The following is a 57,671-nucleotide window of genomic DNA, read 5'->3' on the forward strand; positions in this document are numbered from 1 at the left end:
ACGGCTCTTTCTACTTTACGGAGGTTTCCTCTTCCACAGGACATTGTCCGGATGACACCGGAAACGATCGTCGAGGAATGGAAACAGTACTCCAAAAGACCGGAAGGCCTGAAACGGGCCAAAAAGCCCCATAAATCTGCAGAACGCAGTATCGGCATCAGAGTTGGATTGGCATTTGCCAGGCAGGAACTGAAGGCGTTACTAGAACAGTATGACCTCAATTCCCGACAGATAGAAAATTTGGAATCGCAACTGTCCGAACAAGTCGACAATCTCCCTGGCGCCGAACAAAGGAGGGATATCAAAGGACTTAGTGAGATGACGATTGCAGCCTTCTTTGCCGAAATAGGGGACATTCATCAGTACCGTCATCCAAAACAGCTGATCAGCCTGGCCGGTCTAGACTTAAAAGAGAACAGCTCAGGTTTACACAAGGGCCAAACAACCATTAGTAAACGAGGACGAAGACGATTACGCCGTATTTTATTTTTAGCGATTCGTCCCCTCGTTGCTCACAATGACACGTTCCGCGCCCTTCATGACGAGCTGACCCAACGTTCTGACCGCCCGTTGAAAAAGACACAGTCTCTGGTAGCCCTGTGTGGAAAACTTCTCAAAGTATTGTTTGTGATCGGTCAGCGAGAATGTGACTTTGATGGAGAGAAGCTCCTGCGAGATCGACATCGAGCTCAGGCGAAAGCCGTATAGCGAAAACGCTCATTTTACACCTTGTTTATCTTGTCTTCTTACTTATATAAATACCAATAGTGCCGAGGCGGCGTTCATTTTTTCCATTCGGGCTTAGACCCAGCAAGGGAGCTTAGCCGCCCCCCCACCACATGGATACGCCGGACGAGGGAATGTGTATATAGTAACTTAAAAGTGAGCCACCATCCAGTGATATATGGGAGGGTTAGCGACCATGTGCCAAGTGGGTGATATAGACGCACGGTCATACAATTTTTTCCAAACACGCCCTTTTGGAATAATTGGACGGTATCCCCATTGGAATAATTTGTATTCATAAACAGTATCTGTATTCAGTGAGTGGGAAGACATAAATCTATTGAAATCGATAGGTGAGAAATTCCAAGAAAACAAGAGTATATGAAAGAATAATTAATTACAAAGAGGGAGGGAGGAGATTTAATGGTTTTAAAATTAGATCATGTCGAAAATGAAAAAATTGCTGTATTAACTTTAAACCGGCCAGAAGTTTTAAATGCACTAAATACAGAACTCGGATTAGAAATGATTACAGCGTTAAAAGAAGTGGCTGAAGATAAAAAAACACGGGTTATCGTAATAACGGCAGAGGGGGATCGCGCTTTTTGTGTAGGCGGTGATTTAAAAGAGCGTAACCATATGACAGATGAACAATGGTTGAAGCAGCATCTAATGTTTCAAGAACTTTTTCAACGAATCAGGCAATCAAAAAAACCTGTCATTACAGCAGTTAATGGCTTTGCCCTCGGTGGTGGTTGTGAGTTGGCAATGAGTGGTTCTTTAATTTATGCTTCCGATCGTGCCCTCTTTGGCCTGCCGGAGGTAACAAGAGGGATTATCCCAGGAGTGGGAGGAACTCAAACTGTGGGCAGATTCCTTCCGCGCGTCCATGCCATGAAAATGCTTTTGACAGGGGAAGCAATCCAAGTAGACGAAGCCTTGCAACTCGGAATGGTAAACGATGCCCTCCCGCCTGATCAGGTGCTGCGAGCAGCACTAGAAACGGCGCGCCTCATTTCTGATAATTCACCGATAGCTGTTCGAATGGCAAAAAAGGCATTCACCAGAGGAGTGGATATGCCATTAGAAGAAGGGATAGAGTTTGCCTTGGAATGCTATAATCGCACGGTTTCACACCCCGATCGTCAAGAAGGGGTTCAGGCTTTTAACGAAAAAAGAAAGCCTCAATTTCAAGATATCATGTAAAGGAGTGGTTTATAATGATTACTGCACAAACCGAAGATATTAAAATGATTCGTCAAAGTATTCACTCTCTTTGCAAGAACTTTCCTGAGACCTACTGGCAGCAACTTGATAAAAAGGAGGCTTATCCAGAAGAGTTTATCGAAGCACTGACTAAAGATGGCTGGCTCTCTGTGTTGATTCCTGAAGAATATGGCGGTTCGGGCCTTGGTATTCTTGAAGCGGGGATTATTCTTGAAGAACTGAATCGAAATGGCTGTAATGCGGCGGCAGGGCACGCCCAAATGTATACAATGGGTGCACTTTTAAATCATGGGAGTGAAGAACAAAAGCAGCGCTGGCTTCCTGACATAGCATCAGGGAAACTGAGGTTGCAGGCTTTCGGAATTACCGAACCAACAGCAGGATCAGATACAACGAATATAACAACAAATGCAGTCAAAAAAGGGGACAGATATCTCGTAAACGGTCAAAAAATATGGATCTCGCGCGTGCAGCATTCTGATCTAATTATGCTGCTAGCCAGAACGACCCCAAAAGATCAGGTCAGTAGAAAAACAGATGGAATCAGTTTGTTTATTATGGATCTTCGAAACCATGCGGGTAAGATCAATGTTCAACCGATTGAAACTATGATTAATCATGAAACGAATGAAATCTTTTTTGAAGACGCAGAAATACCGGAAGAAAATCTAATTGGTGAAGAAGGGAAAGGGTTTAAATATCTCCTTAGCGGCGTTAACGCAGAACGGATTCTCATCGCCTCCGAATGTTTAGGAGATGGAAAGTATTTTGTTGATAAGTCCGTAGAATATGCGAATACCAGGGTTGTTTTTAACCGTCCGATTGGTCAAAACCAAGGGGTTCAGTTCCCTATTTCCCAAGCTTACATGGAGATAGAGGCGGCAACGCTCATGAGAAACCAGGCAGCTTACTTATTTTCGGTTGGAGAGAAATGCGGGGCAGAAGCGAACATGGCCAAATATTTAGCATCCGAAGCGTCCTGGAAAGCAGCAAATGCTGCCATGACAACGTACGGCGGATACGGACTTGCATCAGAATATAACATTGAAAGAAAATTCCGAGAAGCCAGGCTTCCTCTCGTAGCACCGGTTGCTAATAACCTCGTTTTAAGCTTTGTTGGTCAGCATGTACTAGGGCTGCCCCGTTCGTATTGAGCTATGAAAAGAAGGGAGACTCGTAAATGTGGCCATTAGAAGGAATTAAAGTACTGGATTTAACACAAAATGTAGCAGGCCCGTATGCCTCTATGATATTGGGGGAATTTGGAGCAGAAGTTACAAAAGTGGAACCGCCAAAGGGAGATCCAACCCGTGCCTGGGGACCTCCTTTTTGGGGAGGATATACCCCCACATATCTCTCCCTGAACAGGAATAAAACGACCATCATGATTGATATGAAAACAAAGCAAGGCTTGCAAGAGGTGTACAAAAAGATTCAGGAAGCGGAGGTTGTTCTAGTAAGCAATCGTCCCGCTTCATTAAAAAAACTAGGTTTAGATTATGAAAGCGTGAAAAAACATAATCACCGTATTATTTATGGGGAGGTCACAGCATTTGGTAATGAAGGACCGAAGAGCAGTGAACCTGGTTATGATCCCCTCATGCAAGCAATGGCTGGGATAATGAGTGTGACAGGGCATCAAGGGCAGCCTCCTGTGAGAGTAGGGACCTCTATTATCGATATGTCTACGGGTATGTGGTTATCTATTGGCGTGCTGAATGCGCTTCTTATGCAAACAAATGATAATCAAGGAAGAAGAGTAACAAGTTCTCTATACGAATCTGCAGTTGCTTGGATGTCCTATCATATGGCGGCTTACTGGTCTTCAGGAGAAGCCCCAACATCTTGGGGATCAGGGAATGCAATGATCTCCCCTTATGAAGCTTTTCCGGCTAACGATGGATGGGTTGTCATTGCGGCCGGAAATGACAAACTATTTGAACAACTTTGTGAAATTCTAAATAAACAAGAATGGCTTCATGAGGAAAGATATAAAACAAATGCGTTAAGAGTAGAAAACCGTGAAGTATTGAGCAATGAAATCAGCGCGATTACGGCCCAGCATACAACAGAGCATTGGCTACAGCTTTTGAGAAGTAAAGGCATTCCTGTGGCTCCGGTTCTTGATGCAGTTGCTATGGATAAGGAGCCCCAGCTGAAAGCAAGTGGAATAGTTCAGAAGATCGCCCATCCTGCTATTGATGGTTTTAAATCTATTGGATTACCATTGAAAATTGATGATGAAAGGCCGCCCTTGCGTTTCCCCCCTTTGTAATAATGAGTGATAATAAAAATTAAATAATTAAACAACTGTTAGAAGAGTCTGAAATATGAGAGTATTATAATGTGCATAAATTAAAGCGCTTTATTATTGGACCCAAGGATAAAATCGTTGGAAGGGGTTGAAATTAATGAGTGTTAAAAAAGTATTGAGCTTAGTAATCTACTCTTTTACATTTTTACTATTTGTAACAGGATGTGGAGGAGAGTCGGCATCATCATCTGGTGCACAAGATGACGGTAATAACAATGAAGTTTACACGTTAAATCTAGCAACTTCATTAGATGAAACTCAAGTTCAAATGGCTGGTGTTCCTATTTTTGAAGAAAAAGTAGAGTCATACAGTGATGGAAGGATAGAGATAAACTATATAGGGGGTCCAGAGGCAATTTCAGGGATGAAACAGGGAGAGGCAATTAGATCAGGGGCAATTGATATTTCTTGGACATATAGTTCGTATTATGCCGAATTGATTCCTGAGGTTCTTGTAACAAACTTTACAGAGTTGAGTTATGAAGAAGAATTAGAACGAGGTAGTTTTGAGTACCTAAACGAATTACACGCTGATATGAATGCCTTAATATTAGGACGGACACTTCCTTCACAATATAGATTATATTTAACTGAAGAAGTCGAATCCGCAGAAGATTTAGCTGGACTAAGAATTCGTGGAACATCAACGTATGTGCCGACACTTGAATCATTTGGTACAGAGGCAATATCTTTAGAGAGTGGAGAGGTTTACACCGCATTAGAAAGAGGGATGATTGACGGGGTAGCTTACAATGAATTCGGAATAACAGATATAAGCGCGGAAGAACTTTTGGAATACCAAGTTTCCCCTTCATTTAACACATTAGATGGGGTTATATTAATGAATTTGGATGCTTTCGAGCAACTGCCAGGAGATCTTCAAGATGTATTATATACGGCAGCAATCGAAACCTATTATGAAACGGAAGAAGAAACAAATGACTTTATAGAAGATGAAAAAGAAGTTCTAAAAGAAGCCGGAGTTGAGGAAATTAAATTAACTAATGAAACGGAGTTTTTAGAAACAAGCCTAGAAGCATCATGGGAGTGGCTGAGTGAAAGAGTTGAAGATCCAGAAACACTAGCGGAATACTTTAGGGAATGAAACGTTTAAATACTAAAGGACGTTGCAGGTTTTTTAGATTAGTTTATGGAAAGCTTACTTGATAGCCCTAAGATGACTGGAGATAATGTATAACTACACTGACATCTTAGGGCATATTGACAAAATGTTAGTTTGCTTTTAGGTATTAAAAAAATTTGTTTTCTATGTGGAGAGAAGTGAAGTGAGATGAGAGAAGACATTGGTATAAATTTTTTGGTGTTTTTTTCTCACCAAATTAGAATCAGGAGGGGGTATATTTAGTGAATGGGCGAACATCCCATAAAGGGCTACTCTATATTAAAAAAATTCTATCGAGATGCGAATTTGTTTTACTTGTTTTATCATGTATTAGTGTTTTCATAATGGTTATCATTATGACTTATGGGGTTATAGGAAGACAGTTTTTTAACAGTTCCGTTTTATGGGCAACGGAAGCTTCAACCTTTTTAATGGTATACCTAACGTTTTTATCTATGCCCTGGATTTTACAAATTGGGGGGCATGTAAAGATTGATATTTTTGTAGCATCTTTAAGTAGAAAAAAACTGAAGTTTCTTAATATATTGGTTTATACATTATGTACAATAGCTATGGCTATCTTTTTTTGGTATAGCTTGAATATCACAATAGATAGCTTTCAAAGAGGTACTGTATTACTGGATTCTGTTTCATGGCCAGAATATCTCCTGATGCTTCCAATACCAGTTGGCTCTTTCTTTCTAACGGTACGTTTCATTTTATTTTTACTTGAAATTTTTTATGAATTTGACAAAGATAAGGAAAAACTAAATAAGGAGGTGGAGATACCAAAAAAATAGTCAGAAAATTAACGTGTGATTGAAATTTAAGATAATTAAGGTGACGGAGGTGAGGCTAAGTGTTGGAGTGGTGGGTGGTATTAATACTATTCTTCCTTTTTCTAATAACTTTTGTTTTCAGCGGTATGCCAGTGGCATTTGCATTTTTACTGGTAAATATTATTATTGCAACATTAGTTATTGGTTTTGAAAGTGGGATGGAGACTCTAATATTCAGCGCTTTTGAATCTGTTGCAAGTTTTGCACTTACCCCCATACCGCTATTTGTTTTAATGGGGGAGTTATTATTTCATTCAGGGCTAGTTATGAAAGTATTAGATGTATTTTCTAAACTTATGGGGAGGATACCAAGTCGATTAAGTATTTTAACAATAGTTACCGGTACGATGTTTTCAGCACTAAGTGGTTCAGCCGTTGCTAACGCCGCAATGTTAGGTTCTTCATTAACACCTGAAATGCAGAAAAGAGGATATCATCTAAAAATGATAGTTGGCCCTATTTTAGCTGCTGGATCTTTAGCAGCGATAATTCCACCAAGTGCAACAGCAGTACTTTTAGGTAGTCTAGGAAGAATTTCAGTAGGTGATTTACTTATAGCATGTATTATGCCAGGGTTATTAATTTCGATAATACTTTTAACTTATTATTTTGTTTTAGGGAAAATAAATCCATTATTAGCACCTCAATATGAAATAAACAAATCTGGTTGGGGGGGACGTTTACGGTCTTTCTTCGTTCACGTTTTTCCGATGTTACTTCTAATAATATTGGTACTTGGGCTTATTTTTTCAGGTTTTGCTACACCTACAGAATCTGCAGCGGTCGGAGCATTGGGGACATTGATTTTACCTCTTCTATATGGAAGATTAAATACAACTGTTTTGGCAAAATCATTAACAGGGACAATTAAAGTCAGTGGAATGATCTTGTTGATACTTGCAGCTGCAGCAGGTTTTAGTCAATTATTGGCTTATACTGGTGCTACAAGAGGATTAATAAATCTTATAATGTCAATGGATGTATTTCCAATCGTGACAATAATTTTGATGTTGTTTATTGTCGTTATACTAGGAACTTTTATTGATCCTATCTCTATCATGATGATCACTATACCTTTGTTTTTACCTATGGTGACAGCGTTAGAATACAATCTTGTCTGGTTTGGTGTATTAATGCTTATCTGTTTAGGGCTTGGTAATATTACACCGCCGTTTGGAACTTTATTATTTGTCATGAAAGGGGTGTTACCTGAAGATGTTCCGATGAAAGAAATATATAAAAGTGTGATAGGTATCGTTATTTTGAAGGTAAGCGCAATAGTTTTATTAATAATATTTCCGGAAATTATTCTTTGGCTGCCTTCACTACCAAGCAATTAAGTATTGTTTTTTGTTCAGATTAGTAATGAACAACAAAATAAATATGTTTTTAATTGAAAATAATTTCATAGAAAGGGAAAGGTGAAAAAATGAAAGAAAAAAATGATATTAAGCGTTATCAAATGTATATTGGAGGTAAGTTTGTAGATTCATTAGATGAATCCTACTTTCAATCAATTAATCCATTTTCAGGGGAAGTGTGGGCAGATATTCCTAGAGGCGGGAAGGAAGATGTGGATAAAGCTTTTCAGGCTGCAAGAGAATGTTATGAGTCACAAGAATGGAGGGCGCTATCTCCTACCAAACGTGGAAAGTTGTTACGGAAACTAGCGGAGGCTATTGAAAATAATGCTGAACACCTAGCGAAAATTGAGACTCGAGATAATGGAAAGCTTTATAAAGAAATGCTCGCACAATTGAAAGCAATCCCTTCTTGGTTTGAATATTATGCTGGTTTGGCAGACAAGGTCGAAGGGAGCGTTATTCCGCTCGATCGACAGAGTGTTTTCAATTATACTCTACGAGAACCTTTAGGTGTTATAGCATGTATTACTCCGTGGAATTCACCACTTTTGCTTGCTACCTGGAAAGTAGCTCCTGCATTGGCTGCGGGAAATACAGTCGTTCTTAAACCATCGGAATATACATCCGCTTCAACCTTGGAGTTGGCGAAGATTTTTAATGAGGTTGGATTCCCAGCTGGGACACTTAATATGGTAACTGGGTATGGCCATACTGTGGGCGATGTTCTATCTAAGCATCCATTGGCTAATAAAGTTGCATTCACTGGTGGTACAGAAACTGGCCGAAAAGTAGCAACGAATGCTGCTTCACATTTAGCAGGTGTCACTTTAGAGCTGGGAGGCAAAAGTCCAAATATTGTTTTTGCTGATGCAGATCTGGATGCAGCGGAAGCAGGAGTGATTGCTGGTATTTTTGCGGCTAGCGGACAAACGTGTATTGCAGGGTCTCGGTTGTTTATTGAAAGGTCCATTGCAGATGAATTTTTGAATAGAATTGTTGATCGAGCAAAGAGTATTAAGCTCGGAGACCCAAATGAACCAGAGACACAAATGGGGCCGTCAGCTACTCCTACTCAATTAAAAAAGATAGAAGAATATGTAAATATCTCGGTTGATGAAGGTGCAAAAGTATTAGCAGGGGGAGAACAGCCCAAAGAACCAGCGTTGTCTAAGGGATTGTTTTTTTACCCTACGGTTTTAACCGAGGTCAATAACTCTATGAGAATTTGTCAAGAAGAAGTCTTTGGGCCAGTACTAAGCGTTATTCCATTTGATAGTGAGGAAGAAGTAGTTAAAATGGCTAACGATACTGAATTTGGTTTGGGAGCAGGTATATGGACTAATAATCTTAAAAAGAGCCATCGGATGGCACGTGCTATAGAAAGCGGAACAGTTTGGATTAATACCTACCGAGCTACTGCGTCCAATTCTCCTTTTGGAGGGTATAAAAATAGTGGACTAGGCCGTGAAAGCGGGTTAGATGCTATTTACGAATATATGCAGACGAAAAGCGTTTGGGTAGAACTCTCCGATGAAATTAGTGATCCCTTTTCAATTAGAACATAACTTTGTTTAGAAGTCCCCTGAATTCGAACAAGATTAAAGAAAACGGAAAAAAATTGTGGTAATACCAGGGAATATATGTAGCTAGAAATTACTGAAAAGGTAAAAAGTATTGCTATAAGTTAGTTATATTAAGGCCCGAAATTTTTATTGAAGACCTGCGGTGATATGTCAATAAAAGATTAATGAGAAATGAAGATGTCAAAGGTCATTTTTGCGAAAAAAGAGCGCAAGAAACTAGACCAGTAATAAATTGGTAATTATTGGATGGTGCGAGAGGTTATGCTATGACGGCTTCACGTCATATATTCACGCCCCTCTCTAGCGAAAATAGTTGGTGATTGCGTAGTAGCGCATCCACCGGACGCACTAGTTTTCTTGCAGTTAGAACGAGAGCTCGTTTGTGTTGATGTTTTGGTACTTCTCCGAATTTTTTCACGTAATATGCCTGGTATTCCGGTACTTTCCTACGTACAGAGTTGGCGGCTTCAACTAAGTAATACCGTAAGTACTGGTTACCTTGACGCGTCAGAGAAGTATCCTCTGCCGTAAACCGGCCGGATTGATGGGTCCGCCAATAGAGGCCAGCGTATTTCGCCACTTTCGTTTCATCGTCAAATCGTTCAATTTGACCGATCTCGGCAATGATACCGGCAGCGAAGACCGGACCGATACCGGGAATGGATTCCACCGTTTGGGTGAGTCCATGATCCGTTTAATGGTTTTATCGATTTCTTTCACTTGGCGTTGGAAAGAGCGAATGACCTCTATGGAGGTGCCTAATAGGACATCCAGTGAATCTTCGACGACCTTGTCCTATCGATAAGAGGAACGTTCGGCTCGTTGAATGGATGCAGCGACGGCATTCGGATCCGGGAATCGATTCTTCCCGTGTTCCTGCAGAAATGCTGCAAGTTCTTCCAACGGAAGTTGAGCCAATTCTTCTAAGCTGAATTTCTCTAGGAAAAGCTCCATCATCGCATTCCCGAACACAGAAGAATCGACTTCTTGAGAGAACGTATTACATTTAAAACTCAGATGCTGCAGGAAGTGCTGCTTTTCCTTGGTCATCGTTTTGATGAGATGGCAGCTGCTGAAGAGCGACATACTGACTTTCTTTGACGATCGATATGGTATTGCGGCCGAAACGCATATAATCGGCTATCACAAACGCATCAATCTCATCCGTCTTATTCATATCACTGTAGCTCTTTTCTTAAAGTTTGCGATTTGTTTAGGATTTATCACAAACACTTTCGCGTCTAGAGCTTGTAGGTCTTTATCATGATGTAAGAACATTGACGGATGGAAACTGTACACAGACGTTGATTCGAGACCAATCTTTAGAATGTCCACCTCTGTATCAGCCGTCAAATCAAGCAATCGTTGTTTCAACTTCGTGGCTCCTGTCAGGTCATTAGATACCGAAAAGGTATCCACTCTGGCACCGTCTTGATCGAGCACACACACTTTCATATCAAAGGAACTAACGTCTAAGCCTACAAAAAATCGCATGGGGGGGAACCCTCCTTTCGTTTTAGAATCACTGGGCCTTTCTTTGGACGCCTCGAGATATCTCTAGTGTGAACGCCGATCAACAACCTCGTGTATCAGAGTTCGACCTGCATCGAAAGCCGCCCCGGGTCTATTATCATCCGGGTTCGAGGGGCAGGAGACTCAGCCTGCGAGTAGGGAGTGCCGCACGTACACTGAGAAACAGTCTTAACATGTGGTCGTGCCACAGGAGGAAAAAGAATTGTCCCAAATGATCCTAAGATCATTATCTAGAAATATCTTGAGACGTCCAAGAAAAACCTTTGTTAAAAAGGCTATTTTCTAATAGATTGTTGTTTTTCTACATGGAAAAACACTGTTAGTTAACAGTTGAAATACACTTCAAAGAGGGCTTAAGTATAATATACGAGGAGGAAATATTATGAAAGGGCAAGTAGCAGTTATGGTAGAACCCCAAAAATTAGAGTATCAAGAATATGATTTACCGACTCCTGAAAAAGGCGCGGTGTTATTAAAGGTTATAAGGACAAATGTTTGTGGATCCGAGCTTCATATTTGGCATGGAGATCATCCAGTTAAGAAAAATGGAATTCTTGGTCATGAAATGGTAGGAAAGATTGAAAAAATTGGAGAGGGTGTAACAACAGATCATTCTGGAAAACCGATTAATGTTGGAGATCGTGTCTCAGTAACATATTTTCAGGCTTGTCGAAGTTGTGCTGCTTGTGTAAATGGAGATTTTTCCTTGTGTGAAAACACTTATAAATTTCTGAACAAGCAGCCAGAAGAACCACCACATTTTCATGGTGCTTTTTCTACACACTATTACGTACATCCGAACCAATTCTTTTATAAGGTTCCAGAAGTAGTTCCTGATGACGTTGCTGCAAGTGCAAATTGTGCAATTTCACAGGTTCTATATGGAATAGACAAAGCACAATTGAAACTGAATGAAACAATAGTCATCCAAGGTGCAGGTGGTTTAGGTTTATATGCATCAACTATTGCAAAGGAATGTGGTGCTAGAGTCATTATTATTGATAGTATTGAGTCTCGATTAGAACAAGCAAGAATTTTTGGGGCGGATCATTTAATCAACTTACATGACTACGAAACTGTCGAAAAAAGGAGTAATTTAATTAAGGAAATAACAAATGGCCAGGGGGCAGATGTAGGTTTGGAAGTTACAGGCGTCCCGGATGCGTTTAGTGAAGGCATACATCACATTAGGCCTGGCGGAAGATATATATCGATAGGAAATATTTTGATAGGAATGCATACAGAATTTGATCCCGGTTTGTTGACAAGAAAATCTATCAATATTTATCCAGTGAATCGCTATCAGCCTTGGTATTTATTTAAATCACTCGAGTTTTTAGCCAATAATATTGATAAATATCCGTTTACTAAATTAATAGACGCAGATTTCAAATTTGACGAGATTCAAAGTGCTCTTAATAAGTCATATAAAAGAGAAATCACCAGGGCGTCCATAATATTTGATTAGGCTACTATTGAAACGCTAGTAGAGGGTTTTCGAAACCTGGAGAAGTTGAGGAATAATAGAAACGAAATTCGGCAAGATTGCCGTTGTTCAGGGAGGCAACTGAAAAACCGTCTTATCGTTTAGTAGCCGTAGAAATTAAAAAGCCACTCTATTTTTGCCTCCATCTTGTAGCGTTCTTTTTCATTATCCTTAAACATCTCGTTCTCCTGAAAACCATTTGTCTGATATGTATACCGTTTAATTGTCACCGAATACGTTTTGCTTTTTGCCCCTTCTTTGTAGCAACCCTTTTGGAACTATCAAATTGACCATCTATCTTTTATCCTTTTTCTGCACGTTTGATCCATTTGGGAAGCAAAAAGAAAAAGCTCCTCCGTATAGCAACATTTTGAGGAGCTTTTTCTATTTTTAAAGCCACCAGGAAGCTACATAAGAAACAAAAGGGATGGTAGAAAGCGACAAAAGCGTTGATAATACAGTGGTGACGGTTGCAGAATCTTCATCGTTTGTATATTTTGCAAAAAGAATGGCCACCAGCATGAGAGTAGGCATCGCAGATAAAATTATAACTACATTCTTAATCATGTTATCTATCGGGAGAAAAGACAACACAAAAAGAGTAAGCAAAGGAATGATCATCAACCTAACGATGAGGGGAAACCAAATTTGGGAATATAAAATAGCCCCTTGCTTCTGAAATAAAGGAGGGATGAGCAACCCGATATAGAGCATGGCCAAAGGAGCTGCTAATCCAGATAACAGTTCTGTTAATTGCGTTACTGCTCCAGGTGCTTCATAGTTGAGCAGCAGAGCACTAAAACCAACCACTAAAGCAAGAAAAGGCAAGTTTATAAGAACCTTTAATTGCGTAAATCGAAAACTTTTTTCTGCTTGCAGCATCCATATCACGACAGTAAATAACACCACATCTAACCCTACATCAAAGATGGCCGCAAAAAAACCGCCAGTCGGCCCAAATAGTATGTAACACAGAGGGATACCAATAAACCCAGTATTCCCAAGAGCTCCCAATATAGTAAGCTTCTTCCCTGTCTCTTTGGAAAAGCGAAAAACCGCAGATAAACACCAGGTTAGTAAAAGAGCTGTAAGATGAAAAACAATAGAGAGACCAAATATCACTCCCGCTTGATGAAGAATATGCGGTGATAATTCGGTGTTAAAGACACCATTTAATATTACAGCTGGAACAGCTAGGTTAAAAATAATAAACATCAGTAATTTTTTCATATCCTGAGTGATTTCCATTTTTACAGCTACCAGGCTTCCTAAGCCAATCATAATTGCCATAATACTAATAGAAGAAAAAACCATGCTTGTCTCCATAAACTTCATCCTTTTTCGCACTACGAAGTCGTAGAGTTTATTTAAAAAGCAGTATATATCATACAAGAAATAGATTAAAAAAATCAGAAAATATGATAAAAATTTCTTGACTGGACTGACCACCTGACTACATAATATAACACACATACTTAAAAGAAAAGAGGGAATCACTTTTGGTCTACCTGAGGAGAGATGTAGTATGAAAAAAAGCCCTATTAAAAAACAAAGAGTTTACAAAATAGTGATTGATAAGATTAAAGAGTCGTTGAAAAATGGGGAGTTGCAACCCGGAGAAAAACTTCCCTCAGAAAGAGAGCTGACCAACCTGTTTGATGTATCGAGAAGTTCCATTCGAGAAGCGATTAGTGTGTTGGAAGCAGAAGGAGTAGTCAAAATTAGACCAGGCATAGGGGTCTTTCTTGTTCCTTACACAAAAGAATATTTACTAGAAAAACTGTCCGATATTTTTCAATTAGAGACAAATGATTATTTGATTAAGCTGTTAGAGTTAAGACAAGGAATAGAAAGTCAAGCAGCTTATTATGCTGCGAAAAGGAGGAATCATACTCAATTACAGCATCTGGAAGCAGCCCTAAACGATCTAAAGAATATTTTATTAAACAATCAGCATGAAGTAGAAAAAGATTTTAATTTTCATAACCAAATTGTAAAAGCAAGTCAGAACGAGATGATGATTGAATCACTTGATTTAATATCTGGACGAATAATCCAAGGACTTCGTCAGTCAGGGATTTATTCAATGGAGCTTCCTGGTAGAAACGAAACATTGATCATGGAGCATATTGATATTTTTGAAAGTATAAAAAACGGAGAGCCCTATAAAGCTCACCAAGCCATGCATTACCATTTAGAAATGGTTATTAAAGATGTGCTTGGCAGGGATGAATGAATAACGTAAATTAATTGGAGGTAGGCAGCAATGAACAGTAATTACACCTATTATATGCCAACGAAATTGGAAGTTGGAGCAGACAAATCCAAAAATGTAGGAGAACTAATCAGCCCCTATGTGAAAAAGAAGGTTTTTATTATTACCGATGAAGGGATAATCAAAGCTGGTCTCTTGGCAGACATTTTTGCCTCCATGGAAAAGCATGCGCTGGACTATGAAGTGTTTGATCAAGTAGAACCCAATCCTAATGATGAATTGGTGAAACGCGGGTTGAGCCACCTTGAACCCTCAGAGGGAGACGTACTGCTAGCTGTGGGAGGAGGAAGCAGTATTGATACGGCAAAAGCTATTGCGCTCATGGCTACCAATGAGGGGGATATTCTAGATTATGAAGGATCAGACAAAGTAGAAAAAGCTCCCTTATCTATTATTTCTATTCCAACGACAGCCGGTACAGGGAGTGAAGTTACTGCTTCTACAGTCATTACCAATTCAAAAACTTTTTTTAAAGCTGCAATTGTAAGCCCTTACTTGTATCCTGATCTTGCAATTGTCGATCCATCCTTAACGTTAAATTGTCCACCTTCTATTACGGCATCTACTGGTATGGACGCTTTGACACATGCTATTGAGTCATATGTATCAAAACAGTCTAACCCAATCAGTCAAGCTTTAGCTCTGCAAGCGATAAAAATGATTAAAGAAAATTTACCTAAAGCTTATTTGGTGGGAAATGACATGGAAAGCAGAAGCAACATGCTAGAAGCCTCTATGATTGCTGGTTTTGCTTTCTCCCAAACCAGGCTGGGCAATGTCCATGCCATATCCCATTCTTTTGGAGGTATATTTAATATCCCTCATGGTATTGCTAACGCCACTATTTTGCCGTTTATTCTTCATTATAATATCCCTGCTTGCCCTGAGAAAATGAAAAATATCGCCAAGGCATTAGGGGCGAATGTGACGGGGGTCTCTATAGATGAAGCAGCAAACAAAGTTTTAGAAGAGGTGGTTAAATTAAATCAACTCCTCGATATCCCATCCAATGTGAAAGAGTTAGGAGTAGACTTAGACAAGTTGCCTCAACTTGTCAAAGACTCGATGAACAGCGGTAATATCTTAACCAATCCTCGTTTAACGCGTGCCTCTGACGTGGAGGCTATAATTGAAAGCGCATACCATGGAAATCTTTAACTAGGGGAGGAAGAAACTGTGAAACAGCTATTAACCGCCTTTACTGGTCTATCCTTGTTCGTCGTGCTTGCTGCTTGTGGAGGCGATGTACAAGAAGGCAAGGCGATCGAAAGCCAAGCAGACAATCAAGAAACGTATCAGATCAAATTGACCCACTCTTCGCCAGCTTCGAATGACCGTCTCGAAGAATCCCTCCAAAGCTTTAAAGCGGAGGTAGAAGAACGAAGTGAAGGAGCTATCGAGATAGAGACTTATCCAGCGAGTCAGCTGGGAGGAGAAAGAGAACAACTTGAAGGTGTACAACACGGCTCTATAGAAATGGCAGCGCTATCAAGTGGTCCCTTTCCTGGTTTTTTTGAAGAAATGATGATTTTTGACCTCCCATTTATCTTTGATAATGAACAGATTGCTCATGAAGTGCTGGATGGGGAGTTTGGGGATTATATTTTAAAACAATTATTAGAAGAAACCGGAGTGCGTGGGCTGGCCTGGGGAGAGAATGGAGTCAGACATTTTACAAATAGCCAGCGTCCTATTGAGCGTCCAGAAGACTTAAGTGGTCTGACCATCAGGACACAAGAGAATCCTGCACATATGGCTACCGTGGAAGAACTCGGCGCGGTACCAAACCCTATGTCCTTTTCCGAAGTATATAGCGCTTTGCAACAAGGAGTCATCGATGGGCAAGAAAATCCCATCTCTTTAATCGAAAGCATGAGGTTTTATGAAGTTAATGATTATCTCACGTTAGATGGCCATTTTTATAATATCTATGCGCTTTTAATAAATGATAATTATTTTCAAAAAATGCCGGAGGAGTTACAGAGGATTGTTCAGGAAGAAGCAGCACAGTGGAGTAACGAGCAGCGTGAATTGAATCAAAAACAAGTGGAAAATGGTCTGGACGTCATCGAGGCAGCAGGAGTAGAGATCACGGAACTTACAGAGGAAGAAAGAAGAGAGTTTAAAGAAGCTACTAGACCGGTGATTAAAGAATACCGCACGGTGTTGGGAGATCAGCTGGTGGATGAATTATTTAAAGCTATAGACAAAGCAGAAAAAACTGTAGACGAGGAATAATCCTTGTCCCGTAAAGGTGGTGGAAAAATTTGGAGAATATAGTAAAAAAAGTAGATAAAGGATTAACTTTCCTGGAGGAAAACGTCCTGTTTTTATTATTACTTTTCATGCTCTGTACAGTATTTTTTGGACTAACGAATCGGTATGTTTTTCAAGAGGGTATTCGTTGGGGAGAAGAACTGCCAAGGTATTTACTTATCTGGGCTACGTTTATTGGGGCAAGCTATGGAATGAAGAAAGGGATCCATATTACGGTAGATGTGATAACCGTCTACGCGAGCGAAAAAATAAACAGATATATGCGAGCTATTAGTTACATTATCTCCATAGCCTTTTGTCTCACGCTCTTATGGATCGGGGTACCCTATATTGTTGATATCATGCGATCTAATCAAGTTTCTCCAGCGATGCAGCTTCCCATGTATTGGTTCTATTTATCCGCTGTTGTAGGTATGTTCCTTATGCTCATACGATTGCTTATTTTGTTTGTAAGTGACTTTGTTTTTCACGAAGAAATAGAGTCTCACGATGCTATGAAGTTAGACAATTCTGTTGGGAGGTGAATAGTGTTGACAGTAATATTATTTGCACTATTAATTCTTTTTTTAGTATTAACTGTGCCTTTAGCCATAAGCGTAGCCTTTGCTTCCACCATCGCACTGTTAGCATTTAACATTGATGGGTTTGTGGCAATACAGCGTATAGTAACTGGTCTGGATACTTATTCTCTGATGGCTATCCCGCTATTTATGATAGCAGGAAAAATCATGGAAAAGGGGGGGATTTCCCAACGGCTGGTTGATCTTGCTACCAGTTTAGTCGGGTCTATTACTGGCGGGTATGCAATTATCGCCGTATTGGCTAGCATGTTTTTTTCAGCTATCTCTGGGTCTGCTCCTGCTACTGTGGTAGCCATAGGTGCCATTATGGTGCCCGCAATGGTACGGGCGGGTTATGATAAAAGATTTTCTATAGCTTTAATCGCCGCAAGCGGTACCACCGGAGTAATCATCCCTCCTAGTATTCCTTTTATTACCTATGGAGTGACAGCAGGAGTTAGTATTGGAGAGTTGTTTATAGCGGGAGTGCTGCCTGGTTTGCTGATGGGTATTTCGTTAATTATTTACAGTTACGTTATTTCCAAAATAAAGGGATACCGAGGGGGGGAAAGAAGTTCTCTTTCTTCTTTCTTTACCAATTTAAGACGTTCTTTATGGGGTCTTCTTATGCCATTGATCATTCTAGGAGGAATTTATGGAGGATTGTTTACTCCAACAGAATCTGGGGCAGTGGCTTGTGTCTATGGTTTGATTATTGCGATGTTTGTGTACAAAAGCTTAAAACTTTCCGATTTAAAACAAACATTTAATGAAGCAGGACTCTTATCAGCCATGGTTTTATTCATTATTTCTACAGCAAATTTGATGAATTGGATCATGACCACAGAGCAGGTACCAGAAAGAGTTTCAACGATGGCAGGTGGCTTTACAGGAAGCAGTGTAATGTTTTTGCTAGTAGTAGCGATGATGTTTTTATTACTCGGGACTTTTTTAGAATTAAATGCTTCTATTATTTTATTGGTGCCAATTCTTTTGCCGATACTAGACCAATATGATGTGAACCTCCTTCATTTTGGGGTGATTATGGTGGTGAATTTATCCATTGGCCTTCTGACGCCTCCTTTAGGTGTTAATTTGTTTGTGGCCAAAAGCTTAGGAGATGTCTCTTTCAATCAAATTGTGGTGAGTGTTATGCCGTTTTTAACAGTGTTATTAATGAATTTGGTATTGCTTATTTTACTGCCAAGGATTTCTACCATTTTAATTGGATAAATGTATTATTTAGAAGGAGGGGACTACGATGTTTTATGAAATGCGTACGTATACAATCAAAGTCGGAAAAACAAAAGAATATTTAGACCATTTTGAGAATGTTGGCCTGCCAATTATCTCGCAATATGCAAAGTTAGTTGGTTGGTGGTACACCGATATTGGAGAACTCAACCAAGTTATCCATATATGGGAGTATGCTAGCTTAGATGAAAGAAAAGAGAAACGAGAAGCTCTATACAAAGATGAAGCATGGATCAAAGAGTTTGTTCCAAAAGCTTTTGGGATTTTAGAAAAGCAAGAATCGAAAGTGATGTATCCCGCAAATTTTTCTCCGATTCAATAACCGATTATTAGGAAAGGAAGGGTAAGATCGAAGCTTTTTAATAATTATATCAATGGGAATGGAGGCCATCGGCTAGTAATTAAACGAAAGAAAGCAGCATCCCGGGAAATGGGAAAAACATTATTGGAAACGCAAGGTGAAGTAAAAAGAAGTATCAATATCTTACGATTTTATGCGGCGGAAGGCATGCAGAAAATAGGGGATGTGATCCCTTCAGCAGACAGCAGCAGTTTGCTGCATACCAAAAGGGTGCCGCTTGGGAACGTAAGTATCATTGCCCCGTGGAACTTTCCGATTGCTATCCCTGTGTGGAAGATAGCTCCAGCTTTAATATATGGAAATACTGTGGTGTTCAAACCAGCTTCGGAAACAGTTATTACTGGATTGAAAATTATCGAAGCTTTTGAAAAGGCTGGATTGCCAGCTGGGGTTTAAATGCTGTTACAGGCAGCGGTTCCATTGTTGGAGAAGAATTGATTACAAATGAAGGAGTTCACGGCATTTCTTTTACCGGGTCGAATCAAACGGGAAAGAGAATTGCGCTTCGAGCAGTGGAAAGAGGGATGAAGTACCAACTCGAAATGGGAGGGAAAAACCCGTCCATTATTCTAGAAGATGCTGATTTCGATCAGGCCGCTAAGTTAACAGTGGATGCAGCGATGAAACACACGGGTCAAAAATGTACAGCGACGAGTAGAGTTTACATTCAGGATTCGGTTTATGAGGAAGTAAAAGAAAAAATCCTCGCTCATATAAAAGAAATCACTGTGGGAGATGGGCTGGAGGAAACTACTTATATGGGACCTGTGGCATCGAAGTCCCAATATGATTCGGTGCTATCTTACATTGAAGAGGGGAAAGAAGAAGGAGCTAAGTTGGTATATGGCAGGCGTGCCTTAACCAATGGAGACAAAAAAGATGGTTTTTTTATCGAGCCAACAGTGTTTAAAAATGGACACGAGGATATGAAAATTGTCCAAGAAGAAATTTTTGGCCCTGTTATTGTTCTGATGAGAACTTCCAACTTAAGAGAAGCTGTCCAGCAAGCCAATAATTCTCCTTTTGGTTTAAGTGCTGCATTGTTTACAAAAAACATTGGCCACTCAATGACATTTTTCGATGCTATCGATGCTGGAATGGTTAAGGTAAATGGGGAAACAACGGGATCTGAACCCCAAGCGCCGTTTGGCGGAATGAAGCAATCTAGTTCTCACTCTCGGGAGCAAGGAAAAGCTGCAATAGAGTTTTTCACCTCGATTAAAACCATATCAATTACTCCTTAAAAAGAAATAAGATTCAGGCCAGCATTTTATCAGCGAGCTGGCCTGAAAGTTTATCTGAAAAAAGGGATTTTTTCACCCAGAGGAAAGGCTGAAACCACTCTAAGACCACAAACGGACTTTGTACAAACACTTGGGACCCTTTATACTTGAGGCAAGTCATAGATAGAGAGTTAAAGGAGAGAAAACTATGGAAGATTATATAATTATTGGTGGAGGAATTGTTGGCCTCTCTGTTGCTCACGCACTCACCCAGCAGAAACCCGAGGCAAACATTGTTCTATTGGAAAAAGAAGAAAAAGTAGCCTCCCATCAAACCGGTCATAATAGTGGGGTTATTCATTCTGGTATTTATTACACTCCTGGGAGTTTAAAAGCCCGGCTAGCCAAGCAGGGAAATGAATCCATGCGGGAGTTCGCCAAAGAACACAACCTGCCCCTGGACGTCTGTGGAAAAGTAATTGTAGCAACAGAGGAAAAAGAGCTGCCATTTCTTGATACCCTTTACCAACGAGGTATCCAAAATGGGTTAAATATTGAAACATTGAGTAAGGCTGAGCTCTTGGAAAAAGAACCGCATGTACAAGGAATATCAGCAATTTTTGTTCCGTCCGCTGGGATTATTGATTATACAGCGGTGTCTAAAAAGCTTGCTGAACGGCTGGAGCAAAGAAATGGAAAAATTGAAAACGGAGCAGAAGTTAAAGCGATTTCGGAGAAGACAAATGAAGTCGAAGTAGAGACCACCAAAGGAAGTTATCGTGCTCGGTACTTAATTAATTGTGCCGGACTGCAAAGCGATCGGATTGCTGCGCTTTCTGGCTACCATTTAGATGTAAAAATTGTGCCTTTCCGTGGAGAGTACTATAAACTTATTGAAAATAGAAGAAACTTAGTACAAAACTTAATTTATCCAGTCCCTAATCCGGAGTTTCCTTTCTTAGGTGTGCATTTTACTCGAATGATTGACGGAAACGTGGATGTTGGTCCTAATGCGGTACTTAGCTTCAAACGTGAAGGCTATAAAAAAAGTGATATTAACCTCAAAGACTTATCAGAAGTCCTGCTTTATAAAGGTTTTTGGAAACTTGCAAAGCCTTATTTTAAAGAAGGCATAGAAGAGATGGTTCGTTCTGTGTACAAAAAGAAATTTGTAGAGAGCCTGCAAAAATTAATCCCGGAGGTCCAAGAAGAAGATCTTGTCAAAGGACCACGCGGGGTTAGGGCCCAAGCGTTATCAGTAGATGGGAAGATGGTGGATGATTTTTATATTGTCCCTGGTAAGAAAAGTCTGCACGTATTAAATGCTCCTTCTCCAGCAGCTACGGCTTCTTTAGAAATTGGGAAGGAAATTGTGAAACGCCTATAAAGGAACAAAAAATGGCTTATAAATACTAAGATGATCAAACGAAACGCATTTGGTTTCCAACGGTATGACCGATTAATCATAACAAAGTGTTATTACAGTAAGGCAGAAGTAAAAATGGCTAACGATACTAAATTTAGTTTGGGGCAGGCATATGGACTAATAATCTTAAATAGAGTCACCGGATGGCGCGTGCTATAAAAGAATACATTGCATTTTATTACGAACTACATAAGCAATATCCTTCCATTCTATTTGAACAACTTTAGTTGCCTATCCAGTGCTAGATTTGAATTAGTTGGAATTCTCTTTTTGGGATAAAGATCCATCTAGAGTTTAGTTTAATTGGTGAAATGGTCCACAACTTCCTTAAACCGGCTGTTTTATGGTCAATTGCACAATATTTAATCAGCTCAGCTGGCATTTTTATTATTAATCTTAAAAGGGGCTTTTCGGACGCCTCTTGTTATGTTTTCACTGACTCGGATTTCCGGGAAGAACTTTGTATTTTTGTTAATTTAATATGGTCTCAGACATTCTCCAGTCCACACTGATATCGATATCATTTGTATTTAAGCGCGTGCCTTATGAAATAACTCAATCGAATGGAATAAACACTTACTTTATGATTTGGTCACTAATCGCTCAATATAATTTTTCAAGTCCACCATTCGATGGTATTCAGGTTCCTGATCGGTGCCCGCAATGATCATGGCGGCTAAAACGTCGTTCTTGTGCAGTCCGCCATGTTCACCGCCATTCGGGTGAATCGAAATGCTTTCAGCCAAAAAGGAATGTCCCGGCTTGGCTGCTAAAATGAGTTTCGGGACGTCGTGGCTGTCAAGAGCAGTGTATAATTGATTTAAGACGTCCGGATAATCGACATACATTATTCGTCTCTTGTCGGGATCAGTCTTAAGGGTAAGTATATCTATGTTTCCTTCAAAGGTCCAGGCCTGATCATAACGATCCGTCCATTCACCCCCGGGCTTAAAGCGCAAAGTGCCTTCTTGATCCGGACTAATCACTTTGATCCATTCATCCTCTCGCCAAGCGGACAGCTTAATACGAGCATCCTTTTTGGCGCGTTGAGCCAATAAAGGAAGGATTTTCTGGTCATGCACATCATACACATAACTCATTCGCTGATTAACTCCAAAAGCGATATCTCCCTTACTGACCGGTTCACCCAAGGGAGAAATCTCAAAATCTTCATATAAATGATCTAAATCAATAGCTACTTCCTCCTCATCTTCGACCATGTGATCTTGGCCATGATCTCCCAATATAATAAAGATGTTCTCTTCTAAGGCCTCTTCCCAATTGTCATAGGCATTTAGAATTCCTTGGACATGGTCCTCGGCGCGTTCCATTCCTCGGCGATAATGGGGACTGTTCTTATGAACTTCTTGATCATTTTCCGGAAAAAAAATCATTAAGAAGTTTGGTTGATCCCCTTGCTCAATCAGCTTTTGTGTGACTTCCATGGTATATTTATCTTGTAATCCAAGCCTATGAAAGATCCCATCAGTGAAATTTTCTTGTTCAAGGGTTTCTGGTTTAGCAAAACGGCCAAACCCTAACACATTTGGTCCTTTTGTTTGAATGGATTGCGGAAGATCTGTCAGTTCGTCTGCTAAGACAGGCAAGGTGAGATGGTGCACGTGATCGCCACGATAAACTAATGTGTTAATGGCTCCAGTGGTGAAGCCTCTCTTTTCCAAGTCTTCAAAAATGGTGCTGACGTTCGGATTTAAATGAGTGTTGTTTAAATGATAAAACACATCGTAAATACCTTTAGAAACGCCGTTTTTCAGCCATGTTTTCCACGTTGTTCCATAATTAACGATGCGATCTTTATCTTGATCATACCAAGACAATCCTGGAACTCGGTGCTTATCTGACATCTCCCCCGTTATCATAGTACTTTCAATGTTGACTGACATGGAAGGGAAAGGACTGACTATATCTTTGTAATATTGACCGTGATTAATGAGAAATGTAAATGCGGGCACCTGACCTTCTTTGATGCTTTTATCCACAGTTGATCCCATCATAGAATCAAGAATGATCATTACCACATTTTTATCTTTAAAGGAATTATCGGTGTGCTCTTGGGAAGGGAGCATCTCTTTCTCAGGGGAGTCCCCCATTTGGCAGGCACTCATAATGAGTACTAACGCGAAGAAAAGCATCTTTTTCAAAGTTATCAACCTTCCTGTTGTAGATCGATGCAGGAGAGATGGTGTATCGGTGGTTTTTAATAGGAAATAGTGAGTTGATTTAAATCAGCAGCTGAATGAGATATCTTCCCTGTTCAGGAATAATATCATCCAAAAAACAAAAATTATTCATGTACTTTTCAATTGATTGCCTGTTATGAAAATAGAATTTCCATAAAAATGTCTAATCCACTTCGTAAGGGGAAGTACCTTTTCAAATAAATGGAGAAAAATTTGTAATGCGGGAGGGGGGAGGGACTGTGATAAATAGTGGTCAGCTGCACATGACTGAATCAAGCCAACGATCAGAATATGTTTATATATTTGTTAAAATGTTCTCCACATTTCATCACTCAACAATTTGGTTTGCCATTTTATACATTATTCTCTTTCTTGACTAGTTAATACATAATGTTTAAAATTAAATTAAATTTCTGACTAGTCAGTTAGGAGCACCTATAATGGAAAATCAACAATTTATAGTAAAAAGTAAGGTTCAAAATGAAGATTTAGTTAAAAAAAGAAGATCAACAATTGTCGATGCTGCCGTAGATATTTTTATAAAAAAAGGTTTTGATGCTGCAACAACGAAGGAAATTGCAGAAAAGGCTAATATGAAGGTAGGAACAATGTTTCAATACGTGGAAACTAAACAAGATATTTTATATTTAGTTTGTTGCCATATTCATGCTCAAATGGAAGAAGTCCTTTTAAATTTAGAAACGAAACATCTCTCGCCTTTAGAATCAATTGTTGAATTTTATTCGCAGTTTGTAAAAATTGTTGACGACTTATCTGACCACGTTGTCTTAATGTATAAAGAAACTGCTTCTTTAGAGCCCGAGGCACGCAGGTCCTTTTTACATAGAGAAAAAAAGCTAAGACACTATATCGAATCTATATTAAACGATGGAGTTGAAGAAGGTGTATTTAATCTTGATCAATCTGAAATTACACTGATTGCAGAAGATATTCTTGTTCAGTCACAAATGTGGGCATTTAGACGTTGGAATTTATCCAAACAATTTTCGTTAGAGAACTATATCGATCTCCGTCTTCAATTTTTAAAAAAATTACTGTAAAGAAGTTTTGTTATTTCTCATATAACTGACTAACTAGTCAGTTATAAATATAATTATTAGTTAGGAGAGTGTTTTTATGAAGTTGATGAATGGACAGGAGTATGTGGAGAGTCTTCGTCAATATAAGCCTGATATTCAGGTCAAGGGGAAAAAAGTTACCAGTGTGGCGGATGAACCCTTATTTAAGCCGGGGATTAATGCCATTGCTGTAACGTATGAATTAGCCCATAATAAAAAGCATCAGGATATTATGACTGCTAAATTATCTAATGGCAACGTTGTGAACAGACTAAATGCCTTAGATTTTAATCATGAAGATTTGAGGAAAAAATTAGAGATGACTCGGCTTATATGTAAATGGACTGGTTGTGGACAAAGGTATTTAATGCATGACGCACTAGGAGCTTTAGCTGAAATAACGAAAATGGTGGATAATGATAAAAAGACAGAATACTTTAACTCTTTTCAGGGTTATCTCGATCATGTGCAGATTCATGATTTGACCTGTGGTACCGCTGTAACGGATGCAAAAGGAGATCGCAGCAAAAGGCCCCATCAACAATCCAATCCGGATCTTTATGTGCATGTCATTGAAAAAAATAAGGAAGGGATTGTAGTAAGAGGAGCTAAAGCCAACATAACGGGAGCCCCTTATATGCATGAATTCATCGTGCTGCCCACCAGGAACATGACAGAAAAAGATAAAGCCTATGCCTTATCATTCGCGGTTCCAGTGGATGCTCCTGGTCTAAAAATTATTGCTAAACCGGCTGGTCGTCCAGAGGATAAAGAAGCTCCTTTTAGTTCAAATTTTGGGCAATCTACAGGTCTTGTCATTTTTAATGATGTTTTCATTCCATGGAACCGTGTATTTATGTGTGGGGAATGGGAGTATGCCGGGAAATTAGCTGAAGCTTTTGCTAATCATCATAGGCATTCGTGTATTGGTGCCCGTGCTGGTTTGGGAGACATGATTATTGGTTCTACAGCCCTTATGGCCGAATACAATGGTTTGCCCCATGCGGAGGTAGCCCATATTCAAAGAGCTATGAGTGAATTAATTCGAATAGTCGAAGGGTTTTATGCTACAGGTATTGCTGCCTCCGTATTAGGAAGAAAAACAGTCGCAAAAAACTATGTTCCCGATTCCGTGCAGTCCAATATAGGAAAATTAATGCTAGCTGAACAAGTCTACGACATTTTTCGGATTGCTCATGAGATCAGTGGAGGAATTGTAAATACAGCCCCAAATCCTGAAGATCTAGAGCTGCCTGAATCAGGGGAATTGATTAATGAATACCTTGCAGCTAAAGAAGGCGTACCAACTGAAGACAGAATAAACATGGCTCGTTTCATTGAAGATCTTACTGCTTCTAAAGAGGGTGGTTTCTATTCTATTATTAGCAATCATGGTGGAGGGTCCCCTGAAGCAATGAGAAAATCGGCCGTTGGAAATTATGACTTTGAAAATCAGAAAAATCATATTATCTCAAAATTGAAATGTTTTGCAAAATTAGAGGGTACTTGTAAAAATTGTGAAACATGTGTAAACGATGAGCATGAGTGTAGCGACACACGCGAACACGGAATATTGGAAAAATAAACACTTCTGTGTGTAACAGGTGGAAGGGAGATAACTTCAAACGCTCACTAATTTGTCAACTTTGGTGGATGGACGTTTTTTATATACGTGATCCTAATGGCAAGGGAAGAGAAAAACTGGAGCTTGGGTTCTTTCCCAAGCTCAGTTTTTCTATAGAGACTTTGCGTTTATAAGTTATTGGTTTGGCTGTTGCATGGATTGTTGAGCAGCTTGCTGGTCCACTTGTATTTGTTCGTTTAAGTTATATGGGTGGTAGTAGCCTTTATCTATCATATAATTTGCCACCTGCTCATGAAAGTTAACGGACTGTTGCAGTTGCTGAGATAACGCTTGTCTTACATCAGGGGAAGCAGCTTCTGTAATGGCATAGGCGCAATTTCTAACTCCTGATTTTGCAGCGAGAAGTAGATCCGTAGCCGCAGCTTGGTCATTAAAATTTTGCATGAACTATCCTCCTAGCTTTGTAATAATTGTTGAATTTGAGAAATATTTTCCGATGAAGCTTGAATGTCTTGCTCAAATAATTGTTGTAATTCGGAATCCTGGACTTGATTTTGCATCATTTTCGACTTTGTTAAACAGTTTGTTTTGAATACGAGCATTTCATGCAATTCTGCTGTTTCGTGTATGCCTAGTCCTGTTGGCTGTTGCATATTTATCACCCCCATAGATATCATATCCTGCTATTTTTGATTTATTCTTTTCTTGAACTGGCTGATTTTTTTCTCCAAAGGAAAAAGAAAAGGCGGGGCTTTATGAATAAACTTTTGGATTTTTTTCAATAATGGCGTTAACTACATATTTGTGAAAAAACCATTCGCCAACACCGATAAGAAGAGCTGATAAAAAGGCCAAAATAAATGGAACAGGTTCATTGAGAACAAATGGACCGATAAGCCAAATGACTAATGTGCATAATCCGATATCTGCAATCGTAGAAACAGAATTATTGGTTGCATTTAATATAAATAAATCTCCAATAATATATGCAGCCCCAACAACTATTAGGGTTAGTCCTATTGTGTTTCCAATAGCATAACCATTAGCTAATGACAAAATGGTAATGAGCACAAACATTACTAGTGCTGTTTTAATAATTAACGCAATTATATGCTTCATTTTTTCTTACTCCTTCCTGTTTTAAGCTTCTTTTATCTTTTGTAAAGTTAAAGAAGTTATGTATATGCATGTATGCCCCTTTGTTTTAATTATTTATATGTAATGACTCGGTATTACCTGACTGTTATTCTTCTTGTCATCGTACCCGGAAATAAAGAGGGGATATTTTCCTGTTAAAGGAGAAGCCGAGCTCTTTACCTTAGTAACGACAATCACCTCTGTTCATAAAAACCCCTTATATAGCGTATCTCAATATGACAAAAACTTTATTTTACATAAATTTACTATATATTTTTTCCTAAATTGAAAATACTACTAGAGCTCTTTTCTTTAGCGGAAAAAATTTTACAAAAGTTCGTTTGTGATTTTATCTATGTGCAACCAAATATCCTTAAGAGGCACTACGGCCTGGGAATTACCGAGGACGATAATCGATTACAACTTTAATTACCGAAGGAAGGGAATAAAAAATGGCATTTCATCCACCCAAAGAAACAGCACAGCAAGCAATGGAGCACGGTATAAAAAAGGCAAGTTTTCCATTAATTAGTTTAGTTATCTTAGGTTTTTTAGCCGGAGCTTTTCTCGGCTTTGGTTATTTATTAGACATTCGCGTAACTGGGAATTTACCAGAGGAAATATGGGGATCGCTAACAGCATTTATTGGCGGCGCTGTCTTCCCAGTTGGTCTCATATTTGTATTGCTCGCAGGCGGTGAACTAGTTACAGGAAATATGATGGCCGTCTCCACGGCAAGGTTTACTGGGAAGATCAAGACCATTCAAGTTTTAAAAAACTGGGTGATCATAACCATAACCAATTTCATTGGTGCCGTATTTGTCGCCTACTTTTTTGGACATATCCTTGGATTGACGGAAACAGGACCTTATTTAGAAAAAACGGTCGAAGTTGCCGGGGCTAAGCTTGAAGATCCCTTTATTGAAGCGTTTATCTCAGGTATTGGAGCCAACTGGCTGGTATGTTTAGCTGTATGGCTGAATTATAGTTCAGATGACTTGGGTGGTAAGATTCTCGGTATTTGGTTTCCGATTATGGCGTTTGTCGCCATCGGTTTCCAGCACGTCGTTGCGAATATGTTTGTGATCCCGGCTGCGATTTTTGCCGGATACTATAGCTGGTGGGAATATTTTGAAAACTTTGTTGCCGTATTCCTTGGGAACATGGTTGGAGGAGCCATATTTGTTGGAGGATTTTACTGGAGGGCTTATTTGAAAGAAAAAATATAACCATTAGCATCTACCTTATAAAGGTATGTTGTTCCATCCTTAAATTGTGACGTGTTTTCAGCAGGCTCTACAATCCGAACATTAGGCTCACTACTTACCGCTTCGACGGATGAGATAATTATTATGTTTCCATTTGATATTATGTTCTTCATAGCTGTTTGAATTCCCGCCATTTTTCAAATTCAAATCTAGGGCTTTACTCTATTCCTCTAACGTGATATCAGGAAATGTTGTATTTCCTACACCCCTAACATTATTAACAAAGACGTTTAAGTATCCGTGAACATCAATAATCTGGAGACAATCCCCTTCCCAATTCCTGCTGCACCCCAGTTACAATTGCGTAAAAGATTTAATAGAAGTAATTATCCTTAGTCTAAATTTGAAGTACTTTACATTGCTTAATAATTTCCATAAGTCCTTCTCTAATCTGTTCACCAACTCAAGAGATACTCTAAACTCTAGCAGTTGGTTCCCTAATTCAAGTCATATTACTACACTCCTTATGAATAATGAATTCATTAGATGAGATAGGAGTAGTTACCTGAAATGGTTTATCATCACTCACCATGATAAAAATACATCAAAGGGAGAAGTCGATATGGCTAAAAAAGAAAGAAGAAAAAAACCTTTCTACAAAAAGTGGTGGGTTTGGGGCACTCGCAATAATTATTATTGCTGCAACCTCAAGTGGTGCCGAAGACGAGGAGGCAGCTGAGAATGATAAAGAGATTGAAGCAGATCTACTAGCGCCGAAGCCGAAGAAAATACCGAAAACTCTTCTGATGAGGCAGAGGAACAGTCATCAGAAAAGAGATGTTTATAAATATTGCGATTTGGGGTGATAGTAAAAAGGGTAAATGATGAGGCTATTGTGAAAGAGAGGTAGTAAGATGAAGAAACAGCCATTGATTTTTTCTGCATCTATTGGACATGGTCATAATCAGGCTGCTAAAGCTCTAAAGCATGAATTTAATAATCAAGGCTTTTATCCTGAAACGGTTGATACCTTTCGCGCAATTAGCCCAATTCTTCATAACTTTATGCTTAACAGTTATATTCGTCTTTTGAGATTAACCCCTTTTATATGGAGAAAAATTTATTTTTATGCAGAAGAACATTCATTGTTTTTATTATTAGATCGCTTTGGTTCACTTTTTATTGAACATTTGTATGAGATAATGTATAGGCAGAACTGTCCATTTATCATTTCAACTCATCCATTTGTAACTGCTTTTTTATCAAGAGTCAAACAGATAAAGCAATTAGATTTCCCTTTATATACTGTTATTACGGACTTTGTATTACACCCTGCTTATATTAGGAAGGAAATTGATGGGTACTTTACAGCATCGCCTAAAATTGAGGAATTTGCTAATTTGTATAACGTTTCTTCACAGCTTTTTTTTTCAACGGGGATTCCAATCTCGAACAATAAATGTTTACACTTATCAAAATGGAAGGCCCGATATGAATTAAGGCTTGAGCAGGACAAGAAAACATTATTAATAGCAGGTGGAGGCATGGGTTTAACAAATTACGTACATGTCATACAAGTATTAGAGCATTTACAGGAAAAGATCCAGATTTTATGTATGGTAGGACATAACCATAGAGCAAAACATAGAATATTTCGACAGAAAAGTAAGCACACAATTAAGGTAATCGAGTTCACTGATAGATTTTTGTTATATTTAAAGGCCAGTGATGGTATTCTCTCTAAAGCAGGAGGATTAACCATGGCGGAAGCTCTTGCTTGTGAAACACCCATTATTATTTTTAACCCCGTTCCAGGTCACGAGGAACAGAATGCGAATTATTTAATAAATGAAGGTGCTGCGGTAAAAATAAATCGGTGTATTCAATTACCCGGTGTTTTAGAAAGAGTTTTATATCAGAAAACATTTTATACAGACCTACAATATCATGCAAAAATGTTGAAAAAACCGAATGCAGCAAATCAAATTGTAGAACGGATACTTAAGTTAATTGATTAAGGAGAGGGCTTGATACTAATGAAAGAAATTTTTCCTTGAGACAGCTAGAATCAGACGGGTTAATCCTTAATAAATGATGGATTTTCCCCCATTCTTAATATGGTATTCCTACCCCTTACGACATGAAGCAGCACTGACAAATAGGTAAAAGGATCAAAATTCCATATAATTTACAAACTGTGAATGAAGGACTAGTGAATGAAACAGGCGTATTTCTTATTATAGGAGTGCGCCTGTTTCAATGTATGCACTCACGCTTTAGGATTGTGAAAAAGAGCTAGATTGTTTAAACCACCCTAATAAAATGTATTAAAAATTTTAGAGTGGGGTGTCTTAATCATTCCCCAGAATATTTTTCCCCATTTGAAACAAAGATATATAGAGTAAACTGACTAGGGGGAATTGGTTTGGATTTACATTTCATATGGAAAGCTATCGTTATTGTTATTGGTGGAACATTTATTTTACGTATGGCTGGAAGAAAATCGATTTCACAGCTGACGGTTGCTCAGACCGTCATGATGATTGCCGTTGGTTCATTAATTGTTCAGCCAGTAAGCGACAGAAACATTTGGATTACGATGGTGATTACATTTTTGCTTGTACTTACGCTTCTTTTTATTGAATACATCGTATTGAAATCGGATAAGCTGGAAAGCTTTTTTTATGGAAAGTCACTCATAGTGGTAGAAAATGGTCAAATTAATCAAACAAATTTAGCAAAATTACGTTTAACCGTTGATATGCTTGAAGTACGAATAAGACAGCAAGGCATTGAAAAGATAAGTGATATACAATGGGCAACGATAGAATCAAACGGTCAGTTAGGATATCTGCTAAAACCCGAAAAGCAATACGCTACCAAGAAAGACATACAAATGCTGATCTCAATGGTACAAGCGAAAATGCCTTATTCGCCTATTCAAACTCCCGTTTCTCAATCAAGTGTATCAGACAATATTTTTAAGGAAGTTAAAAATAAAGGGCATGCAGAAGAACATCCAGAACATTTGAAGTGAGGGATGACAGAATGGACACAAAGCTTAAGTACAAGACATTTGTTTCAGTTCTTTCTAAATGGATAATTTTTGGAGGGGTTATCGGTGTAGTCGTAGGATCATTTACGACTTTCCTGCTAGAGACCAACGATTTCCTTGGAGTGGTGCGAGAAAAAAATTCGTGGCTTATATTATTTCTCCCTCTGGGAGGAATCGTGTTAGGTTACATATATATGAACTACGGAAAGAAGTTTGAAAAAAACACGTTAAACGACGCTGCTGAAGTAAATAATTTAGTGATAGACGCGGTGCATGGTAAAAAAAAGATTCTGCGTCGGATGGGACCCATCGTTTATTTGGGTACATTTATAACAGTCTTCTTTGGCGGGTCAACGGGAAGAGAAAGCGCAGCCATACAAATGGGAGGAAGTGTAGCGGAAGCAATCAACCAATTTTTAAAGGTAAACATACTTGATACAAAAATTTTACTGATGAGTGGTATAAGTGCTGGATTTGGTGCAGCCTTTGGAACCCCCATGGCAGGTGCTGTTTTTGGTATGGAAATGGCTGCTTTAGGGAAAATAAAGTTCGAAGCACTTGTACCTTGTCTTGTGGGAAGCTTTGTCGGTCACTATATCACGACAGCAGCTTGGGGCCATGAACACGAAGAATTGATGATACAAACAGTACCAGAACTATCCGTGATTGCATTTGTCAAAGTGATTCTAGTATCTGTTATTTTCAGCCTTTTAAGTATTTCATACTGCCAATTAAGACACGGTATACAAAATGTTTCCGAGAAATATTTAAAGAAAAACCATATGAAAAGAGCCTTTGTTGGGGGGCTTATCATTGTAGTATTAACTTTCATCGTGGGTTCACAAGATTACAATGGTCGTGGTTTGGAAATGCTCGAACAATCCTTTAAAGAAGATGTTCCCCCCTTTGCTTTTTTGGGCAAACTAGTATTTACAGCAGTTACACTTGGAACTGGATTTGTCGGCGGTGAAGCCATCCCTTTATTTTTTATGGGAGCAACATTAGGGAATACATTATACACATTCATTGATTTACCTATGTCCTTCCTCGCTGCTTTAGGAATGATCGCTGCTTTTTGTGGTGGTGCTAATACTCCCATAACAGCGTTCCTATTGGCAATGGAGATGTTTGATGGCAAAGGAGTAGAGTACTTTTTTATTGCTTGCATTGTAAGTTATATCTTTTCAGGACACCATGGACTTTGGCCTTCTCAAACAATATATGAGCCGAAGAGCAGGTTATATAATATCGCTAATGAAGAAACCATTGGCAATATTGAAAAAAAGAAAAAGCTTTAGCGCTTAGTCTTGCTAATGTCGTTGCTTAAACATCGGTGAAATAGAATCTATCATCCCAGCGTCGGGCAGTATGTCGCTTACTTACTTGCACTCTTATTTCCAGATATGAGGACTATAACGGGTAAAAAGAGGGTTAGCGGCAGTCTAACATGAGGTGGAAGTAGAGGACAGGATAGCTGTACTTCACCCAAAGTGAGTAAGATATTCGTTAGATGGAACGCGGAGTACTGGGAAACTAGCACGCTCCGTGTGGAGCAGGGAAAAAGCCGGAGGCCACATCAAACGTCTATCTGTTGGTGACATTTTTGAGTAAATAAATCTCAATTTCTTAATTTATGCCTTTGAAGACCGGGATTTTTAATTCTGAAATATCCTTGAAAATTGGTGGAACGCCCCCTATAAGAGAGGAGATAATAACCTGGATATTGATTCTTTAAATCTTACCCATAGTGGAAATTGTTGATACTGGTCAAGAGTGAGTTCCCGAGAAACTTTTACATCCTCTTTAAATGTTTTTGTCAGTCTTTGAGCAAATTCTTCATCATATAGAAAGGCATTAACTTCAAAATCTAATTTGAAGCTTCTTACATCAATATTCGCTGTTCCAACAGAAGATATTTTTTCATCAACAATAATGATTTTAGCATGAATAAAACCATTGTCGTATATATAGACCGTTGCCCCAGCCTTAAGTAATTCACCAATATAAGACAGAGTGGCCCAATATACAAATATGTGATCCGGTTTATTAGGAATCATAATTTTAACCTCAACGCCAGAGAAACATGCAATTCGAAGGGCATCCAATAAACTTGTATCTGGAACAAAATAAGGAGTTTGGATAAGAACGGATTTTTTTGCTAATGAGATCATTTTAATATATCCATTTTTAATATATTCCCATTCAGAATCAGGTCCACTTGTAACAATTTGAATTCCGACACTTCCTTGAGATATATCTTCTGGAAAGTGATTTGGAATATAGGTATTTTTGTGATAATGGGATGCCTGATTCCAATCGAGGATAAAACGAGTCTGAAGCGCATGAACAGCTGTACCCTGTATCCTTAAATGTGTATCTCGCCAGTATCCAAATTTTGGATCTTCCCCTAGGTATTCATTGCCGACGTTAAAGCCGCCTACATAACCGATTTTTCCATCAATAATGACTAACTTACGATGATTCCGATAATTCAACCGTAGATTGATGAGACGGAATTTGGAAGGAAAAAAGGCTTCCACCTTACCACCAGATTCACGAAGTTTTTTGAAAAATCGTTTCGTTAATCTCCTTGAACCCAAGTCATCATATATAACCCGTACTCTAACCCCTTCCTTTGCTTTTTTCGTCAAAACTTCTATGAGTCTTTTGCCGAGTTGGTCTTTTTTAATAATATAATACTGTACATGAATATGGTCTTTTGCCCCTTCGATATCTTTAAATAACCTGTCAAACTTCTCTTTACCATCCGTAAATAATTCAGCCGAATTATCTTCAGTTAAGACAGTACCATTGTTAATTAAATGCATGTATATTAAATCTCTACTGTCTCTTATAGCTTGATTATGAAATTGGAATTGGCGGGAACGAAGTTGGGCTAATTGAGTTCCTAACATTTTTTCGCTTCCAATTTTTTTACGGTCCTCCCATTGAAAGAGGTGATTACGGCTAAGGTTTTGTCCTAAAAGAAGATACAAGACAAATCCGAGCAAAGGGATAAAAAATAAAACCAATAACCAAGCCCATGAGGAAGCTACATCTCTTCTTTCACGAAAAATAACAATAATCGCAAAAAAAATATTCAATACAATAACAACCCAGAGTAATAAGGAAGTAATATTCATAATGAAATCCTCACTAAAAACGTTATGCTTTCGCCACTTTTGTTCTTTCATAAGACTTTTATTTGGTTGAATTCTATTTAGTTGTTTCATTTCCATTTTATTTCTTTGTAGTTTTTCTTCTAATTGTTTGGGCAGACTTTACCTGTTGGTAAAAGGTTTTTCTATAAAATGGATGTTTCATTTCAACACATACAATAGAAGTTTAGGAGCTACAATTTTTATTTGTGATTTGAGTGGGACGTGTTCTAAGCCAATAATTTCAATTCAAACATTTTAACTGGATAAATAAATAGATTTACGACTGGTTTTAGTAAAGAATAAAGCCTTTAGTTTGGTCCATTCAAGTATTTTTATCGTTGTAAATCCACGAATAGTATAGCCTTTCTAAGGATGTATTATAATTTATAATAATTTTAAATATTAACAAGAGAAGAAAAATCTTGAAGGAAGGGGTAATAAATAAAATTTATTTCATTTATTTACAAAAAAATACATAATATCCGGTCTCTGAGTGACCGTAGCCAGTGATTTTAAAACAGCCGTAGCGAATGTAAAGAGTACTCAAGCTAGTTTTGAATCATTTGCATTGGCAACGGAAAATGAACAAGCAAAACAAATGTTCCAAAAAGCTGCACAACAAGCTCAATAACTGGTGGATAACGTATCTCCACTTGTTCAACAAATTGAACAAGAAGAACCTCAGTACAAAGAGTAGAAAGTAAAAAGGCAAAGAAAGGTTGGTTAACTCAACCTTTCTTTACCTTTTTATGTCCACTTATTTATGTCCCCATATTAAGCAAACGAATTAGAATGAAAAGAGTGTTATAAATGAGTGAAGAAGATTAATATATGGTTTTTAGGCTGGCCGAGTCAACCCTCGAGGACTTGTCATTTAGAGCAAGGCGGCGCTTACACTTTTTTAGGGTTTTAGCTTTTTAAGAATCCACATGATTTAAAGGCGAGAGTTTTAGGTTATAGTCTACATTAATCTCCATTTGTTCCCATTTGTTTATCCATTCCTTATCATTTATTGGGCTTTCAAAAGGCTTTAGGGTGTATTTACCCATATGAAAAGGATCGACTTTTTTGTCTTGATATTTATTCAGCAATTGTTTTGTTTGTTTTTCCAAATGTGATTCCATTTCTTGTGTTAGGGCGTCCAATTCATCCTGCTTAGTTAAATCTTTTTCACCGAGATAATCCTCGATTTTGCCTTCCAAATCAACTTGAACAGAAACAGATTTGTAATTGTTTTCAAATTCGACATCTACTTTGGAACGAATATGGCCTCCTAGAAGGGAAAATGCTGGTACTTTGAAATATTTCAGGTAGCGATGATTGTTTATAAGCTGAAAAATTTGCTCTTCCATTTCAGTCATGGTATCAACAAGCTTATCCTCTTTAAAAACAGCGGTTCCATTATATGTTAAGTTTTCATTATCTGCTTTAAAGAATGGAAGCACTGGATCCGAAAGCGGTGTATATAAATTTTTCATAAATTGATGCAGATTGACAACCGTTATTTCTCCTTTATTTTCGAAATGTCTTAACATCCGATAGAAGAAATAATCTATTTTTTCATGCTGTTCAAGTTGGTTGGAGATGTATTCATTAAAACTTCCGCTAACAACTACAAGGTACAGGCGTTGAGAGATATCTGGATCTGCCAGTAATGTATTAATCAATGTTTTTATGCCTTTTCTGGCAACTTCTTCATTGATAACAATCATCCGGAGCTGGCCGACCTTTAATTCACGATAATTTTTCAGATTAAATTCTTTTCCGCTTTCTTTTATTAAATCTACCTCAAGGGTATAGATTTGTTTTTTTTCGGCAATCAATGGGGGCATGATTGTACTCATCTTGAATTTTTCACCTTCACCTTCTTCTATTGACCAAAATATGACAGGAGCAATCTCTTCAATTTGATTATTTTCTTTAAAGGGAGAACAGCCCGTTATCAAAATGACAGAGAAAATGATGGAGGTGAAAATTGTTTTTTTAAAATGTTCCACCTTTAGTACTCCTTTATTTTAGACATAGCCACCAAAAAGCTTGGAACGAGTATATAGGATACGGCTCCGGCCCATATATGAAAATCAACCAAGACGTTCTGCTCTTTTTCCCACAACCATTCATTCAAAAGAACGAGGGACACATAGATGAACAGGCAGGTTAAAAAAAAGCTAAGTCGATTTATTGGCTCGTCTCGCTTTTGAAAGATAATACGTAAGCCACCGTAAAAGTATATGAGGAAAATGGCAATCGTAAATAAAAAATGAAACATGTAAAGCGCAATTAAAATGATATCAATTCGCTCAAAGACCGGGATCTGCAAGTATCTGATCATCTCTATCATTGGAAATTTTGCCTGTCTAATGTAGTCAGCGCCAAAAAAGAATTGGGTGGCAACAAACAACAGTAAGTATTCAATAACAGTGATGGCGTTTCCAATCGATAAATATTTCGGTATCTTTTCATCCTTTCCTAACCATGGGGCTAAAAAAATTAAAAATTCTGGACCTGACAAGGATGACCATATTAGTAAAATCCCTTTCCAGAAAAAATCACTCGAATTCTCAGGTATCAATGGATACAAATCTGACAAAGAAGCAATGGGATAAGTAAAAAAAGAATAATACAAAACAATCATCCAAATGGTACAAAAAAAAGCGATAACAATAAAACGTATTGTTTTTTCCATTCCCTGCGCAGCCATATAGATGCTGACAACCATAAGGAATAACAGCATCCAATTTCTATCAATGGCTGGAAAAACAAATTGTTGAACGATTTCCGAATATCCAAGGACAAGGATACTTATTTTGAGTAATAAAAGAGGTAAGCCCAGAAAAGCAAGAAAACGAAGCAAGGGTCTCCCTAAAAGTTGTAAAAATCCTTGGTACCCTTTTACAGAATAATCGGAGGCAAACCATTTTGATAAAATCATAAGATTGAAATGCGATAACACTCCTACCGCAAGAATAGCCCAAATCATATATGGTTGTACCAAATAAATGGGCATGATTAGTAAAAGATAAAGCATTTGTAGTCTGTTTACTATAAACGTTACATATACGCCGTCCAGGGTGGACGTTTTATCAAATAGGGAAAATTCTGTCAGAACAATCACCTCCCTTTTCTGTATCTCCATTTTTGTAAGGGATGTAAGGACTCAGGACGAACCTTCATCCATTGCAAAGGGGCTCGAATAAACAGATCTAACCAGTCTTTCCAATAAAATGGAGCAATCGGTGCAAAATAAGGCTGTTTAAGAGAAGTTAGTCCATTCAAGTGAGCCAATAATACAACCAATCCAAATACTATTCCTATCATTCCCAACACATCAGCCAAAATCAGGAAAATGAGTTGAAGTAATGTATTTGCTTTTGTCATAGAGTAGTTCGGGACCAGAAACGAAGCAATGGCAGAAACACCTACCAATACGATTAATACCTGGCTGACAAATCCGGCTTGAACGGCAGCTTGTCCTATTATAATGCCTCCTATTACTCCTAATGTCTGGGATGATTTTGTCGGCATCCTGAGACTTGCTTCTGTAATGATTTCAAGAACCGTTAGCATAAGAACTCCTTCCCAAAAAGGAGCAAAAGGAAGTTTGCCTCGTGATTCAACTAAAACAAAAAGAATTTGTATAGGGACCATCTGATAGTGATGGGTCGTCAATGCCACATAAAGAGGGATTAATGTTATAGAAAGAAGAAAGCTTATATACCGCAAACTGCGCAAAAAACTTGCAGGCACCCAGCGGTTAATATAATCTTCCGGAGATTGAAATAAATGAAAAAAAGAAACAGGAGCGTTTAACGCAAATGGTGTATTATTCACCAATATAGTTATTTTACCTTCTCCTAAAGAATGAGAGCAGACATCAGGACGGTCTGTTTGTTGAAATTGTGGAAACACTGTGTGTATATGATCTTCCATAAAAGCTGCAACTTGAGAAGAATCAAGAAACTGATCAAAATCAATAGATAAGATTTTCTCTCGTGCAATAGAAATCAACTGGGGATTGGTTAAACCTTCTATATATAACATCACTACTTTTGTTTTCGTTTGCGACCCCAGATTAAATGATTCGGTTTTGAGCGTGGATAACGGCAATCTTCTGCGAATTAACAGGATATTGTCATCTATTTTTTCCGTAAAGCTGTCTTTGGATCCGTACAGAATGGTTTCTGTTTCAGAAGTTTCAATACCGCGGCCTTCAGGATTATCCATTCTAACGGAATACCACTGATTATTAGCGGAATCGTGCAGAATAATACATCCTGTCATGAGCTTATACTCTGTCTCATCAACCGTGGATATATCGGACACTTTAGCATTTGTTATGCATTTATTGATTGGTGTTTTTTCACAGCGAAGCAAAGGTTCAATAATTGCCTCGTTTAAACGCTCTTTATCAATGATCGTTTTTATGTAAATAAGCATGACTGTTTTACCGCTTTTGGTTTCATGCTCCACAAATACCGCATCTTCTATATTTGAAGTGAGATGTTTAAGACGTTCGATTGTAACCGGAGATTGATCCTCTTTGTGCTGCGCTTTTTTTTTGAAGAACATGTTAGTGCCCTCACTGCCCAATTTTTTTATTAAAAATACGCCTTCCGCCATAAGGACTCGGCGGAAAGCCAAGTTTTTCTAATAATTCGTTTCTACTCAAATTATAGTTTCCCAGCGTATCTACTTCTATTCCCCGATTTTAAAAAGTGGGACAAAAACCATCCTTTCATGGAGGAAACGAAGGTAAGACTTAGGATAGTTAAGGTTAACCATTCCATTTTTTTGTACCGATGCTGGGTGTATGAATTGGAACACACCCCGAAATTGCTATGAATTCTTTTAAAAACGAAATATCAAATTGGTTCTTTCTTTGCTCTAATTCTTTGAAAACCAATGAAAGACAATGTGTGGTTAAACTGATAAAATTATATAAGGACGAACTATTAAAACGCCGTAATGGTGTTTGTTATAGAAATATTTTCCATAATTCTGTCTTTTATTGTAGCTGCATGGTATCGTGGATTTAAGTTACGATGAACAGGTTACTAAGGAAATACTGAAAATTTATGGTAAATCAGGAAAACCAAAAGGAGTTCCGCGTTCTTATAAAAATAAATGCGCTTCCATTATGGCTCACATTATTCAAAATCTTTATGTTGTTCATGATTCAACATATGGGATTAGTTCCTTTATACCATACAATGGGTTTTCGTTCTCTTTTATCAATGTTTATATTAAGTGGAGTATGTCATACAATGGTGGATTTTGATCAGATTGATGTTATGGAGAAGGGGAATGCCGAATGAGAAAGACTGAATTTTCCATCAATAACAACTTACTAGACGTAGCACTTGAAAGCGCTTATGACGGGATCGTTATTGTCGATTGTAATGGAAAAATACAGTATATGAGCAATAATTATTGTAGATTTTTAGACGTTGACCGAAACAAAGTGATGGGTGAACACGTAACAAACGTCATTGAAAATACGAAGATGCATTTAGTGGTGCAGACAGGAAAACAGGATATTGCCGATTTACAGTTTCTTCGTGGGGACTATGTGATTGCTAATCGGATCCCGATTGTAGAAAATGAAAAAATTGTTGGTGCAATCGGGACAATTGTTTTTCGTGATCTTGGTGAATGGAAGAGAATGAACAGCCACATTAAGGGGCTATTGGCTGAACTTAATTTTTACCGAAATGAATGGCAGGAAACAAATGGATTAAAGTATTCTTTGAACGATTTGATTGGGAAATCGCACGAAATTGAAGATTTAAAAGAAAATGTGAAAAAAATTGCCGGTAGTGATATTTCTGTATTAATTAGAGGCGAAAGTGGAACTGGTAAAGAGTTACTCGCTCATAGCATTCATCAACTTAGTGAGCGCAGCAACAAACCATTTGTTAAAGTGAATTGTGGTTCAATTCCGGAACATTTGTTAGAATCTGAACTGTTTGGATATGAAGAGGGTGCCTTTACAGGAGCAAAAAAGGGTGGAAAAATCGGAAAGTTTCAAATCGCGGATAGGGGAACGATTTTTCTGGATGAAGTAGGAGATATGCCACAGCATATGCAAATTAAGTTATTACGAGTGCTTCAGGAAAAAGAATTTGAGCCTGTAGGTTCGCTTCAGTCAAAGAAAGTTGATGTTCGAGTCATCACTGCAACAAATCGCCCGTTAGAAAAAATGATTAGAAACAAGCTTTTTCGTGAAGATTTGTTTTATCGGATTAATGCTGTTCAATTGATCATTCCGTCTTTAAGAGATCGGACCGAAGATATTTCTTTACTTGGTGATCATTTTCTAAAGAAAGCTACAGCTCGTATTGGAAAGCGAGTCACGTCTTTTCATCCAGAGGCGCTTTCATTAATGGAGCAATATGACTGGCCAGGGAACGTTAGGGAATTAGAAAATGTGATTGAAGCTGGTATTCACTTATCAAATGACGAGATATTTGGAACGGGGTGTCTACCTGATTATCTAAAAAATCAAAAGTGGGAAGTCGAAAAGCAAAGTTTAAAAGAAATCGTGGAGGAAACAGAAAAAAAGGTGATTAAAAGTGTATTAAAGAGGGTTCAATTTGATAAAAAAGAGGCGGCAAAAATTCTTGGAATAGGGAAGTCTAGTATGTACGAAAAAATAAAAAGGTATCAGATTTTTAACTAGCTTTTTTAATCCGGAATTTTGGAATTCTTTCTAAAATTCCGGAATTTTTCTTTTTTGTGATTACTAAAGGTTTTTTTAGAACCTCTGTCTAACTTTTTTCCGGAAAATCGGAAAATATCTAGGCGTTTCTTTTTGCTAAATATTCATAAAAGTTGGAATATGGCGTTATTTAGATTCGGCACATTTCTTGCTTAATATATTAGTGAGAAAAGCGAAAATCAATTTGTCTGAAAGGGGAGAACAATGATGGAAAACAAAGTGATTGTAATGCAAAGGGATTGGTTTTTAGTTCATAGCAGGGTTACGTCTATATTCCTGTAACTTGGAAGGGGAAACAGCTCAAGGAAATGGAAATGAACAAGGGATGTACACCTTAAGATTTCATTAAAAGTATTCTAATTACTTTCATTTTTTTAGGGGGGAAATTCGTTGGATGTTGGCTTGATCACAAGGAAGATGGCAAATGACTTTGAGATAATGAATTCAACTAAAATAGCAATAAAAGAAGAAATGGGAATGTCGTGGACATACGAAGACCTTAACCGGATTTCTAACACATATGCAAATAAGCTGCGGGAATTAGGGGTTCAAAAAGGGGACCGAGTTGGTATCTTACTTTATAACTGTTTGGAATACTTTGGTCTTTACTTTGCTGCTGCAAAAATTGGAGCTATTGCGGTTCGCCTTAATTTTCGGTTATCAAGTGAGGAATTTGAATATGTGTTAAACGATTCAGAAATAAAGATTTTGTGCTTCCATTCAAATTTAGCAAAACAAATTGAACCGATTCTTAACAATGTTTCTGTTGAGCAGTACATTTGTCTACCAAATAGAGGTCAGAAAAATCCACATTGGTCAAAGTCTTGGTCTGTTTTAGACACTGGCTCAGCAGAAGAAATAGACACCGATCATATTAAAATGAATGATCCGGTCATGCTGATGTACACTTCTGGAACAACAGGCAGGCCTAAAGGTGCGATTTGGACACATGAAACAACGTTTTGGTTTTCTGCTATACAGTCGATGAAATGGAACTTCACTGGTGAGGAAATCGGGATGACGACCGGCCCATTGTACCATGTTGGGGCGATGGAAGATATTGCGCTCCCTATTCTTATGATGGGCGGTACATTGATCATCACAAGAAGCAAAGGGTTTGAGATTGAAAGAATTTTATCTGTGATTGAAAACGAACAGGTGACTGACTGCTTTTTGTTTCCATTTATGATATATGAAATGCTAAATTCCCCGGTAATTGATCAGTTCCAGCTAACAAAACTGAGAACCATTTACACGGGAGGTGACCCATTAATACCATGGGCGCTTCATCAATTAAAACAGAAATTTCTTCATCTAGGAGTTGTTCAAGTGTACGGTCTGACTGAGGGCACTCCTATTGCGGCTTGTTTAGATCCACAGGATGCTTTTATAAAAGGCCACACCGTCGGTAAGCCATTACCCCTTACAGAAATTAAGATTATCGACGATACGGGAGAACCACTTCATATTAATGAAATTGGTGAGATAGCGATTAAAGGTCCAGCAGTTTCGATGGGTTATTGGCGTAAACCTGAGGCAACGAATAAAACATTTGTGAATGGCTGGTGTAAAACCGGCGATTTAGGTCAGTTTGACGAGGATGGTTACCTTACGATTTCTGGAAGGAAGAAAGATATGATTCGGAGTGGTGGCGAAAATATTTATTCAGCAGAAATTGAAAATGTTTTATTTGGACATGAAGCGATAAAAGAAGTTTCGATTATCGGCATCCCCGATCCAAAATACATTGAAGTTGTTTGTGCTGTTGTTGTAAAGAAAGAAGGAGCAAGTATTACGGAAGAAGAAGTCATTGATTACTGTAAACAACATCTTGCTAGCTATAAAAAACCACGTAAGGTGATATTTGTGGATGATTTGCCGCGTACGCCATCGGGAAAGGTTCAGAAGTTTATTTTAAGAAAGCAATACAGCGGTGCAAACTAAATCCGCATCGGGAGGAAGTAAATGGATAAAGCATGTGTAGTTTCATGGTCGAAACAGGGGAATGTTGCAACGATCATCATTGATCATCCACCGGTTAATGTGCTTAACGCAGATGTCGTTAATCAGTTATCCATAGTTGCTGAAGAAATTGAAAGCGATTCCAATGTGAAGGTGGTCATTCTTACTGGTGCAGGAGAAAGAGCTTTTATGGCGGGTGGAGATATTAAAGAATTTCCAGAATGGATGGGGAAAGGAATAGAAAAGGCGAAGCAAAAATCACTTTGGCTCCAACAGCCCTTAAATAAAATTGATCGCTTACCGCAACCAACAATCGCTGCAATGAATGGTTTAGCTTTAGGAGGGGGATGTGAACTTGCATTATGTTGTGATATTAGAATTGCGGAAGAACAAGTAGAAATTGGCCTTCCGGAAATTAAATTGGGTTTATTCCCAGGAGCAGGTGGAACCCAACGGCTACCGCGTTTAATTGGTAAAGCAAAGGCGAAGGAAATGATTTTTACTGGTGGAACTCTATCTGCAGAAGAAGCAAAACAAACGGGCCTCATTAACGATGTCGTTCCAAGAAATAAATCTTTAGAAAAGGCAAAGGAATTGGCAGAACTTATTTGCAGTTATTCCTTACCATCTTTATCTTTTGCTAAACAAGCAATTGATGCTGGTTATGAACGAACACTTGCGGAAGGATTGATGACTGAAGCTGAAAAATTCGGCCATGTTTTTCAAACAAAAGATGTAAAGGAAGGAGTCGAAGCATTTATCCAAAAACGTTTACCAAAATTTATCGATCAATAATCAAAGGAGGAAATGATCATGTTTCATTTACCGCCATTCACTAGTCTCCTGTTTTTTGTTTTTTGGCCGTTAACCATTGTGGCTTCAGTCTTGTGGGGGGTATTTGCTTTTAAAGAGGAAAATGAGGAGGCAGAATAATGAGCCACAGTGTCATCGTGATTATAGGTGTGCTGTATTTATTAGTGATTTTAGCCATCGGAATTTTGTCGACAAAGCATCAGAAGGATATGGACACCTTTTATGTAGGTGGACGACGGTTTGGACCCTGGTTGATTGCTTTGGGAATATCTTCTACAACAATGTCTGGGTTTGGTTTTATTGGATTACCCGGTTTAGTCTACGAAAATGGATACCCGATGTTTATGATTAGCATTTTTGCGACGGGTGGGATATTCGTTAGCTTTTTGATTCTAGCAAAACCTATGAGACGCATTACTCAAAAATTCAACTCGTTAACGATTCCAGATTTGCTAGAAATTCGTTATAACAGTAAAGCCGTTCGGGGTATTACAGCACTGGCTATCCTGGGTGGTGCAGTTGGCTACCAAATGACACAGTACATCGCTTTGGGCAGCATGATTGAAGTTGTTCTTGGTGTTGATTATAAGTGGGCAGTGAGCATAGGTGTTGTCATTCTGACCATCTACGTGATATCGGGAGGAATGATCAGTGCTGTCTGGACTGATTTTATTCAAATGATTGTTATGGTTGGTGGTGCACTTATTATATTTATTGGCGGCCTAGTTATGATGGGAGGTATGTCAGAGTTAAATACCCAGATAGCAGATATAGATCCTGAAATGTTGAATCCTTATCATTCCACTGGTGAGATTACCATATTTACGTTCATTTCGTACTTTATTTTATATATGATTGGTCATCAAGGGCAGCCTCACGTAGTGACAAAGTTTTATATGATCCGAAAAATGTCTATGCTCAAATGGGCCTGTATTATAGGAGCTGCTACTTATGCCATTTCATCTTTACTGTTGTTCTCAGGATTGTATGCCCGGGTTATGGTGGAAAATGGATCAATGGAAGCACCTGCATCACCGGATCTTGTAGCCCCAATGTTTATTTCAAATTTTTTTAATCCAGTTGTTGCTGGTATCCTTTTCTCAGCTGTAATGGCTGCTATTATGTCAACAAGTGAAGCTTTTCTTCTCATTGCGAGCTCTTCTATAGTAAGAGATATTTATCAGCAAATTATAAAGAAAGGTGAAAAACTATCTCAAAAAAAGGAATTGGTGCTGTCACGATGGATCACATTGGCGATTATTGTTTTCACATTTTTAATGTCTTTTAATCCACCAGCGCTTGTTGGTTGGTTAGGCAATGCCTCATGGGGAATTTTTGCAGCTTCCTTGGTTCCTGTCCTAAGCATCGGTATTTTTTGGAAAAGGGCTACGCGTACAGCAGCCATTTGGTCTTCTACACTAGGTCTGATTTTCAGTATTGGGCTTTACATCGCAAGTGTTAAAGGCTGGTATACTCCCAAATTAGATACCGGCGTAACAGCTTTAATAATTTCTACGGTAACTTTTATAGGGATCTCACTCATGACAAAGCCACAATCTAGCATATTTTTTGACAAAAAGTCAGATCGTTTCGAATCTAAAAAGGAAAAAACAATGGAAATTTAAATGGAAAGTGGGCTAAAAATGTACGATAAACATTTTGAACATTTTCAAATCGGAAACAAATGGCGTTCACGTGGACGTACAATCACAGAATCTGACCTTGTAATGTTCTCGGCTTTTAGTGGGGATTGGTATCCGCTTCATACTGACAAGGAATATGCGGAAAAACACACATCATTTAAACAACGAATTGCACACGGTATGTTGGTTTTATCCGTAGCCATTGGTTTGCAGAAAATGGAGCCTGGAATAGTCGTAGCATTTTACGGGATTGATGATCTAAGGTTTATTAAGCCAACTTTTATTCAAGATACTATTTATGTGGAATTGGAAGTCACTGATTTACAAGATAAGGATAATAACACGGGTATTGTTACGACTAATCTGACTGTAGTTAATCAAAACAATGATTCTTTGCTTGTTAGTACTTGTAAGATATTGGTAAACAAAAAGTAGATAGGTAAAATGCTAATAAGAGACTGACAATTTTTATCGGATAATTTTGAATGTTAAGTGAGTAAAAGGGATTCATTACTAACTTAAGGGGAGGGTGCTCATGTTTAAAAAAGTTCTCGTTGCCAATCGTGGTGAAATTGCATCTAGAGTAATCAGGACGTGTAAAAAACTAAAAATTCCAACTGTTTCTATTTATTCGGAAGCTGATAAGGAGGCTCCGCATGTTGATATGGCTGACGAGTCATTTTTAGTGGGGGGACCTCGTGTCAATGAGAGCTACCTAAACATAAAACGAATTATTGAGGTTGCAAAAGAAACAGGAGCCGATGCGGTCCACCCTGGTTATGGGCTGCTTTCTGAGAACACAACGTTTGCTAACCGATGCCAAAAAGAAGGGGTTACGTTTATTGGCCCTTCTACTGAGATTATATCGCTTATGGGAAGTAAAATTTCTGCACGTCAAGCAATGGAAAAGGCAGGTGTTCCGGTTGTCCCAGGTATCACTCGTCCTTTAAAAAATGAGAAAGAAGCGATTATTGTCGCTAATGATATTGGATATCCTGTTATGCTTAAAGCTTCGGCAGGTGGTGGAGGAATCGGAATGCAGATCGTTCGTAGTGATGAAGAATTAAAAAAGGCATTTGAGGGCAACCAAAAGCGTGCTACCGATTTTTTTGGAAACGGTGAAATGTTTATTGAAAAGTACGTTGAAAATCCACGTCATATTGAAATTCAAGTGTTAGCAGATAACGAAGGAAATACAGTTTATCTTTGGGAACGTGAATGTTCCATTCAACGTCGTCATCAAAAAGTGGTTGAGGAAGCTCCTTCTTTGTTTCTAGATGAAGAAACAAGAAAGAAAATGGGGGAGGCGGCTGTAACTGCTGCAAAATCGATTGGATACAGCAATGCGGGAACGATTGAATTTTTAATCGATAGTGACAAAAATTTTTACTTTTTAGAAATGAATACCCGCCTTCAAGTTGAACATCCTGTCACCGAAGAAATTACGCACCTTGATCTCGTTGAGGAGCAGTTAAAGATTGCTTCGGGAGAACTATTAACTTTTGCGCAAGAGGATGTAAAAAGACAAGGTCATGCGATTGAAGTACGAATATATGCAGAAGATCCAGTCAAATTTTTTCCATCACCTGGAAAGATTACAAAGCTTGTCACACCAAAAGGCCCTAAGGTCAGAAATGAAATGGCAGTGAACGGAGTATCTACGGTAACACCGTACTACGACCCAATGATCGCAAAGCTGATTGCAACAGGAGAAACTCGTAAAGAAGCCATTGAAGTAATGAAAGAGGCGCTCTCATCGTATGTAGTAGAAGGAATTAAAACAAACATTCCGGCGCTACAAAAAATTGTTGAACACGAAGCCTTCCTAGAGGGCGATACAACAACAGACTTTATCACAAAATATTTGAAATAATAGGAGGGATAACAATGAGACAAGTATCTCAATCATGGCAGGAAACGTATGGAAAGTACTAGTAAACGGCGGTGACAAAGTTGAAGAAGGACAAGAAGTTATGATCTTGGAATCGATGAAAATGGAAATCCCAGTGCAGCTGAAGCAAGCAGAACGGTGAAAGAATTAAAACAGCTGAAGGTGAATTTGTTAACGAAGGCGATGTTCTAATGGAACTTAAATAAAGAGATTATAAGTCGACTGGATATAGGGAGGATGCTAAATGAGTTGGCCTAAAGAAGTAACAATTAAAGAAGTTGGTCCAAGAGACGGTCTTCAAAATGAAATTAAAATGATAAAAACTGAGGATAAAATCAGCTGGATAAACGAGCTTTCGGAGAGTGGGCTAAACTACATTGAAATCACATCGTTTGTACACCCGAAATGGATTCCGGCTCTCGGTGATGCCGTCGAGGTTGCAAAAGGAATTAAAAGAAACCCTGATGTGACCTATGCTGCACTTGTTCCAAATTTAAAAGGGCTAGAACGTGCTTTAGAGGCAAATGTTGATGAAACATCGATTTTTATGTCAGCGAGCGAAACCCACAATAAGAAAAATATAAACAAAAAAATTGCTGAAACTCTACCAATTTTAAAAGAGGTTGTCCATGGGTCTTTAGCAAGTGGCAAAACGGTAAGAGCCTATCTTTCAACCGTTTTTGGTTGTTCGTATGAAGGGGCTGTTGATCCCGATCAAGTTGTCCGGGTCTCGGATGCCCTATTAGAGATGGGGGTTTCTGAACTATCGCTCGGCGACACCATTGGTGTTGCAAATCCACAACAGGTAGAACAAGTTTTAGAGATTTTATTAAAGCAATTCCCAAAAGAAAAACTAGCCATGCATTTTCATAATACGCACGGAACGGCACTTGCAAACGTTGTTGTTTCATTACAAATGGACATAACAACGTTTGACTCTTCGCTAGGCGGACTTGGGGGATGTCCGTATGCACCAGGGGCATCAGGAAATCTAGCAACTGATGATCTTGTCTACATGCTTAATGGTATGGGGGTTGACACAGGGGTCAAAGAAGATCAATTACAACGAGCTGCAGCTTTTATTGAAGAGAAGGTAGCAAAACCACTTCAAAGTAACCATTATAAAGCTTGCCAAGCTACAAGAGTCTAGGGAGGTTTTTATGGCAGCAAAACAAGTACTCGTTTCAAAGGATGAAAAAGGAATCGCCACACAGTTAGATCGAACTTCAAGTCTACAATGATTTCTTTTAGTTCTTTTAACTTTTGAATAGAAAGCGTTAGCAGCTTTCGGGTGATGAAGTGTCAGAGTGTCCGTTGTGTAATCGTAACAGGTAGTGGCAAAAAAATTTTTTTTGCTGTGGCAGACCTGAAAGAGCGGGCAACAATGGATTATATGGAAGTGAAAAAGATGGTTACATTCATTCGTGAGCTATCAACAATCTTTTTTAGTTTGTCATGTAAAAAAGTACCTTCATTTGGTTTGATGAGGGCACTTTTTTACGTTCATAAGACACGTATGGGAGAGGAAGCCACAAAAGGGGGTACCATACTGTGCTCTTCATTCTTGATCATCTTCTACGGGGTAAGCCATATTAAAAAGAACTAATTGGCTGTTAATTTCAAGTTCCATCGGTTTTCTTTCTACACAATAATAATTCCCTTCATTATTTTGAATGCGAGCTTTTACATTATCGTTTAGCATAATGATGAGAACCTGTTTGATTCTTTCTTTTAATTGTTTATCCATAATTGGAAAACTAATTTCCACTCTTTTAGATATGTTTCGGGTCATCCAATCAGCAGACGAAAGATAGATTTTTTCCTCTCCATTATGGTGAAAATAGTATATTCGAGAATGCTCCAAATATCTTCCGACTATGCTTCGGACACGAATGTTTTCGCTCACTCCTTTTATTCCCGGGCGTAAACAGCATATCCCACGAACAATCAAGTCGATTTTTACCCCTGCTTGCGATGCTTCATACAGTTTTATAATGAAGGTTTTCTCCGTTAAAGAATTCATTTTGGCAATGATTCTCCCGTTTGAAAATTTACGGTGATATTCCATTTCCTTGTCAATCAGGTGAATAAAATGGTCACGAATGTCAAAAGGTGCAATGACTAAATGATGGAAAGTTGGTTTTTTTAAATCTCCGCTTAAATAATTAAAGAAATTTGTTGTATCTAAACCGAAATTGGAATTTGATGTCATAAGTCCTAAATCCGTATAAATTTTAGCGGTCAATTCATTGTAATTTCCGGTTCCCAAATGAATAAATCGTTCTATTTTATCTTTGTTTCTTTTGACAATAAGTGTGATTTTACTATGCGTCTTTAAATGGGTCATGCCGTAAATGACGTGGCAGCCAGCTTTCTCCAATTCTTTTGCCCATAGTACGTTATGTTCTTCATCAAAGCGGGCTTTTAATTCTACGAGTACTAGAACTTGCTTACCATTTTCAGCAGCTTTCATCAGAGCTTCAATGATGGGTGAATCTTGACTGACTCGGTAAAGAGTCTGTTTGATGGCCAAAACATTAGGGTCTTCTACTGCATTTCTCACTAGATCGATGACAGGTTCAAATGATTCGTATGGATGGTGCAACAGCACGTCTTTTTTAGACAGTGTTTCGAATAAATCTTCCTGGTACATTAAATCTTTTGGTGGCTGAGGGATTCGTGGCATATAAACAAGATGATCTTTTTCTTTTTTTGTCTCATCGTAGAAATGGAATAAAAAAGTTAAATCAAGCGGTCCATTTACAAAATAGACATCGTTGTCATGAATTTCTAATTCATCTAATAAATAATTTAAGATATTATTATCAACAAAATGGTTATTTACTTCAAGGCGAACCGCACAGCCCCATTTCCGCATTTTTAATTCCTCTTCAATTTCTTTTAAAAGATCTCGAGCACCTTCCTCTTGAATCGTTAAATCGGCATTTCTTGTAATCCGAAATTGTGTTGTGCTTTCTACATGAAACCCAACGAACAGTTTGTAGATAAAATGGCAAAGAAGATCTTCAAGAATTACAAACTGCCGAAGAGTTGAATTGTTATTTCGAATTTCGACAAATCGGTTTAGTCCTCTAGGTACTTGAACGATTTCAAGTTTTTCTCCTTCGGGGGTATCTTTCCATTGATCTTTAATGACAACTGCTAAATTAATGCTTTTGTTTACAAGCATTGGAAATGGCCGGTAAGCATCTATGGCCAGAGGGGTAAGAACTGGTAGTACAATATCATCGAAATAGGTTTCAAGATAAGTCAATTGTTCATTATTTAATTGATCCAAGGAAGCAAATTCAATGTTTTCTTTTCTCAAGTTTGGTAAAAGCGTTTCAGTAAACATTTTATATTGGCTATCAACAAGTACATGGTTGATTTTTGCAATTTCAGACAACTGTTGTTTCGGGGTCAATCCTGCCTTGTTTTCAGGACTTTTTACACCTGCTTTAACTTGATCTTTAAGACCAGCTACTCGAACCATAAAAAATTCATCTAAATTTGAACTGAAAATTGCTAAAAATTTACACCGTTCAAGTAATGGATTTCGTTCATCTAGAGCTTCTTCCAGTACGCGCTTATTAAACGCCAGCCAACTCAATTCTCGGTTGTTATAGAATGCCGGATTATTTAAGTCTAATGAATTGGTTTTTTTTTTCAACATTGTACCACTCCCTCGACTTTATTTCTCATATGAATACTATTTCCTTGAACTTTTGTTTAAATGTATAGAAACTTGTTTAAGTATATGTAAATGGAAATGTTGGTCAACAAAAAAACGTAGTTGCTGCTTGATTCAGGATGATAAACATCCCGATATTGGGAACTAATAAATAAATTATTGGATAAAAAGTAACACATAAATATTTTTAAAGGTTAAAAAATGCCATTTTGAAGGTACTACTATTTCTGGAATCATTGGCATATAAATACTAATACAGTCTCCTATTTGAATGTTATTTTTTCAAGCCATTAGCTGTACGATTAACCCATTCATGCAGCTCTTTAAAATCATAAGTACGGATTTCTTCGTTTTCTCCTTCCCAGATGAGAGCCGTAGAAGTCTCATCATGTTCCACCCACTTATCAAGCATACTTTGAACAATATTCAATTGACCTCTTGTACACCCCCTTGACTCGGAAATCATACAGCACTACTCATAAAGGTCCTCCTTCACTTTACAATCGAATTAATGACAATCAGGAGATTTGTGATTTGTGTGTAATTTTTTAAATTAGCAGGACAAAATCGGTAACATGCATTCTATTAACTCCTTTCTCGAAAAAATGAATAAATTACAACATTTATAGTAAAATCCGGTGCAAGAACCTTAATAAATGTAAAAACGTTTTAAAGAATTCATTTTTAGTACTTTAAAAATTATTGATAGGCAGTAGAACGTTGATACACCAGGAAATAGACAACATATTTATTTCCGCGATTTCCCAATTAAAAGTGTCTATGCGTTGACGCGAATGATTGCACTAAAATTTTGTTTAATAATATCCTGATATTTAAATTTTCTGTTCATTATCAAAGGAGGTTTTTCTATGGCTGAAAATGTCAAGGAATTAGGCAATGTAGAACAAGAAGAAGCATTTCCTGTTGAAAACTTTCACCACTTGGAATTATATGTAGGAAATGCAAAACAAGCAGCTTATTATTTCTCCAAAGCATTAGGGTTTAAAACAACGAACTATCGCGGTCTGGAAACAGGCTGCCGAGATCGAGTTTCTTATGTTCTAGAGCAGGGAGCGATTCGTTTAGTTGTAACTGGAACACTTACAGAAACAACAGATATCGCTTCGTTTGTGAAGTTACATGGAGAAGGGGTCAAAGACATTGCTTTAAAAGTTTCTGATGTGGAGGAAGCTTATCACGGAGTAGTAGATCGGGGCGGAATTGGAATAAAAGAGCCATGGACCGAGAAAGATGGAAACGGCCTTGTGAAAAAAGCTGTTATTGGTACTTATGGGGATACGATTCATACTTTGATTGAAAACGTAGACTACCAAGGAAGCTTTCTACCAGGTTATGAGCCATACGAAGGTAATGATACTGCTTCTTCCACAGGTATTGTCGGAATCGACCATGTCGTAGGTAATGTGGAAGTTATGGAAAAGTGGACCACGTATTATGAGAAAGTTTTTGGGTTTAATGTTCTGAGACACTTTAATGATAATGACATCTCTACTGAATACTCGGCACTTATGTCTAAAGTAATGACAAATGGTACAGGACGTATTAAGTTTCCCATTAATGAACCAGCAGAAGGGAAAAGAAAATCTCAAATACAAGAGTATCTGGATTTTTATAATGGTCCTGGTGTTCAGCATCTAGCACTTCTTACCAATGACATTATTGATACGGTGAAAGCATTAAAAGCAAATGGTGTGGAATTCCTGAACACACCTGCTGCCTATTATGAGGAGCTAAATCAAAGAGTAGGTAACATTGAAGAAGATATTAAAAAGCTTCAGGAACTCGGGATATTAGTTGACAGGGATGATGAAGGATATTTGCTGCAAATTTTCACGAAACCTCTTGTAGACCGACCAACGTTCTTTATTGAAATTATACAGCGGAAAGGCGCTCGAGGTTTTGGGGAAGGAAACTTTAAAGCATTGTTTCAATCTATTGAACGCGAACAAGAACGTCGAGGAAATATTTAATCATTACTAGAAATGAAGGGAGGAAACCATATGATAGATAGAAACACGTTGGTAGAAATGACAGGTTAAAACGGAGCACCCTCCCCTATTTGTCAAACATAATAGATTATGCTGGACTCTTTCCGCCCATAAACTTACCTCTGGAGCAGGCAGTTCACAATTATGCATCCTAACTTGTAGACGAATACTCCTACAGCAAGGGTGAAGAGCTTTCTTCTTATGTACATTTATTTTCAAAGGATCACCTTTCATTTGTTAGATGCTACAGCAGCGAAAACAAAACTGTACGGTTTGCAAACTTTTTGCGAGTTGACATTTCCTCTTCATGAAAACTGGGAGTAATATGATATGCTTCGAACTATTGATGAAATAGGAATCTATAATAGGAAGAAAAAGCTCAGCTTGGACTAAAGTTACGATTGGGGGGATCACAACTGAAGCCTTTCCGACTCCAAAATAAGTTGCTGCGGTACTCGTTAAAGCTGGAGAATAAGGAGTGCCTTTGAAATTTACCGTAGGACTACATCATCCCATTCGCATATCGGGGAGAAGTCAAAACAAATATGCATGGATTTCTTAATATATTCACCTCAGGAATGTTAGCTCGCAGTCATAAAATTTGGATGTTCCCGCTATCACTCCTATTCGCTCTGATGAGGATTCTTCTCATTTCTCCTTCACGGAAGAAGGACTGAAATGGAAAGAACATGAGCTTTTTATAGATGACATTACATTACTTCGTAAAACGTCCCTGCTTTCTTTTGGCAGTTTTGATGAGCTTCGCGATGACCTAAGAACGTTAGAAAAGATTTGATTTGAGAGGAGCTCCAGAAAAGATGAAATCATTTATACATGTAGAGCCTGAATCTCATTTTCCTATACAGAACCTGCCATACGGGGTGTTTCGTCCCCTCGGTGATAATAGAGCACGTGTTGGAGCGGCGATTGGAGAATTTGTACTAGATTTATCTGTAATCGATAAAGCGGGATACTTTAAAGGAACAGCCGTGGAAGGTAGAGAGGTTATTAATCAAGAATCACTTAACGCCTTCATGGGACTTGGAAAAAAAGCATGGCAAGAGGTAAGAGCAATTATCCAGGGATTACTCAGAGAAGATACAGCGGATTTACGAGATAATGCATCATTACGCAAGGAAGCCTTGCTTCCCCAAAAAAACGTAGAGTTACTGTTACCTGTAGAAATCGGGGATTATACTGATTTTTATGCTTCAAAAGAACATGCCACGAATGTAGGAACGATGTTTAGAGGAAAAGAAAATGCTCTTATGCCAAATTGGACACATTTACCTGTTGGGTACCATGGCCGCTGTAGCTCCGTAGTACTTAGCGGTACCGACATTTGTCGCCCTAATGGACAAAAAAAGCCAAAAAATGATGCCTCTCCTGTTTTTGGGCCCAGCGAACAACTGGATATTGAACTAGAGATGGGATGGTTTATTGGGCCTGGCAATGAACTAGGACAGCCGATTTCCATTGATAAAGCAGAGGAGCATATATTTGGTCTTGTGTTAGTCAATGACTGGAGTGCTCGAGACATACAAACCTGGGAGTATCAGCCGTTAGGGCCGTTTTTGTCTAAAAGCTTTGCTACATCCATCTCTCCCTGGGTCATCCCGCTGGAGGCGCTTGAACCCTTTCGTGTCAGCGGTCCAAACCAAAATCCAGAACCATTACCTTACCTTAAAAAAGAGGGAGAGAACTCGTTTGATATAAATCTTGAAGTGTCTCTTAAAACAAAAAATGAAAAAAGCCCGCAAAAGATTATTTCTACAAATTTTAAGTTTCTCTACTGGAGTATGGCCCAGCAGATTAGCCATCATACTATTGCCGGCTGTAACCTGCGTCCTGGAGATTTACACGCATCAGGCACGATCAGCGGACCGGAAAAGGAACAAAGAGGCAGTTTACTGGAATTAACCTGGCGTGGTACAGATCCTATTGTTTTAGAAAATGGTGAAACCAGAGAATGGTTAGAGGATGAAGATCAAGTAATGATTACAGGCTGGTGTCAGGGAGATGGATTCCGTGTAGGCTTTGGAGAGGTTAAGGGGTGTATACTGCCGGCAAAAGAGCAACCTCAGCAAAACAAGTCATCTGACAATAAGATTTTAAGAACAAACATTTAAACAACTCATCATCATCTAAGGAGGTCTTAAGCATGCCGTTTTATCAAAAAATGGGAAAAATACCACGGAAACGACATACGGTTTTTCGAAAAGAGGATGGTTCTCTTTATCGTGAACAAGTAATGGGAACAAAAGGTTTTTCGGGTATTCAATCGATTTTATACCACCATAACCCCCCAACAAGAATCGAAAAATCAAAGTTATTAGAAGATGTCAAAGTAACATATGAGGAGCAAATGGATCTTAGTCACCGTCATTTTTATTCTAACAAATACACCGAAGAAAGTGACGCTGTGACCGGAAGACAGTATATCCTTGGAAATGAAGACGTTTTGATAGGAGTGGTAAACCCAACCAAAGCAATGGATTTTTTCTATCGCAATGGGGATGGCGATGAAGTTGTATTTGTTCACTACGGTTCTGGTAAGGTGGAATCCACATTTGGAACACTGACCTATAATCCAGGTGATTATATTGTTATCCCAATAGGAACAATTTATCGCGTCGTACCTGATCAGGGAACTTCTAAATTGTTAGTTGTGGAAACAAATAGCTGGGTTACGACACCAAAACGTTATCGAAACACCCATGGTCAGTTACTTGAACACAGCCCATTTTGCGAACGAGATTTTTTCGGCCCTGAAAAACTAGAAACCCATGTTGAAAGCAGCGAATATGAGGTAAGAACAAAATCAAGAGGATATATGCACTCTCATACGTTTAAACACCATCCACTGGATGTTGTGGGCTGGGACGGATACCTGTTTCCTTATATTTTTAATATTTCTGACTTTGAACCAATCACAGGACGGATTCATATGCCGCCTCCTATTCATCAGACATTTGAAGCAAACAATTTTGTCATATGTTCTTTTGTTCCGCGTTTATATGATTATCATCCGGATGCTATTCCGACTCCTTATTATCACAGCAATGTAGACAGTGATGAAGTCCTTTATTATGTGAAAGGCAATTTCATGAGCAGAAAAGGAATAGGGGAAGGTTCATTAACCCTTCACCCGTCCGGGATTCCTCATGGTCCTCATCCGGGGAAAATTGAAGCAAGCATTGGCAAAAAAGAAACGGCTGAGTTAGCGGTGATGATTGACACATTCCGGCCGCTGCGTGTCGTCAAAAGCGCTAGAACAATGGAAGATGAAGAGTACAAATATAGTTGGAAAGAAAGGTAAAGAGGTATCTGCAGCGAAGGTAATTAATACGTGTTAAGCTAATGATTTTAAAAATTTTTCGTAAAAAATCCCCTATTATGCTCTATAAAGAAAAGTGACAGATCGTTTCATTCCGTATACATTATCATATAATTATAAAATATAAAATTGTCAGTGGGGAACTTTCTCCCGGAACAAGATTAATTGAGGAGAAGAACGCAAAAGAAACGGGGATTAGCCGAAGCCCAATCCCAATCCGTAAAGCAACAAGAAGGTTAACCAGTGAAGGGTTGGTGGTTGTTAATCCTGAGGTCACCTCATTTGTTCATCCAAAGTGGGTGAAAGCGCTAAGTGATGCAGTAGTTTTAGCTCAAAGCTAACACAAAAAAATGGTGCGGATGATAACATTTTTGCATCAGTCCACCCGTCCTTCCGTTGAAGTAAAAGCAGGTTCTGTATTCCTGTACACAAATTAATGAAAATTTTTCAATAATACCTCCACTTTTTCGTTAGCTTCGCAAGAAGTAAGGAAATAGTGGAGGCAACCAAGCGAAGTGCGGTAGCCGGTTATAGGTATACAAAAATAGAGTACTGAAAATGTTGGCGTTTTAACCATGTTAAAGATTTAGAGTGTCTGCAATTCTCGTGT

At 38.4% G+C, this 57,671-nt stretch carries 47 protein-coding genes and 3 pseudogenes; 38 read left to right on the top strand and 12 right to left on the bottom strand.

The window, feature by feature from the left end; all coding sequences use genetic code 11:
- From ACE1TI_RS10460 to ACE1TI_RS10495, 8 genes are all read left to right on the top strand, one after another.
- The coding region (locus ACE1TI_RS10460; protein WP_375007524.1) for a transposase at window positions 1–708 on the top strand (708 nt) is incomplete at its 5' end.
- 441 nt (window positions 709–1,149) lie between these two features.
- Window positions 1,150–1,932 (top strand): enoyl-CoA hydratase/isomerase family protein, encoded by a 783-nt coding sequence (locus ACE1TI_RS10465; RefSeq protein WP_375007525.1) that lies wholly within the window; start codon window positions 1,150–1,152, stop codon window positions 1,930–1,932.
- Window positions 1,933–1,946: 14 nt separating this feature from the next.
- Window positions 1,947–3,107 carry an acyl-CoA dehydrogenase family protein gene (locus ACE1TI_RS10470; protein ID WP_375007526.1) on the top strand — a complete coding sequence of 387 codons (1,161 nt, stop codon included), beginning with the start codon at window positions 1,947–1,949 and terminating at the stop codon, window positions 3,105–3,107.
- A gap of 26 nt (window positions 3,108–3,133) precedes the next feature.
- Window positions 3,134–4,228, top strand: coding sequence for a CaiB/BaiF CoA transferase family protein (locus ACE1TI_RS10475; RefSeq protein ID WP_375007527.1), 1,095 nt, complete (start codon window positions 3,134–3,136; stop codon window positions 4,226–4,228).
- Window positions 4,229–4,364: 136 nt separating this feature from the next.
- The gene (gene dctP / locus ACE1TI_RS10480) at window positions 4,365–5,372 is read left to right on the top strand and encodes a TRAP transporter substrate-binding protein DctP (RefSeq protein WP_375007528.1); all 1,008 of its coding nucleotides are present in this window, start codon (window positions 4,365–4,367) and stop codon (window positions 5,370–5,372) included.
- Window positions 5,373–5,632: 260 nt separating this feature from the next.
- Window positions 5,633–6,190 carry a TRAP transporter small permease gene (locus ACE1TI_RS10485; RefSeq protein WP_375007529.1) on the top strand — a complete coding sequence of 186 codons (558 nt, stop codon included), beginning with the start codon at window positions 5,633–5,635 and terminating at the stop codon, window positions 6,188–6,190.
- Window positions 6,191–6,249: 59 nt separating this feature from the next.
- The gene (locus ACE1TI_RS10490) at window positions 6,250–7,569 is read left to right on the top strand and encodes a TRAP transporter large permease (protein ID WP_375007530.1); all 1,320 of its coding nucleotides are present in this window, start codon (window positions 6,250–6,252) and stop codon (window positions 7,567–7,569) included.
- Between the two features lie 89 nt (window positions 7,570–7,658).
- On the top strand, window positions 7,659–9,158 hold the full coding sequence (locus tag ACE1TI_RS10495) for an aldehyde dehydrogenase (RefSeq protein ID WP_375007531.1): 1,500 nt from the start codon (window positions 7,659–7,661) through the stop codon (window positions 9,156–9,158).
- 298 nt (window positions 9,159–9,456) lie between these two features.
- On the opposite strand, the pseudogene ACE1TI_RS10500 reads toward ACE1TI_RS10495, so the two are convergent.
- Window positions 9,457–10,670, bottom strand: a pseudogene (locus tag ACE1TI_RS10500) (IS110 family RNA-guided transposase).
- A 421-nt stretch (window positions 10,671–11,091) separates the two neighbouring features.
- Between ACE1TI_RS10500 and ACE1TI_RS10505 the strand changes: the two are divergent.
- Window positions 11,092–12,177, top strand: coding sequence for a zinc-binding dehydrogenase (locus ACE1TI_RS10505; protein WP_375007532.1), 1,086 nt, complete (start codon window positions 11,092–11,094; stop codon window positions 12,175–12,177).
- Between the two features lie 408 nt (window positions 12,178–12,585).
- Here ACE1TI_RS10505 and ACE1TI_RS10510 read toward each other — a convergent pair whose 3' ends face one another.
- Window positions 12,586–13,521 carry an AEC family transporter gene (locus tag ACE1TI_RS10510; RefSeq protein WP_375007533.1) on the bottom strand — a complete coding sequence of 312 codons (936 nt, stop codon included), beginning with the start codon at window positions 13,519–13,521 and terminating at the stop codon, window positions 12,586–12,588.
- 199 nt (window positions 13,522–13,720) lie between these two features.
- Here ACE1TI_RS10510 and ACE1TI_RS10515 point away from each other — a divergent pair, with 199 nt between their 5' ends.
- The 8 genes and pseudogenes from ACE1TI_RS10515 (at window position 13,721) to lhgO (ending at window position 21,532) form a co-directional block, all read left to right on the top strand.
- A complete protein-coding gene (locus tag ACE1TI_RS10515) occupies window positions 13,721–14,431 on the top strand; it encodes a FadR/GntR family transcriptional regulator (protein WP_375007534.1) in 711 nt (236 codons plus the stop codon).
- Window positions 14,432–14,461: 30 nt separating this feature from the next.
- Window positions 14,462–15,628, top strand: coding sequence for an iron-containing alcohol dehydrogenase (locus ACE1TI_RS10520; RefSeq protein ID WP_375007535.1), 1,167 nt, complete (start codon window positions 14,462–14,464; stop codon window positions 15,626–15,628).
- An 18-nt stretch (window positions 15,629–15,646) separates the two neighbouring features.
- Window positions 15,647–16,708, top strand: coding sequence for a DctP family TRAP transporter solute-binding subunit (locus ACE1TI_RS10525; protein WP_375007536.1), 1,062 nt, complete (start codon window positions 15,647–15,649; stop codon window positions 16,706–16,708).
- 29 nt (window positions 16,709–16,737) lie between these two features.
- Entirely contained in the window at window positions 16,738–17,271 is a 534-nt protein-coding gene (locus ACE1TI_RS10530; protein WP_375007537.1) for a TRAP transporter small permease, read from the top strand.
- 3 nt (window positions 17,272–17,274) lie between these two features.
- Complete coding sequence (locus tag ACE1TI_RS10535) at window positions 17,275–18,540, top strand: TRAP transporter large permease (protein ID WP_375007538.1); 1,266 nt, start codon at window positions 17,275–17,277, stop codon at window positions 18,538–18,540.
- Window positions 18,541–18,568: 28 nt separating this feature from the next.
- On the top strand, window positions 18,569–18,883 hold the full coding sequence (locus tag ACE1TI_RS10540) for an NIPSNAP family protein (protein WP_375007539.1): 315 nt from the start codon (window positions 18,569–18,571) through the stop codon (window positions 18,881–18,883).
- Window positions 18,884–18,991: 108 nt separating this feature from the next.
- Window positions 18,992–20,166: pseudogene (locus tag ACE1TI_RS10545) on the top strand (aldehyde dehydrogenase family protein).
- A gap of 187 nt (window positions 20,167–20,353) precedes the next feature.
- Window positions 20,354–21,532 carry an L-2-hydroxyglutarate oxidase gene (lhgO, locus tag ACE1TI_RS10550; protein ID WP_375007540.1) on the top strand — a complete coding sequence of 393 codons (1,179 nt, stop codon included), beginning with the start codon at window positions 20,354–20,356 and terminating at the stop codon, window positions 21,530–21,532.
- 620 nt (window positions 21,533–22,152) lie between these two features.
- Here lhgO and ACE1TI_RS10555 read toward each other — a convergent pair.
- The gene (locus ACE1TI_RS10555; RefSeq protein ID WP_375007604.1) at window positions 22,153–23,724 is read right to left on the bottom strand and encodes an alkaline phosphatase family protein; all 1,572 of its coding nucleotides are present in this window, start codon (window positions 23,722–23,724) and stop codon (window positions 22,153–22,155) included.
- Window positions 23,725–24,212: 488 nt separating this feature from the next.
- Here ACE1TI_RS10555 and ACE1TI_RS10560 point away from each other — a divergent pair, with 488 nt between their 5' ends.
- Window positions 24,213–24,833 (top strand): TetR/AcrR family transcriptional regulator, encoded by a 621-nt coding sequence (locus ACE1TI_RS10560; RefSeq protein ID WP_375007541.1) that lies wholly within the window; start codon window positions 24,213–24,215, stop codon window positions 24,831–24,833.
- A 76-nt stretch (window positions 24,834–24,909) separates the two neighbouring features.
- Entirely contained in the window at window positions 24,910–26,436 is a 1,527-nt protein-coding gene (locus ACE1TI_RS10565; protein ID WP_375007542.1) for a 4-hydroxyphenylacetate 3-hydroxylase family protein, read from the top strand.
- Between the two features lie 174 nt (window positions 26,437–26,610).
- On the opposite strand, the gene ACE1TI_RS10570 is transcribed toward ACE1TI_RS10565, so the two are convergent.
- The 3 genes from ACE1TI_RS10570 to ACE1TI_RS10580 form a co-directional block, all read right to left on the bottom strand.
- Window positions 26,611–26,880 (bottom strand): spore coat protein, encoded by a 270-nt coding sequence (locus tag ACE1TI_RS10570; protein ID WP_375007543.1) that lies wholly within the window; start codon window positions 26,878–26,880, stop codon window positions 26,611–26,613.
- Between the two features lie 11 nt (window positions 26,881–26,891).
- Window positions 26,892–27,089 carry a spore coat protein gene (locus ACE1TI_RS10575; RefSeq protein WP_375007544.1) on the bottom strand — a complete coding sequence of 66 codons (198 nt, stop codon included), beginning with the start codon at window positions 27,087–27,089 and terminating at the stop codon, window positions 26,892–26,894.
- 100 nt (window positions 27,090–27,189) lie between these two features.
- Window positions 27,190–27,555: a DUF2512 family protein gene (locus ACE1TI_RS10580; RefSeq protein WP_375007545.1), complete on the bottom strand. Its 366-nt coding sequence runs from the start codon at window positions 27,553–27,555 to the stop codon at window positions 27,190–27,192.
- A 470-nt stretch (window positions 27,556–28,025) separates the two neighbouring features.
- Here ACE1TI_RS10580 and ACE1TI_RS10585 point away from each other — a divergent pair, with 470 nt between their 5' ends.
- From ACE1TI_RS10585 to ACE1TI_RS10605, 5 genes are all read left to right on the top strand, one after another.
- Window positions 28,026–28,802, top strand: a complete 777-nt coding sequence (locus tag ACE1TI_RS10585) for a formate/nitrite transporter family protein (RefSeq protein WP_375007546.1) — start codon at window positions 28,026–28,028, stop codon at window positions 28,800–28,802.
- A 569-nt stretch (window positions 28,803–29,371) separates the two neighbouring features.
- Window positions 29,372–29,647 (top strand): hypothetical protein, encoded by a 276-nt coding sequence (locus ACE1TI_RS10590; RefSeq protein ID WP_375007547.1) that lies wholly within the window; start codon window positions 29,372–29,374, stop codon window positions 29,645–29,647.
- A 48-nt stretch (window positions 29,648–29,695) separates the two neighbouring features.
- Window positions 29,696–30,799, top strand: coding sequence for an MGDG synthase family glycosyltransferase (locus ACE1TI_RS10595; RefSeq protein ID WP_375007548.1), 1,104 nt, complete (start codon window positions 29,696–29,698; stop codon window positions 30,797–30,799).
- Between the two features lie 407 nt (window positions 30,800–31,206).
- Window positions 31,207–31,818: a DUF421 domain-containing protein gene (locus ACE1TI_RS10600; protein ID WP_375007549.1), complete on the top strand. Its 612-nt coding sequence runs from the start codon at window positions 31,207–31,209 to the stop codon at window positions 31,816–31,818.
- 11 nt (window positions 31,819–31,829) lie between these two features.
- Window positions 31,830–33,134 (top strand): chloride channel protein, encoded by a 1,305-nt coding sequence (locus ACE1TI_RS10605; RefSeq protein ID WP_375007550.1) that lies wholly within the window; start codon window positions 31,830–31,832, stop codon window positions 33,132–33,134.
- Window positions 33,135–33,530: 396 nt separating this feature from the next.
- On the opposite strand, the gene cls is transcribed toward ACE1TI_RS10605, so the two are convergent.
- A complete protein-coding gene (gene cls / locus ACE1TI_RS10610) occupies window positions 33,531–34,979 on the bottom strand; it encodes a cardiolipin synthase (protein ID WP_375007605.1) in 1,449 nt (482 codons plus the stop codon).
- Window positions 34,980–35,490: 511 nt separating this feature from the next.
- Here cls and ACE1TI_RS10615 point away from each other — a divergent pair.
- Window positions 35,491–35,694, top strand: a pseudogene (locus tag ACE1TI_RS10615) (DUF1657 domain-containing protein).
- A 220-nt stretch (window positions 35,695–35,914) separates the two neighbouring features.
- Here the strand turns inward: ACE1TI_RS10615 and ACE1TI_RS10620 are convergent.
- From ACE1TI_RS10620 to ACE1TI_RS10630, 3 genes are read right to left on the bottom strand one after another with little or no spacing between them, the layout of a single operon-like run.
- The gene (locus tag ACE1TI_RS10620; protein ID WP_375007551.1) at window positions 35,915–36,994 is read right to left on the bottom strand and encodes a Ger(x)C family spore germination protein; all 1,080 of its coding nucleotides are present in this window, start codon (window positions 36,992–36,994) and stop codon (window positions 35,915–35,917) included.
- Window positions 36,995–36,996: 2 nt separating this feature from the next.
- Window positions 36,997–38,112 (bottom strand): GerAB/ArcD/ProY family transporter, encoded by a 1,116-nt coding sequence (locus tag ACE1TI_RS10625; protein ID WP_375007552.1) that lies wholly within the window; start codon window positions 38,110–38,112, stop codon window positions 36,997–36,999.
- The gene (locus ACE1TI_RS10630; protein ID WP_375007553.1) at window positions 38,109–39,566 is read right to left on the bottom strand and encodes a spore germination protein; all 1,458 of its coding nucleotides are present in this window, start codon (window positions 39,564–39,566) and stop codon (window positions 38,109–38,111) included. The genes ACE1TI_RS10625 and ACE1TI_RS10630 overlap by 4 nt, the downstream gene beginning before the upstream one ends.
- Window positions 39,567–40,308: 742 nt before the next feature.
- On the opposite strand from ACE1TI_RS10630, the gene ACE1TI_RS10635 reads away from it, so the two are divergent.
- The 8 genes from ACE1TI_RS10635 to ACE1TI_RS10670 all read left to right on the top strand — a co-directional run bounded on the left by ACE1TI_RS10635 (window position 40,309) and on the right by ACE1TI_RS10670 (window position 49,174).
- Window positions 40,309–41,676, top strand: a complete 1,368-nt coding sequence (locus ACE1TI_RS10635; RefSeq protein ID WP_375007554.1) for a sigma-54 interaction domain-containing protein — start codon at window positions 40,309–40,311, stop codon at window positions 41,674–41,676.
- Between the two features lie 429 nt (window positions 41,677–42,105).
- Window positions 42,106–43,659 carry a class I adenylate-forming enzyme family protein gene (locus tag ACE1TI_RS10640; RefSeq protein ID WP_375007555.1) on the top strand — a complete coding sequence of 518 codons (1,554 nt, stop codon included), beginning with the start codon at window positions 42,106–42,108 and terminating at the stop codon, window positions 43,657–43,659.
- Window positions 43,660–43,680: 21 nt separating this feature from the next.
- Window positions 43,681–44,472, top strand: a complete 792-nt coding sequence (locus tag ACE1TI_RS10645; protein WP_375007556.1) for an enoyl-CoA hydratase/isomerase family protein — start codon at window positions 43,681–43,683, stop codon at window positions 44,470–44,472.
- 137 nt (window positions 44,473–44,609) lie between these two features.
- Window positions 44,610–46,115 (top strand): sodium/proline symporter, encoded by a 1,506-nt coding sequence (locus ACE1TI_RS10650; RefSeq protein ID WP_375007557.1) that lies wholly within the window; start codon window positions 44,610–44,612, stop codon window positions 46,113–46,115.
- 18 nt (window positions 46,116–46,133) lie between these two features.
- On the top strand, window positions 46,134–46,568 hold the full coding sequence (locus ACE1TI_RS10655) for a MaoC/PaaZ C-terminal domain-containing protein (protein ID WP_375007558.1): 435 nt from the start codon (window positions 46,134–46,136) through the stop codon (window positions 46,566–46,568).
- A 100-nt stretch (window positions 46,569–46,668) separates the two neighbouring features.
- A complete protein-coding gene (accC, locus tag ACE1TI_RS10660) occupies window positions 46,669–48,006 on the top strand; it encodes an acetyl-CoA carboxylase biotin carboxylase subunit (RefSeq protein ID WP_375007559.1) in 1,338 nt (445 codons plus the stop codon).
- Between the two features lie 34 nt (window positions 48,007–48,040).
- Window positions 48,041–48,166, top strand: coding sequence for a biotin/lipoyl-containing protein (locus ACE1TI_RS10665; protein ID WP_375007560.1), 126 nt, complete (start codon window positions 48,041–48,043; stop codon window positions 48,164–48,166).
- A gap of 102 nt (window positions 48,167–48,268) precedes the next feature.
- Complete coding sequence (locus ACE1TI_RS10670; protein ID WP_375007561.1) at window positions 48,269–49,174, top strand: hydroxymethylglutaryl-CoA lyase; 906 nt, start codon at window positions 48,269–48,271, stop codon at window positions 49,172–49,174.
- A gap of 408 nt (window positions 49,175–49,582) precedes the next feature.
- Here ACE1TI_RS10670 and ACE1TI_RS10675 read toward each other — a convergent pair whose 3' ends face one another.
- Both ACE1TI_RS10675 and ACE1TI_RS10680 read right to left on the bottom strand, forming a co-directional pair.
- On the bottom strand, window positions 49,583–51,697 hold the full coding sequence (locus ACE1TI_RS10675) for an RNA degradosome polyphosphate kinase (protein ID WP_375007562.1): 2,115 nt from the start codon (window positions 51,695–51,697) through the stop codon (window positions 49,583–49,585).
- Window positions 51,698–51,989: 292 nt separating this feature from the next.
- Window positions 51,990–52,145, bottom strand: coding sequence for a hypothetical protein (locus ACE1TI_RS10680; protein ID WP_375007563.1), 156 nt, complete (start codon window positions 52,143–52,145; stop codon window positions 51,990–51,992).
- 439 nt (window positions 52,146–52,584) lie between these two features.
- On the opposite strand from ACE1TI_RS10680, the gene hppD reads away from it, so the two are divergent.
- The 5 genes from hppD (at window position 52,585) to ACE1TI_RS10705 (ending at window position 57,402) form a co-directional block, all read left to right on the top strand.
- Window positions 52,585–53,706, top strand: a complete 1,122-nt coding sequence (gene hppD / locus ACE1TI_RS10685) for a 4-hydroxyphenylpyruvate dioxygenase (protein WP_375007564.1) — start codon at window positions 52,585–52,587, stop codon at window positions 53,704–53,706.
- Between the two features lie 619 nt (window positions 53,707–54,325).
- On the top strand, window positions 54,326–54,520 hold the full coding sequence (locus ACE1TI_RS10690; RefSeq protein WP_375007565.1) for a hypothetical protein: 195 nt from the start codon (window positions 54,326–54,328) through the stop codon (window positions 54,518–54,520).
- Window positions 54,521–54,542: 22 nt separating this feature from the next.
- Window positions 54,543–55,853 carry a fumarylacetoacetase gene (gene fahA, locus ACE1TI_RS10695; RefSeq protein ID WP_375007566.1) on the top strand — a complete coding sequence of 437 codons (1,311 nt, stop codon included), beginning with the start codon at window positions 54,543–54,545 and terminating at the stop codon, window positions 55,851–55,853.
- A gap of 32 nt (window positions 55,854–55,885) precedes the next feature.
- Window positions 55,886–57,043, top strand: coding sequence for a homogentisate 1,2-dioxygenase (locus tag ACE1TI_RS10700; protein WP_375007567.1), 1,158 nt, complete (start codon window positions 55,886–55,888; stop codon window positions 57,041–57,043).
- A 146-nt stretch (window positions 57,044–57,189) separates the two neighbouring features.
- A complete protein-coding gene (locus tag ACE1TI_RS10705; RefSeq protein ID WP_375007606.1) occupies window positions 57,190–57,402 on the top strand; it encodes a GntR family transcriptional regulator in 213 nt (70 codons plus the stop codon).
- The last annotated feature ends 269 nt before the right edge of the window (window positions 57,403–57,671 follow it).

It is taken from the genome of Alteribacillus sp. JSM 102045 (genome assembly GCF_041949975.1).
In the GTDB taxonomy this organism is placed as follows: Bacteria; Bacillota; Bacilli; order Bacillales; family Marinococcaceae; genus Alteribacillus.

Coding starts and splice junctions, on each gene's coding strand:
- ACE1TI_RS10465 (WP_375007525.1), top strand. CDS start 1,150: ATGGTTTTAAAATTAGATCATGTCGAAAATGAAAAAATTGCTGTATTA.
- ACE1TI_RS10470 (WP_375007526.1), top strand. CDS start 1,947: ATGATTACTGCACAAACCGAAGATATTAAAATGATTCGTCAAAGTATT.
- ACE1TI_RS10475 (WP_375007527.1), top strand. CDS start 3,134: ATGTGGCCATTAGAAGGAATTAAAGTACTGGATTTAACACAAAATGTA.
- dctP (WP_375007528.1), top strand. CDS start 4,365: ATGAGTGTTAAAAAAGTATTGAGCTTAGTAATCTACTCTTTTACATTT.
- ACE1TI_RS10495 (WP_375007531.1), top strand. CDS start 7,659: ATGAAAGAAAAAAATGATATTAAGCGTTATCAAATGTATATTGGAGGT.
- ACE1TI_RS10505 (WP_375007532.1), top strand. CDS start 11,092: ATGAAAGGGCAAGTAGCAGTTATGGTAGAACCCCAAAAATTAGAGTAT.
- ACE1TI_RS10510 (WP_375007533.1), bottom strand. CDS start 13,521: ATGGAGACAAGCATGGTTTTTTCTTCTATTAGTATTATGGCAATTATG.
- ACE1TI_RS10515 (WP_375007534.1), top strand. CDS start 13,721: ATGAAAAAAAGCCCTATTAAAAAACAAAGAGTTTACAAAATAGTGATT.
- ACE1TI_RS10520 (WP_375007535.1), top strand. CDS start 14,462: ATGAACAGTAATTACACCTATTATATGCCAACGAAATTGGAAGTTGGA.
- ACE1TI_RS10540 (WP_375007539.1), top strand. CDS start 18,569: ATGTTTTATGAAATGCGTACGTATACAATCAAAGTCGGAAAAACAAAA.
- lhgO (WP_375007540.1), top strand. CDS start 20,354: ATGGAAGATTATATAATTATTGGTGGAGGAATTGTTGGCCTCTCTGTT.
- ACE1TI_RS10555 (WP_375007604.1), bottom strand. CDS start 23,724: ATGCTTTTCTTCGCGTTAGTACTCATTATGAGTGCCTGCCAAATGGGG.
- ACE1TI_RS10560 (WP_375007541.1), top strand. CDS start 24,213: ATGGAAAATCAACAATTTATAGTAAAAAGTAAGGTTCAAAATGAAGAT.
- ACE1TI_RS10565 (WP_375007542.1), top strand. CDS start 24,910: ATGAAGTTGATGAATGGACAGGAGTATGTGGAGAGTCTTCGTCAATAT.
- ACE1TI_RS10570 (WP_375007543.1), bottom strand. CDS start 26,880: ATGCAAAATTTTAATGACCAAGCTGCGGCTACGGATCTACTTCTCGCT.
- ACE1TI_RS10575 (WP_375007544.1), bottom strand. CDS start 27,089: ATGCAACAGCCAACAGGACTAGGCATACACGAAACAGCAGAATTGCAT.
- ACE1TI_RS10580 (WP_375007545.1), bottom strand. CDS start 27,555: ATGAAGCATATAATTGCGTTAATTATTAAAACAGCACTAGTAATGTTT.
- ACE1TI_RS10585 (WP_375007546.1), top strand. CDS start 28,026: ATGGCATTTCATCCACCCAAAGAAACAGCACAGCAAGCAATGGAGCAC.
- ACE1TI_RS10590 (WP_375007547.1), top strand. CDS start 29,372: ATGATAAAAATACATCAAAGGGAGAAGTCGATATGGCTAAAAAAGAAA.
- ACE1TI_RS10595 (WP_375007548.1), top strand. CDS start 29,696: ATGAAGAAACAGCCATTGATTTTTTCTGCATCTATTGGACATGGTCAT.
- ACE1TI_RS10605 (WP_375007550.1), top strand. CDS start 31,830: ATGGACACAAAGCTTAAGTACAAGACATTTGTTTCAGTTCTTTCTAAA.
- cls (WP_375007605.1), bottom strand. CDS start 34,979: ATGAATATTACTTCCTTATTACTCTGGGTTGTTATTGTATTGAATATT.
- ACE1TI_RS10630 (WP_375007553.1), bottom strand. CDS start 39,566: ATGTTCTTCAAAAAAAAAGCGCAGCACAAAGAGGATCAATCTCCGGTT.
- ACE1TI_RS10635 (WP_375007554.1), top strand. CDS start 40,309: ATGAGAAAGACTGAATTTTCCATCAATAACAACTTACTAGACGTAGCA.
- ACE1TI_RS10645 (WP_375007556.1), top strand. CDS start 43,681: ATGGATAAAGCATGTGTAGTTTCATGGTCGAAACAGGGGAATGTTGCA.
- ACE1TI_RS10650 (WP_375007557.1), top strand. CDS start 44,610: ATGAGCCACAGTGTCATCGTGATTATAGGTGTGCTGTATTTATTAGTG.
- ACE1TI_RS10655 (WP_375007558.1), top strand. CDS start 46,134: ATGTACGATAAACATTTTGAACATTTTCAAATCGGAAACAAATGGCGT.
- accC (WP_375007559.1), top strand. CDS start 46,669: ATGTTTAAAAAAGTTCTCGTTGCCAATCGTGGTGAAATTGCATCTAGA.
- ACE1TI_RS10665 (WP_375007560.1), top strand. CDS start 48,041: ATGGCAGGAAACGTATGGAAAGTACTAGTAAACGGCGGTGACAAAGTT.
- ACE1TI_RS10670 (WP_375007561.1), top strand. CDS start 48,269: ATGAGTTGGCCTAAAGAAGTAACAATTAAAGAAGTTGGTCCAAGAGAC.
- ACE1TI_RS10675 (WP_375007562.1), bottom strand. CDS start 51,697: ATGTTGAAAAAAAAAACCAATTCATTAGACTTAAATAATCCGGCATTC.
- hppD (WP_375007564.1), top strand. CDS start 52,585: ATGGCTGAAAATGTCAAGGAATTAGGCAATGTAGAACAAGAAGAAGCA.
- fahA (WP_375007566.1), top strand. CDS start 54,543: ATGAAATCATTTATACATGTAGAGCCTGAATCTCATTTTCCTATACAG.
- ACE1TI_RS10700 (WP_375007567.1), top strand. CDS start 55,886: ATGCCGTTTTATCAAAAAATGGGAAAAATACCACGGAAACGACATACG.